The sequence below is a fragment of the Cerasicoccus frondis genome (genome assembly GCA_031296915.1).
GTDB classification, from domain to species: Bacteria; Verrucomicrobiota; Verrucomicrobiia; order Opitutales; family Cerasicoccaceae; genus Cerasicoccus; species Cerasicoccus frondis.
Genome location: JAVDPC010000006.1, coordinates 173,015 through 230,685 on the forward strand (window position 1 = coordinate 173,015; position 57,671 = coordinate 230,685).

43 protein-coding genes (2 of these 43 running past the window's edge) are annotated in these 57,671 nt (G+C 53.4%); 25 read left to right on the forward strand and 18 right to left on the reverse strand.

All coding sequences use genetic code 11. The features are described 5' to 3' along the window. Positions 1 to 104, forward strand: the end of a protein-coding gene (locus tag RBB63_RS07095; protein WP_309382540.1) for a hypothetical protein. It extends 808 nt beyond the left edge of the window; only the last 104 of its 912 coding nucleotides appear in the window; its start codon lies beyond the left edge, outside the window; the stop codon is at positions 102 to 104. 15 nt (positions 105 to 119) lie between these two features. Here the strand turns inward: RBB63_RS07095 and ptsP are convergent, their stop codons facing one another. The 5 genes from ptsP to RBB63_RS07120 form a co-directional block, all read right to left on the reverse strand. Further along, entirely contained in the window at positions 120 to 1,892 is a 1,773-nt protein-coding gene (gene ptsP, locus RBB63_RS07100) for a phosphoenolpyruvate--protein phosphotransferase (protein WP_309382542.1), read from the reverse strand. A 126-nt stretch (positions 1,893 to 2,018) separates the two neighbouring features. Then, positions 2,019 to 2,903, reverse strand: coding sequence for a 4-(cytidine 5'-diphospho)-2-C-methyl-D-erythritol kinase (gene ispE / locus RBB63_RS07105; protein ID WP_309382544.1), 885 nt, complete (start codon positions 2,901 to 2,903; stop codon positions 2,019 to 2,021). Between the two features lie 6 nt (positions 2,904 to 2,909). After that, positions 2,910 to 4,007, reverse strand: coding sequence for a peptide chain release factor 1 (gene prfA / locus RBB63_RS07110; protein WP_309382546.1), 1,098 nt, complete (start codon positions 4,005 to 4,007; stop codon positions 2,910 to 2,912). 73 nt (positions 4,008 to 4,080) lie between these two features. Then, complete coding sequence (locus tag RBB63_RS07115) at positions 4,081 to 4,923, reverse strand: YihY/virulence factor BrkB family protein (RefSeq protein ID WP_309382548.1); 843 nt, start codon at positions 4,921 to 4,923, stop codon at positions 4,081 to 4,083. Between the two features lie 270 nt (positions 4,924 to 5,193). After that, entirely contained in the window at positions 5,194 to 5,379 is a 186-nt protein-coding gene (locus RBB63_RS07120) for a hypothetical protein (protein WP_309382549.1), read from the reverse strand. 770 nt (positions 5,380 to 6,149) lie between these two features. On the opposite strand from RBB63_RS07120, the gene RBB63_RS07125 reads away from it, so the two are divergent. From RBB63_RS07125 to RBB63_RS07155, 7 genes are all read left to right on the forward strand, one after another. Then, the gene (locus tag RBB63_RS07125) at positions 6,150 to 7,040 is read left to right on the forward strand and encodes a prepilin-type N-terminal cleavage/methylation domain-containing protein (protein WP_309382551.1); all 891 of its coding nucleotides are present in this window, start codon (positions 6,150 to 6,152) and stop codon (positions 7,038 to 7,040) included. A gap of 117 nt (positions 7,041 to 7,157) precedes the next feature. Continuing rightward, positions 7,158 to 8,705 (forward strand): fibronectin type III domain-containing protein, encoded by a 1,548-nt coding sequence (locus RBB63_RS07130; RefSeq protein ID WP_309382553.1) that lies wholly within the window; start codon positions 7,158 to 7,160, stop codon positions 8,703 to 8,705. A gap of 50 nt (positions 8,706 to 8,755) precedes the next feature. After that, complete coding sequence (locus tag RBB63_RS07135) at positions 8,756 to 9,586, forward strand: PEP-CTERM sorting domain-containing protein (RefSeq protein WP_309382555.1); 831 nt, start codon at positions 8,756 to 8,758, stop codon at positions 9,584 to 9,586. 35 nt (positions 9,587 to 9,621) lie between these two features. Then, the gene (locus RBB63_RS07140) at positions 9,622 to 10,419 is read left to right on the forward strand and encodes a PEP-CTERM sorting domain-containing protein (RefSeq protein WP_309382557.1); all 798 of its coding nucleotides are present in this window, start codon (positions 9,622 to 9,624) and stop codon (positions 10,417 to 10,419) included. A gap of 62 nt (positions 10,420 to 10,481) precedes the next feature. Then, positions 10,482 to 12,266, forward strand: coding sequence for an autotransporter outer membrane beta-barrel domain-containing protein (locus tag RBB63_RS07145; protein ID WP_309382559.1), 1,785 nt, complete (start codon positions 10,482 to 10,484; stop codon positions 12,264 to 12,266). A gap of 171 nt (positions 12,267 to 12,437) precedes the next feature. After that, positions 12,438 to 13,214, forward strand: coding sequence for a PEP-CTERM sorting domain-containing protein (locus RBB63_RS07150; RefSeq protein WP_309382561.1), 777 nt, complete (start codon positions 12,438 to 12,440; stop codon positions 13,212 to 13,214). A 90-nt stretch (positions 13,215 to 13,304) separates the two neighbouring features. After that, positions 13,305 to 14,189 (forward strand): helix-turn-helix transcriptional regulator, encoded by an 885-nt coding sequence (locus RBB63_RS07155; RefSeq protein WP_309382563.1) that lies wholly within the window; start codon positions 13,305 to 13,307, stop codon positions 14,187 to 14,189. A gap of 86 nt (positions 14,190 to 14,275) precedes the next feature. On the opposite strand, the gene RBB63_RS07160 is transcribed toward RBB63_RS07155, so the two are convergent. The 5 genes from RBB63_RS07160 to RBB63_RS07180 form a co-directional block, all read right to left on the reverse strand. Then, complete coding sequence (locus RBB63_RS07160) at positions 14,276 to 15,394, reverse strand: hybrid sensor histidine kinase/response regulator (RefSeq protein ID WP_309382564.1); 1,119 nt, start codon at positions 15,392 to 15,394, stop codon at positions 14,276 to 14,278. Position 15,395: 1 nt separating this feature from the next. Next, on the reverse strand, positions 15,396 to 18,716 hold the full coding sequence (locus RBB63_RS07165; protein WP_309382566.1) for a hybrid sensor histidine kinase/response regulator: 3,321 nt from the start codon (positions 18,714 to 18,716) through the stop codon (positions 15,396 to 15,398). Between the two features lie 282 nt (positions 18,717 to 18,998). Continuing rightward, on the reverse strand, positions 18,999 to 20,144 hold the full coding sequence (locus RBB63_RS07170; protein ID WP_309382568.1) for an ABC transporter ATP-binding protein: 1,146 nt from the start codon (positions 20,142 to 20,144) through the stop codon (positions 18,999 to 19,001). Positions 20,145 to 20,169: 25 nt separating this feature from the next. After that, on the reverse strand, positions 20,170 to 23,064 hold the full coding sequence (locus RBB63_RS07175) for an alpha-amylase family glycosyl hydrolase (RefSeq protein WP_309382570.1): 2,895 nt from the start codon (positions 23,062 to 23,064) through the stop codon (positions 20,170 to 20,172). 172 nt (positions 23,065 to 23,236) lie between these two features. Then, entirely contained in the window at positions 23,237 to 27,406 is a 4,170-nt protein-coding gene (locus RBB63_RS07180) for a TIM-barrel domain-containing protein (protein WP_309382572.1), read from the reverse strand. A 378-nt stretch (positions 27,407 to 27,784) separates the two neighbouring features. On the opposite strand from RBB63_RS07180, the gene RBB63_RS07185 reads away from it, so the two are divergent. Next, on the forward strand, positions 27,785 to 30,670 hold the full coding sequence (locus tag RBB63_RS07185; RefSeq protein ID WP_309382574.1) for an alpha-amylase family glycosyl hydrolase: 2,886 nt from the start codon (positions 27,785 to 27,787) through the stop codon (positions 30,668 to 30,670). Positions 30,671 to 30,765: 95 nt separating this feature from the next. Here the strand turns inward: RBB63_RS07185 and RBB63_RS07190 are convergent, their stop codons facing one another. From RBB63_RS07190 to RBB63_RS07205, 4 genes are all read right to left on the reverse strand, one after another. Further along, a complete protein-coding gene (locus tag RBB63_RS07190; RefSeq protein ID WP_309382576.1) occupies positions 30,766 to 31,530 on the reverse strand; it encodes a PEP-CTERM sorting domain-containing protein in 765 nt (254 codons plus the stop codon). A gap of 44 nt (positions 31,531 to 31,574) precedes the next feature. Then, entirely contained in the window at positions 31,575 to 32,270 is a 696-nt protein-coding gene (locus tag RBB63_RS07195) for a hypothetical protein (RefSeq protein ID WP_309382578.1), read from the reverse strand. 80 nt (positions 32,271 to 32,350) lie between these two features. After that, the gene (locus RBB63_RS07200) at positions 32,351 to 34,507 is read right to left on the reverse strand and encodes a glycoside hydrolase family 66 protein (RefSeq protein ID WP_309382580.1); all 2,157 of its coding nucleotides are present in this window, start codon (positions 34,505 to 34,507) and stop codon (positions 32,351 to 32,353) included. A 53-nt stretch (positions 34,508 to 34,560) separates the two neighbouring features. Next, complete coding sequence (locus RBB63_RS07205; RefSeq protein ID WP_309382582.1) at positions 34,561 to 37,059, reverse strand: amylo-alpha-1,6-glucosidase; 2,499 nt, start codon at positions 37,057 to 37,059, stop codon at positions 34,561 to 34,563. Positions 37,060 to 37,207: 148 nt separating this feature from the next. Here RBB63_RS07205 and RBB63_RS07210 point away from each other — a divergent pair, with 148 nt between their 5' ends. After that, on the forward strand, positions 37,208 to 38,230 hold the full coding sequence (locus tag RBB63_RS07210; RefSeq protein ID WP_309382583.1) for a LacI family DNA-binding transcriptional regulator: 1,023 nt from the start codon (positions 37,208 to 37,210) through the stop codon (positions 38,228 to 38,230). A 17-nt stretch (positions 38,231 to 38,247) separates the two neighbouring features. Here the strand turns inward: RBB63_RS07210 and RBB63_RS07215 are convergent, their stop codons facing one another. The 4 genes from RBB63_RS07215 to RBB63_RS07230 form a co-directional block, all read right to left on the reverse strand. After that, entirely contained in the window at positions 38,248 to 38,961 is a 714-nt protein-coding gene (locus RBB63_RS07215; protein WP_309382586.1) for a type II secretion system protein, read from the reverse strand. Positions 38,962 to 39,039: 78 nt separating this feature from the next. Continuing rightward, the gene (locus RBB63_RS07220; RefSeq protein ID WP_309382588.1) at positions 39,040 to 39,882 is read right to left on the reverse strand and encodes a carbohydrate ABC transporter permease; all 843 of its coding nucleotides are present in this window, start codon (positions 39,880 to 39,882) and stop codon (positions 39,040 to 39,042) included. Beyond that, a complete protein-coding gene (locus RBB63_RS07225; RefSeq protein WP_309382590.1) occupies positions 39,879 to 40,796 on the reverse strand; it encodes a carbohydrate ABC transporter permease in 918 nt (305 codons plus the stop codon). Before RBB63_RS07225 ends, RBB63_RS07220 begins: the two co-directional genes overlap by 4 nt. Further along, positions 40,793 to 42,145, reverse strand: a complete 1,353-nt coding sequence (locus RBB63_RS07230) for an ABC transporter substrate-binding protein (RefSeq protein ID WP_309382592.1) — start codon at positions 42,143 to 42,145, stop codon at positions 40,793 to 40,795. Before RBB63_RS07230 ends, RBB63_RS07225 begins: the two co-directional genes overlap by 4 nt. 299 nt (positions 42,146 to 42,444) lie before the next feature. Between RBB63_RS07230 and RBB63_RS07235 the strand changes: the two genes are divergently transcribed. The 15 genes from RBB63_RS07235 to RBB63_RS07305 form a co-directional block, all read left to right on the forward strand. Next, positions 42,445 to 42,939 (forward strand): GbsR/MarR family transcriptional regulator, encoded by a 495-nt coding sequence (locus tag RBB63_RS07235; RefSeq protein WP_309382593.1) that lies wholly within the window; start codon positions 42,445 to 42,447, stop codon positions 42,937 to 42,939. Between the two features lie 2 nt (positions 42,940 to 42,941). Further along, positions 42,942 to 43,490: a transcription termination/antitermination protein NusG gene (nusG, locus tag RBB63_RS07240; RefSeq protein WP_309382595.1), complete on the forward strand. Its 549-nt coding sequence runs from the start codon at positions 42,942 to 42,944 to the stop codon at positions 43,488 to 43,490. Positions 43,491 to 43,620: 130 nt separating this feature from the next. Next, entirely contained in the window at positions 43,621 to 44,358 is a 738-nt protein-coding gene (locus tag RBB63_RS07245) for a WecB/TagA/CpsF family glycosyltransferase (protein ID WP_309382598.1), read from the forward strand. Between the two features lies 1 nt (position 44,359). Further along, the gene (locus tag RBB63_RS07250; protein ID WP_309382600.1) at positions 44,360 to 45,754 is read left to right on the forward strand and encodes a hypothetical protein; all 1,395 of its coding nucleotides are present in this window, start codon (positions 44,360 to 44,362) and stop codon (positions 45,752 to 45,754) included. Continuing rightward, the gene (locus RBB63_RS07255) at positions 45,751 to 46,596 is read left to right on the forward strand and encodes an ABC transporter permease (RefSeq protein WP_309382602.1); all 846 of its coding nucleotides are present in this window, start codon (positions 45,751 to 45,753) and stop codon (positions 46,594 to 46,596) included. The genes RBB63_RS07250 and RBB63_RS07255 overlap by 4 nt, the downstream gene beginning before the upstream one ends. Positions 46,597 to 46,600: 4 nt before the next feature. Beyond that, complete coding sequence (locus tag RBB63_RS07260) at positions 46,601 to 47,833, forward strand: ABC transporter ATP-binding protein (protein ID WP_309382604.1); 1,233 nt, start codon at positions 46,601 to 46,603, stop codon at positions 47,831 to 47,833. A gap of 36 nt (positions 47,834 to 47,869) precedes the next feature. Beyond that, positions 47,870 to 49,051, forward strand: a complete 1,182-nt coding sequence (locus RBB63_RS07265; protein WP_309382606.1) for a glycosyltransferase family 4 protein — start codon at positions 47,870 to 47,872, stop codon at positions 49,049 to 49,051. After that, a complete protein-coding gene (locus RBB63_RS07270; RefSeq protein WP_309382608.1) occupies positions 49,048 to 49,977 on the forward strand; it encodes a hypothetical protein in 930 nt (309 codons plus the stop codon). The genes RBB63_RS07265 and RBB63_RS07270 overlap by 4 nt, the downstream gene beginning before the upstream one ends. Before the next feature lie 20 nt (positions 49,978 to 49,997). Beyond that, positions 49,998 to 51,083, forward strand: a complete 1,086-nt coding sequence (locus RBB63_RS07275; RefSeq protein WP_309382609.1) for a hypothetical protein — start codon at positions 49,998 to 50,000, stop codon at positions 51,081 to 51,083. Then, on the forward strand, positions 51,080 to 52,144 hold the full coding sequence (locus RBB63_RS07280) for an acyltransferase family protein (protein WP_309382611.1): 1,065 nt from the start codon (positions 51,080 to 51,082) through the stop codon (positions 52,142 to 52,144). Before RBB63_RS07275 ends, RBB63_RS07280 begins: the two co-directional genes overlap by 4 nt. Before the next feature lie 2 nt (positions 52,145 to 52,146). Continuing rightward, entirely contained in the window at positions 52,147 to 53,322 is a 1,176-nt protein-coding gene (locus RBB63_RS07285; protein ID WP_309382613.1) for a glycosyltransferase, read from the forward strand. Continuing rightward, complete coding sequence (locus tag RBB63_RS07290; RefSeq protein ID WP_309382615.1) at positions 53,319 to 54,464, forward strand: glycosyltransferase family 4 protein; 1,146 nt, start codon at positions 53,319 to 53,321, stop codon at positions 54,462 to 54,464. The genes RBB63_RS07285 and RBB63_RS07290 overlap by 4 nt, the downstream gene beginning before the upstream one ends. Then, positions 54,445 to 55,686, forward strand: coding sequence for a glycosyltransferase (locus RBB63_RS07295; RefSeq protein WP_309382617.1), 1,242 nt, complete (start codon positions 54,445 to 54,447; stop codon positions 55,684 to 55,686). Before RBB63_RS07290 ends, RBB63_RS07295 begins: the two co-directional genes overlap by 20 nt. Continuing rightward, positions 55,676 to 56,566 carry a glycosyltransferase family 2 protein gene (locus tag RBB63_RS07300; RefSeq protein WP_309382619.1) on the forward strand — a complete coding sequence of 297 codons (891 nt, stop codon included), beginning with the start codon at positions 55,676 to 55,678 and terminating at the stop codon, positions 56,564 to 56,566. Before RBB63_RS07295 ends, RBB63_RS07300 begins: the two co-directional genes overlap by 11 nt. Continuing rightward, positions 56,563 to 57,671, forward strand: the 5' portion of a protein-coding gene (locus RBB63_RS07305; RefSeq protein ID WP_309382621.1) for a glycosyltransferase. The gene runs 19 nt beyond the window's last position; the window shows 1,109 of its 1,128 coding nt (coding positions 1-1,109); its start codon is at positions 56,563 to 56,565; its stop codon lies beyond the right edge, outside the window. The genes RBB63_RS07300 and RBB63_RS07305 overlap by 4 nt, the downstream gene beginning before the upstream one ends.

Here is a 57,671-nt window from a genome sequence, read left to right on the forward strand (position 1 = left end):
AACTCCTGGAAAAATCTGCCGGCTTACTCGAAGTCAACTTCCAGGAAGCCGCCGCCCTCGAATACTTCCTCCTCAGCAGCCTCCGCATCTGGGCCCGCTCCTAGCCAGCGTCCCGCTGGCTAGTCGACTTGCTCAAGGACGTCGCGCATCTGGGTTTCGTAGAACTTGGTCAGCTTGTTCTTGATCGCATGCGGATCGGTCAGCTTGAGGACTTCCTGGGCAAGTTTTTGGGAGTCAGACAGCTTCATCTTGCGAATGAGATATTTGATTTCCGGAAGGACGGCGCCAGTGGCGCTGATCTCATTGGCGCCCAGGCCGAATAGTAGCGGCACGTAAATGGGGTCACCCGCCATCTCACCGCAAATGCCAACGTGAACCTTATGGCGGTTGGCGGTTTCGATGATCATCTGAAGCGTCCGAATCACTGCCGGGTGGTTCGGCTCATAAAGGTGGGCGATGCGGTCATTGACACGATCCACGGCAAGCAGGTATTGGATCAAGTCATTCGTCCCGATGCTGAAAAATTGGCAATGCTCGGCGAGTATATCGCAGATGTAGGCAGCGCCGGGGATCTCGATCATCGCGCCGACCTCGATTTTTTCGTCGAATTTCTGCCCCCGCTGGCGGCATTCGGCTTTCGCTTCTTCCAAGAGCAGGTTCGCCGCAATCAACTCGTCAACCGTGCTGATCATGGGATACATGACCTTCACATTGCCCTCGGCGCTCGCTCGTAAGATCGCGCGCAGCTGGTCCTTAAACAGGTCCCGATGCTCAAGGCAGAAACGGATCGCCCGGAACCCCATAAACGGGTTGTTCTCGTTTTGGATGAAATAGTCGGACAGGTGCTTATCACCACCCAGATCCAAGGTTCTCAGGATCACCGGATGCGGGGCCAACATCTGGGCCACCTTGCTGTAGGCCTCATACTGGTCTTCCTCGTCGGGAAATGTGTCCTGCTGCATGAACAGGGCCTCTGTCCGGTAAAGCCCCACGCCTTCAGCGCCTCGCTCCAAGGCCGCATCACAGTCTTCCGGCCCACCGATATTGGCGCCTACTTCGAGCAGATGCCCATCCGCAGTCTTGGCTGGCAAAAGGGCCGAAGTCTCAAAGACCCGCTGAATATTCTGACGTTCGCTCTTGAGTTCGCCGTAGCGAAATAAGGTCTCCTCGGATGGGTTAATGATGACCACGCCATCATAGCCATCGATGAGAATGTAGTCGTCGTTGTTCAGCTTCTCGGACGCATTGTGCAACCCGACCACCGCCGGCACGCCCAATGAGCGCGACATGATCACCGCGTGACTCGTCCGGCTGCCGGAATCCGTCACCACGCCGAGGATCTTCTGCTTGTCAAAACTGGCGGCCTCCGAAGGCGTGATATCCTCCGAAACAATGATGCGCTCCGAAACCAACTCCATCAGGTTCCGCTGGGTCTGCCCCAAGAGGATTTGCAGCACGCGGCGCGAGACATCTTCAATGTCCTTAACGCGCTCCTTCAAGTAGTCATCCTGGAGGGCTTCAAACGCTTCGATAAAGCGATTACTGACTTCGCGAAAACAGTACTCAACGTTGTAAGCAGTATCCTCCATTTCGCGGAGGGTTTCCTCGATCAAGGCACGGTCTTCAAGCACCATGATATGGGCGTCAAAAATGCGTGCTTCATTCTCACCCAAACGGCTGGAAATCTCGTGTCGAATTTCCGCAATTTGACGCCGGGCTTCGAGCAGCGCTTTTTCAAAACGCTCTTTTTCGTGCTCCAGTTGCTTCTCCGGAATTTCGTATACAGGAATTTCTAACTCCTTCTGCAAGATCACGAAAGCCAAGCCATGCGCGACTCCTGGAGAGGCGGCAATACCGTCCAAGACGATCTCTTTTGGCTTATCGGAATCCATTCAATCAGAAGTTACAGGGGGGCAGCACTTCAGTGCGTGATTCTTAGAAGATTGAGCTCAAGCACGATACAGGCAAGATAAATCCGTTCAGCCAAAACCGCCCCATTTTCGCGCCGATGCCTGCACCTAAATCACAGTGGTCTTTTCGCAAAAAACGGACTCCCCCAGAGCCTCTTTTATCGTCGAAATGATGGCTTCTGGATCGTCCTTTTCCTCCAGCCAAACGAAGCACGAGCTGCCGCTGCCGCTCATCAGGCAGCGGGCATTGTGTCGCTCCCGGATCAAGTCCAACACGGCTGGCAACGCGAGGTATTTCTCAAACGCGGCATCCTGCATGTTGTTGAACAACGGGACCTTATGAATCTCCGGGCCTGCCTGCCAATCACTTAACAGCTTCTCAGCGTCCGTTGGCGCGCAGTACCAGCAGCCCTTTGCCTTCATTTGGCCGTAGGCCCATCCGGTTTCGACACCAAAAGAAGGCTTAAACAAGATCACTTTTTGCCCCTTGAGCGAAGCCTCCGCGGCAGTGCTTAAGGACTCCAGCCGCTCTCCCCTCCCCCTCATTATTACTGGTTTTTTCGCCAGAAAGAGCGGACAATCCGAGCCCAATTCGGCCGAGAGCTCGATCAGTTCAGCGTTGGGCAATGGATCTCCGCAGAGTGAATTCAATGCCGCCAATACCGTCGAGGCATTGCTGCTGCCCCCACCCAAGCCAGCTCCTGCTGGTATGCGCTTATCCAGGTGGATATGCACACCGCCAGCAAAGTCATGTCGCTGCCGAAACGCCGCCACCGCCTTCAATGCAAGGTTGGAGCCATCGGTGGGCACGCCGGGGAAGTCACAGGCAAGCGTATCCGCCTGCGCATTCGGCTCTAATGTGACTGTTACCTCATCGCCAAAGGCGACCGGCGCCACCAGGCTGACTAAGTCGTGGAAACCGTCCTCGCGCACGCCAGTAATCGCGAGCACGAGATTGATCTTGGCGGGAGATGCCAGCGTGAGGCTTGCCATGGGACCTTACTTCGCCCCCACTCCTGCGCTCAACAACGCCTCCAGGCGGGCCGCAGTATCGGCTCGGGTCAGCGCCTCGATGATTTCATCCAAGTCGCCATCCATCACGTAATTCAAGCTGTGAACGGTCAGACCAATGCGGTGATCCGTCAGGCGACCCTGTGGAAAATTATACGTGCGAATGCGCTCGGAACGGTCTCCGGTGCCCACTTGACTGCGTCGGTGCTGGGCGTATTTTTCCGCCTCTTCCTTCTGCTTTTGCTCCAGTAGTCGAGAGCGCAACACCTTGAGCGCCTTGGCCCGGTTTTTAATCTGCGAACGTTCGTCTGCGCAGTAAACCATGATGCCCGTTGGCAAGTGAGTCAGCTGCACGGCGGACTCCGTCTTGTTCACGTGCTGACCGCCAGCGCCACTCGCGCGGCACGTCGTGATGTCCAAGTCTTCGGGGCGGATTTCCACGTCGACTTCTTCAGCTTCCGGCAGAACCGCCACCGTGGCCGTCGAGGTGTGGATGCGACCTTGCGATTCCGTCTCCGGCACGCGTTGCACACGGTGAACCCCGCTCTCATACTTCAGCTTCTTGTAGACATCTTCACCGGTAATGAGGAAGGCGACTTCGCGGAATCCACCCACGTCGGACTCATTCATCCCCATCGCCTCAATACGCCACCCCATGCGATCAGCGTAGCGCGTGTACATGCGGTAAAGATCGCCGGCGAAAATGTTGGCTTCATCTCCCCCTGCGCCACCGCGAATTTCGACGATGGTGTTGCGCGAGTCGGTCGGATCTGGCGGCAGCATGGCCACCAGGAGCTCCTGCTTGTAGGGCTCGTGATTCTGCTCAGACGCGGCAATTTCCTCCCTGGCCATCTCTCTGAGTTCTTCATCGAGAGAGTCGTCATCCGCCATGGCCTGATTCTCCTCAAGCTCGCGTTCAAGCTTGGCGAGGCGGTCATAAAGCCGGATCAAATTACTGATGTGGGTGTGCTCGCGGGAGATATCAGTCGCCCGTCGCTGGTCCGAGAAAAAGTCAGGCTGCGCCATGAGCTCGTCGAGTTCGGCGCGCCTTTTGCGAAATGGTTCAATGTCGGGGATGCCTTCCATAGTCGTATGTCCTTGCCTTGGGCAAAGCGGGAGAAACAAGCGCATTGCACTTCAATTAGCAAGATATTCCGCATCAGCTTTCACTGGGCGATTCGCCAACCTCTCCATCGACCTCGCCCGCGATCGCCACCCCCAGGAACAGCATCTGCGTTGAATAATAGATCCAGAGCAGAAAGATCACCAAGGTGTTCGCCGCCCCGTATGCAGAGGCAATTTCACTGCGGCTCAGGTAGACATTAACCAGCAAACGGCCGATCTCGAAGGCGAGCAAAACGAACAAGCTGCCAATCCAAACCGCCTTCCAACTCGGTGAATGCACCGGCAACAACCGCATAATGGCGGCCACTGCGAAGAACACCAATCCCGCATTGATGGCGCTGATTACGTAGTCCGCCCAATGCGCATTCTCCGGCAATAATATGGAGATAAATTTCGGCGCCATCGCCGTCACCATAATCCCCGCAACCAACACCAGGCCGGCAGCCAACGTGAAAACAAAGGCGTTGAGGCGCCCCAGCAAGCTGCGTCTGACCGCTTGGCGCATGTCCTTGCTCTTAATGTGCAACAGCCGGTTAACGCTGATCCGCAGCCGAACGAAAATCAATGTAGCCGCCCAGAATAACGTCACCCCGGAAACCACCGCCAAAAACCAGCCCTGTTTCTCGAAGGCGTCTGGTTTCACCAATTTAATAAGCGAGGCCGCTTCGTCCTGCGACATAAAGCTCTGCATCCAACTCGTGGCAGCCTCACGCGCGCCAGCCTCTCCCAAAAATTCCCCGGCAATCATCAAGGCAAAGACAATCAGCGGGGCTGAAGAAAAAAGCATATAAAACGACAAAGACGCCGACAGCCCAAAACCGTCTGCGTTCATCCAACGCGACACGACCTTAAGCAGGAACTTTCCCCAGGTTTTCACTGCCGACTAACGTGCGCGATTCACAAGCGGGAGCAAGCTCCGATCACGAGGGCAAAGCGCCTGCCGAGGCCGGGGGGGGGGGGAAACCGCCGTAATTGTTTATCAAAGAACATTGCCCTACCCGCCCGCTCGCCGGGACGAGGCGCAGGTGGGGCGCAGGCGGCTCAGGGGCTGCCTACCGGAGCGGCGGATAACTCCGTCGCTCACACGTCGACGCGGCGCTGACCAGGCTGGCATAGGGCGTCGTGCAAAGAGTGGATCGGACAAAGCCTAGGCGTCGCGAAGCTGGTTGCTGTCACCAAGCCAGTCCGCGAATGAGCCCGTCTGCCCGTCACGCAATGCACGCGGCCCGAATGGCCTCGCATGGCGTCGACTGGGATACCTCAGCCAACGTGCCGTTGGATCCTGAGTTTGCCGCAATGCAGCAAAGGCGAAATTGATGGGAGTGTGGTGCATGGTAAAGTTAGTTAGAAAGAGTTAGTAATGTGGGGAAGGTGAGTAATGTGAGTAAGGTTTTTGGGAGGTGCGTTGGCCGTAGCATAGGCGTCCCGCCTGTGCCCTGACTCCATCTAACCGAAACAACACAGGCGGAACGCCTGTGCTACGGCCAATGCGGGACGCCTGCGCTACGGCGATGCGGGACGCTTGTGCGACTGAGGCACGGCGCTTGGATCGGTGATCAATAACACACTAATCAAAAGACGCAGTGCGCCAAACAAAAAGTGAACGCACGAGCATTTTATTAGTGAGTAGCTTTCCCTAATAATCCGCGCTGGGCATCAACGACTTATGCACGCAAGAATGGGCGTTCCAATCAACTGCTGCTCATGCAACCAGCGCGTGTTCACACATTCTGTTCCCTGGCCCAAGCGCGCGCTAAAACCTCCGAGGTGAGCTCCCAAGTCAGGCATTGAGTTTTTAGACGCGTTGCAGGGCGCTTTAAAGGTGAACTGATGGACGACGCCAACATAGGCGTGAGCCATTCACCCGCGCCAAAAACCTGAGGAAATACCCTCTCCTACGGGAAAACGCGTCTGCGTCATTAAACGCAAGAAAACCAAATAAAAAAGCATATAAAAAGATGCAAACATTCGGGAAACCTGCCATAATTGAGAAAGAATCTCAGTATCGACAGGGTGGGTCTACTACTTAAGCAACTGCCCATCCGTTGGTTAGGGAATACCGACACAAAGCAGTTGGCGCATTAGCGCCATTAAGAAAAATTCATGATAAACGAAACTACTCGCTACACTTCCGATGCGAATCGCAACCGCGCCTGGCGTCGAAAGGCCTTCACACTGACTGAACTATTAGTTGTCATAGCCATCATCGGCGTCCTGGCGTCGATTGTCGTTCCAGTTGTTGGCAATGTGCGCCAAAATGCTTACCAGACCAAAGAAGTCTCGGCAGCGCGTTTTCTCATGCAGGCCTACATGATGGCCTCTAACGAAGCGAACCATGGAATCCTCATTCCTGGTCGCGCCAAGTACAATGAGCATACTGGAGAAGGGGTAGTTACTGGATATGATGAAGCAGGCAATCCACTGAGTCCCTATCAGGCCAGCATTTGGTCTCACCGTGTCCGTCCCTACTTGGGCGACCGATTCCTCGAAACGCTATTCATCAATAAACAGGAAGAATACTGGGAGCGTATTTCCAAGAGTGGAAACTACGATGTGCTTGCCCGGTACAATACAACGTTTGGTCATAACGAGCGCTACATCGGCGGCGGCACATATTATGAATTCGAGCAGGATCGCCCAATCAATGTGCTAAGCCAGGCGATTGACCCGACGAGCCTCATCGTATTTGTCAGCGCAACCAACCACTCCCCCGCCCCTTCCATCTACGACAATGCAGGCTTCTGGCGGGTCGATGCGCCGGAAGGTGGCAACTGGGTTAACGCCGGAAGTCTCAGCGGACCAAAAGACGATGAAGAAGCCCTCGATCCGCGCTATGGCTTCATTGCCTACCGCTATAACCTGAAGGCAGTCGTCGCTTTTCTGGATGGTCACGTGGAGTTAATGGGCTTCAACGATCTCAGGGATATGCGCCTTTGGTCCAACGAAGCGCGAAAGCAAAACAACCAGAATTACAGCCCGGGCTATATGGAATGATTTTCAAGCCGCTGCTTCGCTGAAGCTCAAGCAATCACCCATTCCTAGCTTTCTCACTTCATGACCTATAAACCCTTCGCCTATCTCTCACTATGTCTTGTCGTACTGACGGCATGCATGAACGCACACGCCCAAGCGCCAGCCAACTTTGTCTTGGAGCGCCTCGCCCCCTGGGACGAGGCTGATGACGTTCCCACAAGAATGGATGGCGAACACTATTTTATCCGATGGAGCAACATCAGCAAATTCAACTCCAGCAAGTTCGCGCATTCGCAAAGCACATTATTGCCACGGCCTGACGGATTTCCCGTGCCGCTTCCATCATTGGGCCATTACTCCCTGGAGCCAATTTCTCCGGGCTATCGGGCGACTGAAGGCTTCTATGCGCTAACCAGTGATTTTGGCTTGGTCGCAAGCATCGAGCCAACGGAAATGATCGATGAGGACTACGCCATCAAGTCCCTCGTTTTTCAAACCTGCAGCATCTTGAATTGGCCCGCTGGATGGAGCACCGAGGATTACTTCTTCTACAACCATGCTGATCACTTCAACGAAAACAGCGCCGCAACCGGCGGCATGGACGACTACAACGTCAATCAAAACCTGATTGAGCTCGCCGCAACCATCCTGGATGACGGCGGTCAATATGTCGGAGGGCCAGTCCTGAAATACACCACCGACGAAGGCCTGACCGGCTATCGCCACGCATCAACCTATGCCCTGCTCAATAACGGACTGCGACTTGAAGATCTGGGCGAAACGGGTGAGTGGTCCGGCACTTACTATTCTTTCTCCTGGCAATGGGACCTCACCGATATCCCGGGCAAGATAATCAGCGTGGAAATCTCAACACCGCTGATTGTGCATTCTTCAACGATTGGCGTGCAGATTGACGTGAGTGATGTCTACAACGACGTGCTTTCGACCTTTCCTCCCCCACCCCCAAATCTGTTTACCGCCACGCCAGGCGATGGTATGGTGCTGCTGAATTGGAATCAGCGCAGTGGCGCCACCGGCTACGAGATTAAGCGCTCAAGCGCCGACGGCGGTCCCTACAGTGTAGTGGGCGTTGTGGCTGGCGGATCGATCACCAGTTTCGTCGATGATGAGTTAACAAACGGAGAAACCTACTACTATGTGCTCGCCGCCACGAACGACAGCGGCGCAGGCGTCGAATCGATTCAACGAAGCGCCACTCCTCAAGCCGTGGCCGACAGCCAGCTTGGCCAATGGCGCATGTCTTACTTTGGCCAAACCGCTAACGATGGGATCAGCGCAAATGATGCGGACCCAGACAACGACGGCTTGGCCAACCTGCTGGAGTACGCCTTACGAAAAGACCCTCTCGTCGAAGACAGTCTGGCAGCCGTTACCATGGGCCAAACGGAAACCGGAACCAAGCGCTCAACCCTTACCTTCAATCGTCGCGCTGATCCTAACTTAATCTACACCGTGGAAGCCTCGGATGATTTGGACTCCTGGGAGGCCATCTTTTTCAGCACAGGTTTGGCGGACCCAGACAATGACGGCTACGCAGAAGGAACCTCTGGCGTGAGTTCCATCGTAGGCAACGATGACGACACCTATGAGGCCTGGGATAATGTCGTCTCAGGCGCACGTCAGCGACGCTTCCTGCGTCTACAAGTTTCAGCCGCAGGCAATTAAAACCAGATGATCAAACTTTGCAACGCAAAGTAATTTTCACCGAGAATCAAATGACTAACCTACTGATGCAGAAAGTCGCTCGAACGTCTGTCTTTACAGGCATCCTAACGCTTTCTGCTTTTCCTCTGGCAGTAGCCGCAAACCTGAACTTGTTCGAGAACGGCAGCTTTGAAACGACCACGCCTTACTTGGATTATTTGCTCGAAAGCAGCGACTCTGTAGAAATCCCAGTGAGCGATCCCTATGACCCGGGCACCTACTATCTACCGGGATGGGGCAACCGAGATAAGACTTACCTATCGGAGTCGGCCTACTCAAACATAACTCCGGTCGCCGCCAACGATGGCAATTACTTCCTGTTGCTAGGCGCGGGCATCAATGAAATCGGCGTTGCGATTGCGGGAGGCATACAGCAAAGCGTCACGCTGAGCGCCGGCGTCACCTACCAATTCTCCTTCGATCAATATGTCCTCGAAGAGCCCTTAATTGCCCCTTACCCGAATCAGCAGCGTTTCATCTTTGGCTTCGAGTCAGAAGACTTTTATTGGACGCAAAGCTTACAGACCACCACGGGGGTTGTTAAGCAAACCTATGGTAGCAGCGACATCGATGACGCCACCGAAACCTTCTACGAAGAAATTGCCGAAGCGGGAGCTTGGGTTGAGCGCATCGTGCAATTCACCCCCACTGTAGATGGCGACTACGACTTCTTCTTCGAGCTTCTGTCCACTGGCTCGAATCCAACCGTAAGCAGCCAAAAAATCTTCGTCGACAACTTCTCACTCGTCGCCGTGCCCGAGCCCGAAACCTACGCAACGCTACTGGGCGTTGGCGCGTTGGCCGCTGTGGCGTGGAGGCGTAAGCGGCGCTTCACTGCGTAAATGGCGACACACAATTCATGTTGATTTTGAATACAATGAAACGATACCATTCACCCACCCTCCTAATCGCGCTAGCCACGACGGCGTCGGTTGCCTCGGCGAACCTGAACCTATTCGAGAACGGCAGCTTTGAGACGACCACGCCCTATGTGGATTATCTGCTGGACGAAAACTATGGACGCGCCGAAGTGCCCATTACCGATCCCACCGATCTCGGCACTGCTTACATGCCGGGGTGGATCGTGAAACGCAATTCCGTTGTCGTCAATAACGACGGCTTCGGCGCCGCCGATGGAAACAACTACATTGAGCTGCTATGGGGCTTTGATGACTTTGGCAACCGCACATCGGGCGGTTTTGCGGTCTACTTATCTCTGGAGGCAGGCGTCACCTATCAATACTCTTTCGACTACTGCACCAGCATCGGTTCATCACTTACCGGCAACAGCCTTGGTTTGGGGATCGCCCAAAGTAATATCACCACCGGCGAGCTCACCTGGGGTATGGATGTCAGTTTACTTGCGTCCGACTCCACCTCCTTCATCCGGGAGACTGTTGGCCCGGCGGGTGATGCCACGGACACCCGGACGGAATATCCCATCTCCGTAGCCGAGGATGAGTGGAACCACTACAGTTTCGAATTCACCCCACTCGTCAGCGATGAGTTTTACTTCAACATCTTTGTCGGGGGAGACAGTTCATTGAGGGGCCGTGACTCCATCATGCTCGACAACTTCTCACTCGTCGCCGTGCCTGAGCCCGAAACCTACGCAACGCTACTGGGCGTTGGCGCCTTGGCCGCTGTGGCGTGGAGACGTAAGCAAACACGCTGAGTTCAGCTCTACTTTTGGCGGGCGTTTCCGCCAGATATCCAAACCAAACATAACCTCGATCTATGAAGAAACATACATCATCACACGCCGGGCGGGCATTGATCGCCGCTGCGGCATCCTTCGTGTTGTGCGCGGGTTTATCGGCTTCGCCGATTTACGAACCCGTCATCAGCACACCGCACGACTTGCTCAATAAGTTTGAAGTCACCGGCGCTTCAACCACGACCTGGACCGAGCTGACCTACACGAATCCGGAGCGCGCAAGCTATGGTAGTCTATCCGCCTGGCGATCAGCCGGCGCGCTGATGGAAGATGATTCTGGCAGCACCACAGATCTGTCCGTGATGAATCCCGGTTACCCGGCCACTTATGGCCTGTATTCCTGGACTGGCGATTACGGCGTGATTCTCGCGGCCTCAGGCAGTAACATCAAAACCGTCATTGTGCAGTCGGGTAAGATCGGCCAGCCCGATTTCTACGATCCGGAAAACTCCGTTGGCACGCCCGACGATGTACTCTACTGGAATGATCCACTCGCGACTTACCCGTCCGGTCATTCGCATAACTCGACGATTGCCGCCACAACGAAGTTTGGTGACACCTTCACCTACACCGGTGGTCCCATTGCTCGTTATTCGGTGAACAATGGCAGCTCGTGGACGGTCATCCAGGCCCGGCCAACCATTGGCATACTCGCGGGAGCAGGCGTCTATGACACCAACTACTACGGCTCCTACTTCAGCTTCACGTATCAGTGGGACCTCTCAGCCTACTCTGGCATCACGGATGTGGAAGTAGCCATCCCGAACATCGTGCATGAGTCGCAAATCGGTGCATCCATTACCACTGGCACGGCTTACGCCCCCGTCATTCCCAAAACTGCCAGCACTACGCAGGTTTGGAACGGCGGCACGGCCAACTGGAACACTGCCAACTGGGATAGCTCGGCCTCGTGGAGCGCTGGCAACAACGCCAGCTTCTCGGCAGCCGACACGGTGACCGTGGATGCAGCCGTAACCGTTGCTGATCTGCTCTTCACTGCCAATGCTACGCTCTCCGGCAGCAGCACCATTACGCTGAAGGGCTATGTAGATGTGGATTCCGGCGACACGGCGACCATCTCTGCGCCGATTGCCGGAACCAGCGGTCTGCACAAGACAGGCGAAGGCACGGCGGTGATCAGCGGAACCAACACCTTTAGCAACGGCGTTTACGTTTACGAAGGCGTGCTGAAAATCGGATCCACCAATGCAATCCCGAGTGGCAACCGCGTCAAGCTCGGCAAGGACACCGAACTCGACCTGAACGGGTATGACATCACCATCGACGGTTTCCAAGCCGATCCGGGAAGTGACATCATCCTCGCCACCGGCGACACCCTCCAGATTGACGCCAGTGACGCCTTTGCGTTCATGCGTGGTCAAATCACGGGCGCTGGACAGCTCGAGATCATTGACGGAGACGTCTACTTCTACGAGGAAACCCCGAGCTTCACCGGCGAATTGCTGATTACTGAAGGAGCAGTTGCAATCGAGTCCACGGTTGGCAATGGCTTGGAAGTCAATGTCGGCGCCGATGGCATCGTATTCGGTCGCGGCACGATTGACGGTGATCTGGACTTCGTGTCCGGAGGCGTCCTCTATCATGATAATGCAGCCGGCAACCTCACCGTCGATGGCGACGTAGACCTGAGCAACGCACTCATCGTATTCGAAACGGCGCCAGGCGTTGGCAGCCACACCGTGCTCTCTGTGACGGGCTCCGTTACCTTGGGCAGCGTTTCCGCCGACCCGCTTCCAGACTCCATCACGGTTAGCAGCGGCGACGTGATTGTCACCTACTACTAATGTTATGCAAGCGGACCGGAGAACGTTGCAGCGCTCCCCGGCCCCAAGAATACCGCCACTGAATAGTTAAACGGTTAAGAATAAGTAAAACACCTGATCGTGTTTGTTCAAGTCTCAAATGTATGGGCGACGGAGTCCGATTCTCCGTCGCCCTCAATCAACCAAGTAAAAATGTATAACAAGCTACATCAACATGTGCTGCTCCTTGCAGGGGTAAGCATCCTTACCACCTCGGCGCATGCAGTCCTCAATCCGATAAGCCTACCAGGCGTGAATGAAAGCTACAGTTGGTCATTCACTAAAGCGAACTACAGCTCAGCTGACTATGGTTCGGCTGACGACTGGTCTGCGCTTTCCACCAGCAGCTCGGGCGACAGCAGCGTATTCATCGAGCCTTCCGCAGTTGGCAGCAATTATATGCCATCATCCGGAGCGCCGCTAAACGGATTGCTCGGCTATGGCGGTTCACTGATCCTTTCGGACACAAGCCCACTAACTGGATTGGAAACAATTGTTTTCCAGTTAGACTACGCAATGATCGGCGACGGCTTTGCCCCTGGCTCCTCAGCTTTAAATCCGGTGCTGAAAATTGGCGGCGTCCTCTTCGGCGTTGATGGCCAGGCTGACTATTCCTCAGCGGAAGATGTCAGTGATGCGCCCCACCCTCACGCCACTTTTGCTGACTTTGGCTATACCGCCAACGCTGGAACTTACGCATGGCAGTGGGATTTGAGCGATCTTGCCGGATACGACATCAGTTCCGGCTTCACCATTGAATGGAGCAGCCCCGGCGCTTTGGGAGGCATTAGCGATAATGCGCTCTTGAGCGGCGTCCAGTTGGACCAGGGCAATCAGTTTTCCCAGGTGGTCGTGCCCGAGCCATCCACCTACGCAACGCTGCTGGGCGCAGGCATCCTTGGCTTCGCCATATGGCGGCGTCGTAAGTAAACTGTAATTAACATCAATATTTTCACCCTCTTGTCCCCAAATTTGGGCAAGGGGGTTTTCCCATTAACCATGCCGCAATTGACTAAAAACATGAATACTACCGAAGCTGCGGGACAAGATCGCGCCACCCGCTGGAGCACATTAAATGGTGGACAGTATCCAGAGAGACAACAAGTCATCGAAGGCTGGTTATATGCCCAAGAAGCAACACTGCCCAAAGAATTAACACAGCAGCATGCATCCTTGTATTTCATCACCGTTCTGAAAGGTGAGGTTATTTGGGTTCAGCGTAACGTAGAGACCAAGATTCAAGCGAACCACATTTTAGGAGCGCGTGATGTCTCAAACATTAAAATCAAGCGCGGAGGAGACCGAGGCGCCCACATCATCGTTTGGCGCATACAACAAGGGGCGCTCGCGGAAGGCATGCAAGCATTGAACTTACCCTCGACTGACGATGCGCTAAGCTGGCCTTTTCCACCCCGTCCATTAACACCTCAAATGATGTCACTCTTTCTTGAGTTGCGCGCCACTCGGCTCAATGGCCCAGCACGCATTTGGTGGTACTATGCCAAGCTACTGGAGCTAACCGCCCTACTCTACCCTGAGGCATCCCCGCACCACTCTGGGCAAACAAACTCACTGATGAGAGCGGAAGTGCGGAAGGCAATGGCCTACCTGCAGGAAGCTTATCCCTGGCATGTGTCACTGGACGATGTTGCTCGCGATGTAGGCATGAGTTCATCCCACCTCAGCCGGATTTTCCATAAAGAAGTCGGCATGTCCCTCAGTCATTATTTACGTTCTCTGCGAATGGAGAAAGCTGCCCAACTTCTGCGCACCGGAGAAAGCAATGTCACCGATGCGGCAATGGCAGTCGGCTACACCAGCATCAGTCAATTTAGCGGAGCGTTTCGCTCCTACTTTGGCGTTTCACCTCGAAACTTTATGCCCGGAAACAATGCAGCAACTTGACCTCCGATGACAAGGCTCGACGGCTTGCAGGCAAAAAGCCAACAACGCGAATTCAGTCAAAACAAAAAACCAATCCTAATCAATTATTACTTAAAAGTAATTTGAAATCGGGCACTTTCATTTGGCTCACTAACCAATTGAATATCCCCACCCTGCGCCAACATAAGGTCTTTGACGATGGACAAGCCAAGTCCGAATGACGACTCTCCTCCCGTTGGATGGGCGGACAGGCGTTGATATCGACCGAATAGCTTATCATAGTCCTCCTCCCGGAAGCCTGGCCCTTCGTCACTTACAAGGAGTGTCGGCTGTCCATCTGCGCCAAGTGTCGCGGCAACTTTAACCGTTTTGCCTTGAGGCGAGTATTTCACGGCATTGCTCACCAGGTTATCCAAAACCTCAGCCATTAGGAATGGATCTGCCTTGGCCATTGGGCAATCACCGGAGTCAAACTCCAGGGTGATATGCTTCCGCATTGCCTGACCAGCATTCCTAAGCCTTACATCCTCAAAAATATTGGGCAGTGGAAACTCTTCTATCTGCGGTTCAATCTCACCACTGTGAGAGAACTTCGCGTTGAGCAATTCGTTAAGGGTATAGAGCGTCCGATCTGCGCCGCCGATAATTGCCAACATTAACTCATTGTAGACGTCAGCATCTTTCTCTTCCGGCGAGCGTGGATACTCGCTCATGACGATTTCAACCAAGCTGCGTATTGAAGATATTGGACCACGAACATCATGCGCAATAATCCCAATCAAGTCGCTTTTCTGTCTGATATGCGTCTCCAATTCTTTTCGCTGAGCCTGGAGTTTCAGGTGCGTGTTGATTCGGGCAATCAGCTCAGCGGATTTGAAAGGCTTGGTAACGTAATCGACCGCGCCGGCAAGGAAACCAGCTTGAATATCCTCAGCTTCAACGCGAGCGGTGAGAAAGATAATTGGCGTGTCCAAGAACTCATTCTGAGTCTTGATCTGACGACAGCAGGCAAGGCCATCCATACCCGGCATAGACACATCCAGAAGAATAAGGTCTGGTCGGTTCTCCTTGAGCCATTCCAAGGCCTGCTCACCATTCAGGGCAAAGGCAAGAGACACATTCTCCTTCGCTAAGGAATTCCCCAGGAGTCTAAGATTTTCCGGCTGATCATCGACCGCGAGGATCAATGGCTTTGCCGTCGGTTTTTCTGGTTCGATGAGCTTCATGTCATGCGATTTTTATGGATATTAAATAATTATTCAGACCAGCCAAGGCCTGCTTGACGCCAGCAACATCAAAGGTTTCGGCTGCTAGCTTCAGTTTCATGCCCAGATCATGCAAATAGGTTGCTGAATGTTCTTGGGCGATTGTTTCAATTCGTTCCGCGAGTTGCTTGAGCTCGTCTATTTTAAATCCGTTCTGATGACGCTTTAACTCCACAAGGAGCTCATTCAATTCATCATCTGAGATAGATGGATGCTCATCCTCGCTTGATGAACCTAAAGGCTTAAATGGCGCAGGCGTTCTTGCTTCGACACTCCCATGCAACCACCGATGACATGTCTTGAGCAATATGTGCGGTGGGATAGGCTTAAAAAGGCATTCATCAAAACCGAACTCCAACAAAATATCAGTGGTCCGTTGCATGCTGGCAGTTACCGCCACGATAGGCGTCTGGGAGAAATCAGCCATTTGCCTCAACCGCTGACAGACCTCACGGCCATCCATATCGGGCATCGAAATATCCAAGAGAATCATATCCGGGCGATGCTCAACTGCCAACTCCAGCCCCATGCGCCCCCCAGTGGCCTCGATAATCTGGACGTTAGGCACATCCTCGAAGACCGCTCGCATGAGCTCCATGTTCGCGGGAATATCTTCAATAATGAGTATCTTGGCCCGGGGGAAGACAAGGCGATGATGTTTATCGTCGTCCATTTCGGTGGGATCAACCGAGGGCGTCACTAACGGGATTCCAGGCAGCGTAAAAAAGAACGTCGTGCCTTCTAGCACCTTGCTTTTAAAATCAATCTCCCCGCCCATTAATTTAACGAGCTTCGAGCTAATCGCGAGCCCCAGACCGGTTCCGCCATGAGCGGAGTCACCAACCTGCTCAAACTTATTAAAAGCTCGCTCCCTGAATGACTCCGGAATGCCGCAGCCAGTGTCTGTCACTGAAAACTTCACGTCATATGCGCCAGCATTCTCCACGTAGGATAATTCCAGAGACACCGAGCCCTTATCGGTAAACTTGACTGCATTGGAAAGGAGATTGAGCAGCACTTGCTGCAAGCGGAAATCATCCATCACCAAATACTCGGGGAGCCCCTCCTGGATGGTAAACGCGAGCTTAATTCCCTTGACGTCCGCCTGTAGTTGAAACACATCCTGCAATTCTCTGAAGTGTCGGCGGAGGCTAATCGGCTTAGGGGCTAACTCGATCTTCCCGGCCTCGATCTTCGCCAAATCAAGCAAGTCGTTGATCAGCCCGAGCAGTGTTTTCCCGCTGGATTGAATGGAGCGAATAAATTGCGACTGTCGAGGATCGCTGATTTCATTGGAGAGTAATTCAGCAAATCCTAGTATTGAGTTCATCGGGGTGCGGATTTCATGGCTCATATTGGCCAGGAAATTGGTTTTAGCGTGATTAGCCGCCTCGGCTTTTTCACGCATCGCCTCTAGCTCCTCTTCGCGGAGGACATCCTTCGTGATATCCGCAGTGAACATCATAATGCCGCCAATAGTGTCATTGATATCGCTCCAAGGCCGAATTTCCCAGCGTAAGTATTGATCGTGTTCCCAGCCATCGGGTCGCCACTGGTCTTTTTCCTTGAAAGCAATTTCACCAGCCATGCCACGGCGATGTATGGCTTTCCATTCCTCACTGATTTTGGGAAACACATCATAGTGACAGCGCCCGATCAATTTCTCATTCTCCAGATTATAATCCCGTTTCCATTGGTCACTCACCGCCAGGTAACGCATTCTCCGGTCGAACATGGCGACGGCTGCAGGCGCGTTGGTGACATAGGCCTCCAATCGGTTTTTCTGCTTGGTCAGCGCCAACTGCACAATCTCCAGTTCCTTATACCGCTGCCGGTTCAGGTAGATTAAATGCACCAAGGAAGCCAGGATTGCAGCGATCGCCAGGCCACCAATCAAAAACAACACTTCGATGCGACGGTCCACATGCACAGTCCGGGGATCAATCGTCACCACCATACGCACATCTGCGCTCAAGTTGGTGAAAGCGACTCCATCCACATGTGGCGTTGCTTTGGATAAATTGTAAGCTTCTTCACGGACCGAGTACTCGATGGGCACACCAAGGTTTTCCAGCACGGATTGAGTGGCGTCGGCCACAAAGCGATCATGGTCGACGACCGCTACCAGTAAGACTTCGGCGGGACCTTCCTCCATTGCTTCCGTCTCAAAAACCCAATAGCAGAATTTGTCTTTAGTCACGTCTTCAGGGAGGATACTCACGCTGATCGTCCCCCCCTCCTGAAATCCAGGAGCCGTGTCGTGTAACCAGTCATGGAATGTGCTGGTTAGATCTTCAGGATAAAACCAATCAAATCCCAGTGCAGGATAGATAATATGCAGATAATCCAATGACCTGAAATCACTGGTGTAGTGCTTGGCGTCGTTGAACCATTGGTTCTGTTGCATTTCTTCCAGTGATGCAACCCGGCCCGCCATTCGAGATAAGGCCAATTTCAATTGCTCATCATGGGCTTCCAGCAAACTCGCTAAAAAGGTCGCTCTTAGGTTAGCCAAATTAATTCGGCTTTGCTCGGCCTGAGAATGAAAACCGAGAAACACTGAGCCCACGGCAAACGCCGTTCCAAAAAACACCGGAGCCCACATCCAACGAAACGCCTCTTGATAGAGAGCTCGGCCGCAACGAAAACGCTGCATAATCAGGCCGATAGACAGCAGAAAAAAGCCTATCGCGGTATGGACCGCCATTTCCGAAAAACGAGCGCCCAACCAAACGATTCTGGGGAGATCAACTGCGTAGCAAAAGAACGCTGACCCGGAAATCCCCCCTAGAAGACAGGCCAGCGATACAATAACCACTTCAATCTTTGGACTCCTGGTGGGCAAAATGGATATGACCAAAGCAACGCCTCCGATTAGGAAACAAAGGCTGGTCAGCAGCGACATCCTTCCAGGGGCTGGCGAATTGTCAGTCAGGAATGGTTCGCCGAATAATTTATCGATGCCAGCATCTACGCCCAGGGCATGCTGTATGACATTGATTAATCCCCATATGAAAAGGGCGTAAGCGAACCACCGATCCATCCGCCAGCGATTCCACCTCGGAGGAGCAGATAAAAAGAACAAACATCCGGCAAAGAAAAGGAAGCCTATGGCCGTTGTTACCTGCATAGGCGCAAGGTTCGGCGATACTTGAACGATCGATCTGCTTTCGACGAGCCAACCAACAATCACCACCACAGACATGCACGCCAATATGAATGCAATACCCGTGGACACCGGGCATGGCTTTTTTTCACTATCCACCGCAAGTTTTGTAGGCATTGCTAAAGTATTGTTAATGAACAACCTCTAACATGCGAATTATTTTACCTGAAATACGGTGATAATCGTGTCGGAATAAGCAATTAAGCCTACATGCAATACCTTCGTTTACGTAATTGAAGTAAACATGCATCTGGATAGTCAGCAATACTCAACCGACCCAACAGGGCCGAATGACTCATCAAAGATACCACGAACCCATTACCCCTTACCGCATCCAACTAACGTACACCCTCCAAGGAGGCAGGGAATGATCAAGTCCTCCCTGCCCAGAAGCCCCGATCAAACCAGCTCAGATCCGCCAAGCTGTAGTGCTTGTTCCGTCTCCTGATCGAATAGCGCGATGCGCTCCGAGTCGAAACTCAGGTGGACGGAGCCGCCAACGCTAAATGCATGGTCAGCTTCTACTCGCGCAATGAAAGCATGCGCGGCGGGTGTGTTTAAATACAGGTAGGTTTCCGCCCCCATCGGTTCGGATACGTCGATCACGGCCATGATGCTGCCGACACTCGATTCGCTGGTGACTTGGATGTGTTCAGGTCGAATGCCGAGCACCGTTGCACGGGTGGATTGCTTGGCTGCGGCGTTTCGCAAACTGTCGTGCAGTTTTAATCGAAAGCCCGGCGCGCCGTTCACCGAATTTTCCACAAAGAACGCGCCGCCGTTTTCGATGACACAGTGACCGTTAAAAAAATTCATGGGCGGGCTGCCAATGAAGCCAGCGACGAATAAATTCTGCGGATGGTTATACAACGCCAGCGGCTCGTCGACTTGCATGATGTGGCCGTCTTTCATTACGCAGATGCGGTCGCCCATCGTCATCGCTTCCACTTGGTCATGGGTCACGTAGATCATCGTAGCGTTGAGCCGCGTATGCAGACGCGAAATCTCCGTGCGCATCTGCACGCGCATCTTCGCGTCGAGATTCGACAGCGGCTCATCGAATAAAAAAACGTCCGGTTGCCGGACGATGGCGCGGCCGACCGCCACCCGTTGCCGTTGGCCTCCGGACAACGCCTTCGGCTTGCGCTCCAACATCGTGGACAGGCCAAGAATGTCCGCCGCCTCGTCCACACGTTGGCGTATTTGCTCGCGCGGCGTTTTCAATAACTTGAGCCCGAATGCCATGTTGTCGAACACGCTCATGTGCGGATAGAGCGCGTAGTTTTGAAAGACCATCGCGATGCCGCGACTCTTCGGCTCCACGTCGTTGACGACGCGTTCGCCAATGCGGAGATGACCGCCGGTGATATCTTCCAAACCGGCGATCATCCGCAGCGTGGTTGACTTACCACAGCCGGATGGACCAACGAACACCATGAACTCCTTATCGCGGATTTCCAGGTCGATTCCTTTGACGGCGTGAAAGGAATCCCGCTTGCCGGAGTTGTAGCGTTTCTCAAGGTTGTTCAGGGTAACCGTTGCCATGCGACTCGTGGTGGATCGGTTTCAATTAAGGTTTCAGGTAAGTCCCATCGGCGCCGATCTTGCCCGGTCCGTTTAGCACATAGACCTTCAGGTTGCCCTTGCCGTTAACGCTGGCGGTCAGGCTACCGTTACCCACGTTCTGCACATCGCCGGTGATGGCGTCGACATAGGTTCCATTCGGGATACCGCTAAACGTCGCGCCGCCGCTCACGGCGACCAAGGCAAAGCTGTCGACATTGGCGTCGGTGAAGCGTCGCTTAAAGGCCATGCCGCCGCTAACGCCGCTCGTGGAATACTGCCCCTTTTGCAATGCGGGCACGGCGCGACGAATTTGGTTCAATCGCCGAATGTGCTGCGCAAGGGGGTGGCTAAGGGTAGTCGCCATCGCGCCAGTCGCGTTGGAATACTCGCCAAAGTCCGATACGGACACGCTGCCTTCGATATGGTCGCCGAAATAGGCGCGGCCCGTTTGCGATAGCGGTGCGTTCGGGCCGACGTCGATCACCAAGCCCTTCTGGAATTCGATTTCGCTGCCGTAGTAAACACAGGGAATGCCGCGGAAGGTAAACATGAGGCTCAGGTTCTCTGCCCACACATCCTGAGGTTGGGCGAAGCGCTGGTTCTCCGGCGCGCCGTCGGGAGCGTAGTCGTGGGAGTCCACGTAAGTAACGTTGTAGGTGGCGTCGTTGTACCAGAGGTCACCACCGAGCGCGACGTTGAAGGCGTCGTAAGCATTCTGGAAATTCCAATGCATGGGGAAGTCGATCACCGCCATGCCCGAGTTCAGCGAGTGATCTGGCGCATGGTAGTCGTTGCCCACGAGCAGGTGGTTGTTGCTGGTCGGCTCGTTATCGACAGTGTCATTGTCCTGCCAATGCTGGAAGGTCGAGGCTTCGTTTTGCACACGCGTCCCCCACGGATATGCTTGCGTTTCCGCCCAGGTGTAAAACGGTGTGGAGATCGCCGGGATGTTGCTGTTCCAAACCTGACGATAGCGCGTGGCCACTTCGCCGAAGATAAAGAAATCATTGCCGCCGCGCGCCTTGAAGGCCGGGACAAAGGTATTGTTAAACGTGAGCCGAGAAATGTGCTTCACCGTGTCGACCCGGAAGGCGTCCACGCCCATATCGATGTATTGGTTGTAGGCGTCGATCAGGTATTGCGCGGTCGTTGGGTTCTCGGTATTGAGGTCCACCGTGTCGCCCGCAATCTGCGCGGTCTGGACCGTGTAGCCTTCCCACTGGAGCGACTTCTCGTGGTGGTAGATGAAGTCAACGTCGTTGTAGTCTTCCTTCATCGCATCGATGCGCGCACCGTATTGAGCATTGGGCGTGAGCGTCAGGTAATTGGCGGGCAGGACGTTGTTCGGATCCGTAATGGTGACAGCGCTATCCGCGTCTTCGTTGAAGTCGATCACTTCAGCGCGATCAAACAACGGGTAGAGATTTTCCTCGCCGTAGTTGCAGGAGTGGTTGAGCACGATGTCCTGGATAACCTTGATGCCGCGAGCGTGAGCTTCGTCGATCAAAGTCTGGTAGGTCACGCCGGGCGACTCGTAGCGGAAGTCGACTTCGGAGTGATCGATGGCGTGGTAGCCGTGGTAGTCATAACCGCTGGCATTCTTCACGACCGGTGTGATCCAGATCGCGGAAAAGCCGAGCGCTTTAATGTAATCGAGCTTTTCAATGAGGCCCTTGAAGTCGCCGCGCCAGGCAGGGTCGGAAGCCGGGTTCAGCGATCCATCCCAGCACTTCATGTTGTTCGACGAATCACCATCGAAGAAACGCGTGGTCATCAGGAAGTAAATTGTCTCCTCGCGAAAGTCGCCGCTCGTCATGCCCAGCTCGTTGACTTCGATGTTCTTCGTGACGACGTCAAAGACGATGCGGTAAGTCTTGTTGTCAGCGACTTGGTAATCTTGCGCCGGATAGCGCTCGGAGAAATCGCCATAGCGATCAATCAGGAAACGGGCGGGCGATTCCTCCCCATTGAAGGTTGCCACGTATTCATAAAAGCCGTTGCCAATGTGGGTCATCGCAGCGGTGTTCCAGCCATTGGGCGTGCCGCGGAAATACCAAGGCTCGATGACGCCGAGTTCTTCGGTGGTAATCTGCTTGGTGTCGCTGTTAAACGTGATGCGGTAAATGCGGTCGTCGGTCACCGCGTAATCGTTCTGTGCCGGATAGCGCTCCGAAAAATCGCCATGATGATCAATCAGGAATCGTGCGGGCGTTTCCTCACCATTGAAGGTCGCAATGTATTCGTAGGTGTTGGCGGATAGGCGCGTCATCGCGGCGGTATTCCAGCCGTTGGACGTGCCGCGAAAATACCACTGGTCGGCTGGCCAAACTTCCTCGACCGCGATGTCCTTCGTGGCTTGGTTAAAGGTAATGCGGTAGGTCTTGTTGTCCGTCACTTGATAATCCTGCGCCGGGTAGCGCTCTGAAAAATCTCCGTAATGATCGATGAGGAAACGCGCGGGCGATTCTTCGCCATTAAAGGTCGCGGTGTATTCAAACATGTCCCCGCCAAGGTGAGTCATCTGCGCGGTGTTCCAGCTATTGGACGTGCCGCGAAAATACCACACGGCCGGATACTCGGTGACGGTGATGGCCTGCGTGCTGGTGTCGAAGCTGATCTTGTATGTCTTAAAATCGGTAACGACGTAGTCCTGGGCGGGATAACTTTCCGTCCAGTCATCGTAGCGGTCGATTTTAAAGCGAGCCGTTGTGTCCTCGCCGTTGAAGGTCTGAATCGTTTCGTAAGTCGTCGCGTCGACTTGTGTCATCTGCGTGCTATCCCAGCCATTGGGAGTCCCACGGAAAAACCATTCTGCATGCGCGGACGGAATGATCGATAATACGCCAACGAGGCTAAGGAGCGTCGTGGCAAATTTCTTGAAGGCGGTTATGGGTATCATGAGTTTACGAGGACAGGGTTAACCGTTGGAAAACGCTTCCAACGCAATCGACTATACGCATTGTACCGCGTGTGAGTAGCGCTGCTGTGTTTTACAGTTTAACGCGCGACATTTTGATAAAAAAAGCGCGCAGCTAATTCGCTGCGCGCTTGAAAGAAACCGGTAATAAATCCTACGGAGCGCCGGTGGACACGGTGCCGTTTTCTACGGTGTAAATGCCCTTGCCGGTGATGTTGTAGTTGTTGCCGCCGTTGCTATCCCACGTGCCGTTGTTATCGTTGAAGACGAATTCGACATTGGTCGCATCGATCGTCACGACCTTGTAGCCCGAGACCGAGCTATTGCTCATCGCGACACCCGGTGAGGTTGTCCATCCGCTGCTATCTGCGTTGTAGTGGATGTTGGCGTTGGTCCACGGCGTCGAGTAGTAGATCGTCACCGCCGGATAGCCGGAGGTCACGCTGTTCGTCGACGAGTCGATGCTGTAAACACCGGGGTTTGCGATGGTGTAGTTGCTACCGCCGTTGTTGTCCCAGTTGGTGCCGTCATCGGTAAAGGCTACCTCGATGGATGTGCCTTCGATGATGATGTGCTCATAGCCGGGGAACGCCGGGTCTTCGTCCATCAGGTCGCCGGGGATCGTGGTCCAGCCGAGGCCATCCACATTGTAGTGCATGTGCGTTTGCGGGCTGAAGGCGGAGTCATAGTAGATCTCGATCCGGATGGGATTGTAATTGGGCAACAGATTGCCACCGAAGCCGACCGTGTAGAGACCAGGCTGGGTGATGCTGTAGTTGCTGCCGTTGTTGCTATCCCATGTGCCAGCTCCATCGTTGAAGGCGAACTCCAGCGTATCGGCGTCGATCTCAATGTATTTGAAGTTCGACATCGCGGTGGCCTGCATTTGATCGCCGGGCGCAGTTGTCCAACCACTGCTGTCCGCGTTGTAGTGGACATAGGCGCTGGTCCAGGTGGTTTCATAGAACAGCTGGATGCCCCCGGGAGGACCGCTGACGACGGAGTTATCCGTCGAGTCGATGGTATACGTGCCAGGCGTCGTGATGGTGTAGTTGCTACCGCCATTGTTCTCCCAGTTTGTGCCGTCGTCGGTGAACGCGATCTGCGTCAACTCGTTGCCATATACGGTCAGTTCGAAGTAGTCGGTGTCGGCCGAGCTAACGCCCATGCTGGCGCCGGGGAATGCCGTCCAGTCGCCGCCGTTGGCGCTGTAGTGCATGAGAGCCGAAGTCCAGCCCACGGGTGGCAGGTAATGGATGGTGAACTCCTGCGGCGTGCCGCTAACGATCGTTCCCGAAACCGGATCGACGGTGTAAGTTCCGGCAGCGTTGATGGTGTAGTTGCCGCCGCCGTTGTTGTCCCAGTTCGTGCCATCGTCGGTGAAGGCAAACTCCGCGCTGGTGTCGTTGATCGTGAAGGACTTCACGCCGGGATAGATGCTGCTGATGAGCGCCTCGCCCGGGAAGGTTGTCCACGACCCGTCGATACCGGCATCGTAATGAATCAGGTTCGCGAAGTCGGTGATATAATACAGCGTAATCTGGTTAGCCGAGTTATCACCTGCGGTAATCGTGACCGCTTGGCTGGTCTCGTCGGTGCGGACGTAGAGGCAGCGTTCGTTGCTATCATAGAAGTAGCCCGAAGACGCAGCCTGCAAGGCGCCAAGGCTTCCAAACGATGACGCGGCAACGCTGTTAATTTCCACCGAGGTCGGCGCATCGATTGCGTGGCGCACCACCATGTAATAATCGTGGCCGTGGTCATAACTGCCCTGCTTTGCGCCGATCGTGAAGGTCCACAAACCGCTCGTGGTTTGGTTGGTCAACTCGGTCAATGCATACTCGCCGCTCTCGTAGTCGAAGCTTTCGCCATCGTCATCATAGAGCGTGAACGTGGTTTGGTCTTCGCTGGGCCAGGCATGGAGAGTCAGCTCCGTCGGCTGGTATTCATTGGCATATTGCAGCACCGGACGCATGGGGATGATGCCGCCCTCGGCGACATACATCGGCATAACGCTGATCGGCGTAGACTTCGTCACCGACGAACCGCCGCTGTGGAAGGAATCATCGTGCCAGTAATACCAGTTTGTGCCGCTGGGCAGATAGGTGCTGCGCTGCGTGGCTCCGGTTTGCGTAACGGGTGACGCCAGCAAATACGGGCCGACCATGAAGTCGTAATCACTGCTCGCCTGGTGCGTTTGCGCATCATTCGGGAAGGAGAAGAACAGCGGATTGTTCAACGGCAAGCCCGTGGTCGATGCGCGGTAAGCCAGTGAGTAGAAATACGGCATGATCGCGGAACGCAGTTCCAGCGCTGCCTTGATTTCTGCAGAGTTGGCATAGAGCCAGGGTTCCCGCAGTTGGTCCCACTTACCGGAGTGGTTGCGGAAGAACGGCATGAGGCTGCACCACTGCGCCCAACGGGTCATCGACTCGCTGGAGACATTCCCCAGGAAGCCGCCAAGATCGTGGCCGAAGTAAACCTGACCGGAGATCATCGTGCTCAAGCCAACGCGCAAGCTCGGGCCTTGGCCGTAGGCGCCGCCAGCGCTTTCGTTGACGTTGTCACCGCTCCAGTTGAAGGCGTAACGCTGAATCCCTGGCCAGCCGGCGCGGGACAGAACGAAGGGCCGCGTGTTCGGGTATTGCTCAGCCAACGTGTCGTAGGTGTTGCTCGCCTGATAAACGTTGTAGGTGTTTTTCAGGTAGATCTGCTGGCGACGGTAATCGCTCGTGCTGGAGCCGTAGCGGCCATCGGCGTCATAGAGGCCATCGAGCGGAATAGGCTGAGATTGCGCAACCGTATCGCGTTCGTCGGCTTGCTCGTTCAGGTCGTTCCAGATTCCATCGAAGGCGTAAGTGCTCAGATAATTCTTCTGCTTGGTCTTCCACCAACTTTGCGCTGCAGAGCTAGTGAAGTCCAGGTAGGAGACATCGCCGAAGAAGAGCCAGTTGATCGATGTGCTGCCGTTGTTGTTGGAGATCAGATGCGAGTTGTTGTTCGCTTCGGTCCACAGTGGATCCGCCGTGGCGAACCAGGCTTCAATCAGCGGCACGGCCTTAACGTTGTTCGTGTGCAGATAGCTGATCAAGCTAACGCCATCCTTGAACCAGTAGTTGGAGTTATTGGGATCGTCCTGAAAGGTAAGCTGTCGCATGTCGTTGTTGCCGCGGTATTCGTCATCCTGAAAAGTACCACCGGGCGGAACGATGTGCGGATCGCTGTCCATGTAATCGATGTCGAAGTAGATGGCATCAAGCGGGTAACCCTGGGAGCGGGCAGTCGCCACGATGTTGCGCATCTGGTCCTCGGTATAGGTCCAGCGAGATAGGTGGTGGCCAAGGCCCCAGCGAGGAGGCAGCGCGGGCATACCCGTCAACTCCGAGTAACGGCTGAGCACATCGGCCGGTGTGTGGTCATCACCACCGCCAAAGAAGAAGTAGTCAATGTAGCCTTCCGTTGCTTCAAACGAGAACTGATCATTGACCGTGGTCAATTGGTTACGCTGGGCGCCGCCGTAGGGGCGCTCGCGCTGGAACATAAAGTTGGGCCGGGCCGGGTTATTCCAGAAAACGCCATAGGTAAAGCCCGGGTGGCTGCCGTTGGGCGTCTGCACGCCATACATGAACGGCATCGTCATGTACATCGGGTTCTTCTGATCGTTCCAATAGAAGGAGTCCGAGTTCCAACCCTGCACGACTTGGCCGCGACGGTTCAACTGGAAGGGCACTTCGCCGAGACCGAAGTAAGACTCGTTGGTCGGGCTTTCCTTGACCACGCGCACCCGATACCAGGCAGCGATGTCGTTGCTGTTTTTCAGGAGTTGGAAGGTGGTGTCGCCGTACGGATTGTAGCCCGTGTCGTATTCCATGCGCTTATCGCGGAGGAGGTATTGTCCACTCTGCGTCTTGTCGACAAAGTCGATTTTGATGTTCGGGCTCTTGGTCACTTCCACGATCAGCTCGTCAGTCTCGATCGTATAGATCGACCCATCGGTGAAGGTCGCGGTAAAGGCAGGCCAGTCACCAAGGGGCTTCGCAATGGCGACATCTTCATGCGACTCAATGCCGCCCCAATCGAACTTAACGCGGATCACGTCTGGCGCATAAGGAATGATTTCACAAACGCCGCCAGTGCTCAGTCCGAAGACCGCTTTCTGTTTACCGGCTTCCGTTTGTGTGGTGGCGGACGTCACCGATCCGGCGGTCGTTGTCTGACCCAATAGAGACGTGCTCCATCCGGCAAAAAGGAGGAGCAGCAGCGCGCTCAATCTCCCGAAGTTAAAGCCCAGGCAATGCCTTAGGCGGGTTGTGTGTGGTTTCATGGCGATACTTTTTGTGCGGTTTCGTTGATAAGAAGTTAATGGTTAGTTCTCAGACACGCGCACGAATCCAGCCTGGGGATACTCTGGCTATCACAGTTAGAAGGGGCATCGTTGGGGCGGGATTCGGGGAATAAGGATGAAGCATTTTCAAGCTTCGGCAGAAAACATACACGCTTGCACAGGGACATAAAGCGGTAAGCAGTTGGACAGTTTAACGGCTTCCCCAAACCGCACCGGTGGGCGCATGCATTCAACTGTCCAAAACAAAAGGCATTACCAAACGCGACTGCCCGCGCTATGCCCTTGAGCAGCCACGCGCGTATTTTCTCGGCCGTGGCTGACACCAAACCGCATCAATCCTCAACCCCGTTTATTCCCGTGAAACACTCCACCGTAGTCTATTCAACGCTCCTGCTGGGCCTACTCGGCCCCGGCAGCCTGGCCTTCGGACAAGCCAGTAATTTTAACCAACTGCATTTCCGCGGCACCCCCAATGCCTGGGGCACGCAGCCAATGACGCTCATTGCGGATAACCTGTGGCTAACCGATGCAACCTTCAACGGACTTGGTGACGCCAATGGACCCGACCGCTTCAAGTTCGACAGCTCATTTGACTTCTCCGGCAACTATGGCGACGACGAGCTGGACGGCATTGCCGACGCCGATGGCTTGGACATCCCAACGCCGCTCGGCGCCGGCGACTACCGCATCACCTTCAACGACGACACGCTGCAATACGCGATCACCAAGCGCAACTACACCGAAGTTTTCTTCCGCGGAACACCGAACTCTTTTGATCTCAGCGAATCGATGCAGCTCGTGGATCATCACGTTTGGATGGCCGAAGTTACCTTCTCCGGAGACCCCTCGGATCGCTTTGTTTTTGACTACTCACGCAACTGGTCTGGCAAGCTCGGCGACACCGCCCTGGATGGCGTCAGTGAGGCCAACGGCGGCGATATTCCCGTCACTGAAGCGGGAGATTACATCATCCTGCTCAACGACGACACCCTTGCCTACAGCGTCATCAACATGAGCGCGAAGAACTTCGACCAGGTTTACTTTCGCGGCACGATCAATGGCTGGGGTAACGCGGCGATGACCTTCGTGGGCAACCATACTTGGGAAATCGAAGCCAACTTTGTTGGGCAAGCTTCGGACCGCTTCAAGTTCGACCGCTACGGCGACTGGTCCGAATACTATGGCGACAACCAGCCTGATGGCGTCTCCGAGCAAGGCGGCAACGACATTACGATAGCGCCCGGCCGTTACCTGATCTCGTTTAACGACGACACCCTCGCCTACTCCGTGCAGTCGCTTGGCGCCGCAGAGCAGATTCAGCTCGGGCATCACTACAGCCCGGAAGTAACCGCCTTTGCCATTTGGTCACCAGACACGAGTAACGTAAAGGTCTCCGTCGATGGCGATGTTTACAGCCTGCTTCAGCAACCCGACGGCAACGGCTACACCGATGTTTACGCCATCCAAGTTTACGGCGATCACCTGCTGTCGGAGTATCACTTTCTCATTGATGACGTGCAAGTCCGCGACCCCTATGGCCGCATGGTCATTCCAGGAACGGAGACCAACATCGTCATTGATTTGGCCTTAACGGATCCCATAGGTGGACGCGTGGCTCCGCCAGCGCTCAACGAGCGCGAAGACGCTGTGATCTACGAAGTCCACGTGCGCGATTTCACGATCCATAGTTCATCGGGGGTGGACGTCAACAAGCGCGGAAAATTCCTCGGCATGGTCCAGCCCAACACCAGTCACAACGGAGTAAGCACCGGGCTTCAGCACTTGAAAGATCTGGGCGTCACGCACGTGCAGCTGTTACCCATGTATGACTACGGCACTTGCTCGGCTAAAGACCCGGAAGACGCGCCAGGCTGCTACAACTGGGGCTACGATCCGGAGAATTTCAATGTCCCCGAAGAACGCTACGCAATCGACCCCAACGACTATCTGGGTCGCATCGAGGAATTAAAAATCATGATCGACGAGCTGCACGCCAACGGCATTCGCGTGATCATGGATGTCGTCTACAACCACACTTGGGTCATCGAAACGCAAGATGGCAATGGTAACATTCAGTTCTCTCATCCGGAAGGCGAGCGGATGTTTTCAGACATCACGATGGACTATTTCAATGTCAATGCGCCCGGCACTTACGGCTTGGCTGGCACTGGCAATTCCGTTAACCCGCGTCAGGCGATGGTAAGCCGAATGATTCGCGATTCGCTCGAATACTGGGTTGGCGAAATCGGCGTGGATGGTTTCCGCTTCGACCTGATCGGCATCTTTGATTACGAGGATGTCGCCGATTGGGCCGACTACCTCAATGCCCAATTCCCCGACCGAGACTTGCTCATCTACGGCGAGCCATGGAACGGCTACGCCACCGATCCTGACGAGGCCGACCGCGTGCGCCTTGGCACGATTGGGCTTATCGCGGACTCCCATGTCGGTTGCTTCAACCCAAACTACCGACAGGCTATCAAAGGGAATAACGACGACGGAGCCGGCGGCGGCTTTGCCTTTAATCAAGTTGGCAACCTATGGGAGATTCAAGTCGGCAGCCGTGGCGGCATTCGCTTTGCCTACAATCCAAACGTGGCCGTGAATACCTGGGACTCCATGTTCGCCAACGATCCCGAGCAATGCATTAACTACGTTTCCGCGCACGACAATTTATGCCTCTGGGACAAGATTGAAGACTGGGCGGACCTCAACGGAAACAGCGGCAACACAACCTACAAGCGCCGCATCTCGACCTTTGCCAACGGCATGGTCCTCACCTCGCAAGGCATTCCATTCCTGCATGGCGGCGAGGAGTTTCTCCGCACCAAACAGGGCGAGAAGAATAGCTACAAATCGCCCGACAGCATCAACCAATTCGATTGGCAACACAAGGTTGAGAACCTCGACATTTTTGAGTATTACCAAGATGTCATTGGCTACCGGCTCGATCACCCGGGCTTTCGCATGAACACCTGGCAGGAGATCGATAACAACATCAACACCTACAGCCCGGCAACCGGCGTCATGGTCAACCACATTCATGGTGCGGACAACAATGGAGATTCGTGGAGCGAAATTTTCGTCATCTACAACTCCGGTCCGAACACCGCAGTTACCCTACCGGCGGGCGACTGGCATGTAGCCATTGAAAAAGCGGACCCGTCGGAAGGAAACGACCGCATCGTCAACGGCAGCATTACGGCCGAGGGCACCGCAGTTACGGTGCTCTATAAGGACTAGCTATTTTTCGACCATGTGAAAGTCCGGGGGCGGTCGACATAAAGAAACCTCCAGCCGAAATCCGGCTGGAGGTTTTTCGTGGCAATGTAGCGAGACTAGCGGCGTCGCAGAAATGCTAACCCCAGCATACTCACACCGAACAGCAGAGCGTATTGTCCTGGCTCAGGAACCGTTGCGAGGTTATTGATAAAGAGCGCATCTTCATTTGAGCCACCGGCATTCGCGTAGAGCTTAAAGCTTGTGGCGATGCCCGTGTAGGTTCCGCTGTCGAAATCAGTAACTCCGCCACTGCGAGCAATCGACCAATTGCCACCGCTGCCAGAAGTTTGCTCAAAGGTCAGGGTGAACAAAGTATCGTCACTGTAGGCATTACCGATGCTGCCATTGCCAGTCGCCGCACCATTCACCGTGTAGTCGTCTCCACCGATGTTAAAGTTGAAAATCGTCGCTTCGCCAACGCCGCGCATGTCGATGCCTTTGTTGCCGCCACGAAAGTTTACGGCCAGATCGATTGAAAAGCTCTGCCCAACGCTCAGGCCGGCCGGGTCAATAAAGCGAAATGCGGTGGCCTCAGCGCCATTGCCAAGCATTCGGAATGACACGCCGCCTGTGTCGAGGTTGGGAGGATTACCACTCAGGCTGCTCACGGAAGCCACTTCGTGAGTAATATCGGCGCCAGGATTCAGGAACCAAATGCCATAGGCGCCAGGCCCAGTGATGGAGCCATCAGTTCCATCCAGCCAACCACCGCTATAGGCAGTAGCACTGGCGTTATCGGTGCCGACAACGGCGGCGGATAAGGAGGAAGCAAAAGCAACGCTGCTGATGGCGGACATTGCGAGGTAGTGTATTTTTTTCATATCGTTATCTTGGGATTAAGATGCTTATGGATCAGAGAAAATCGTCACTTGATTACCAGGCGGTTAAAGAAAAGCGCATTCGCGATGGCGCTGCCTTGATCTCCGGCATAGAGCCGGATACTGCGTGCACGGCCTTGATATTGACCACGGGCCAACACTTTGCGCCCCCCTGCTTCGGAGATTTGCCATTCACCGCCATCGCTCTGCTGCTTAAAGCTTAGCTTAAACAGAACCCGCGTCTTGGTATTCATTTCCAATGCGCCGTCGCCAGACTTTGCCTTGCTGACGGTATAGGGCTCTACGCCGCCGTTAAAATTGAAAATCGTTTGGTCATGCTCATTGCGCATGTCCAAACCTTGATACCCGGCTTCGCCATTCACGATCAGTTCGATGGAAAACGTATCGCCGGGGTTCAAACCAGCCGGATCAAAAAAGCGGTAAAGCTCCACAAACTGGCCATTGCGATCATGGAGCATAAACGCGAACCCGTCGGTATCAATATTGTCTCCGCCCTTTCTCAGAGCAGATGTCTCGATGCCAATGTTCTCGCCAAATCGAACGGTCGACTCATCAAACACCCAGCCACCCAAACCGTCTTCCTCAGTGGAGCCATCTTCCAGGTTTTCCCAACCATCAGCATAGGCGGGCTGCGAAGCGTCATCGTAGTCCGCGCCAAGCAACGCAAGCGGCGCCAGCGTTAGCCATCCATACGGGATCACATGCATGCCAAATAGCTTCATGGGTGGGGGAAATTTATAATAAATATAGTCTGTATAAGGTAGCGCGTTAGACCAGCACCAGCGCATTAAACAGTTAACGCTCATTCGCTGTAGTTAATGATGATTGTGCCGTGAACCACCAGTTCGGGCACCGTGACCGTGATGACCTGATCCTTGAGCTCGAAGTTTATTGGCTGAGGCAACTCATACTCCTGGCGATCCGGACTGGCGAAAAATACCGCCTTTGGCGATATGCTTTCCGGTAACGGAACGTTAACGACAACATCCCGACGCAGCCCGACCGTAGCCGGTGCATCGTCCCACTCCGGCTGACCGCTAAAGTTGAGCAACTGCACACAAATGGCATTGCGATCCGGCGCATGGAAGCTGCGGGTGATGCCGTCGGCTAGCGCAACGCGCAGATCAAGATTGGAGACATTGCCTCCGTGCGTGTATTCGTAGAGCATGGCGTCGTGCGCATAGTAGCGCTTGAGCAGCTCGGCATGATCCTCGGGAAGCACTTGGTGGTCGGGGTAGTAAAGAGAGTTCAGGGCGTGCATTTCGTCAGCCGCTTCATCCGGCTCGCCTGCAACCATGAGCGATCCACCACCCGTCATCGTAGCGCCAAGGACGCGCGCCAAAGTCCACTTCGGCCAAGATGAATGCGCGGGCTCCATGTCCGCCGGATAGAGCTTCAGAATGACGCGCTGCCCACTCGCGCCATGGTGAAAATAGCAGATGTCCACGAGATCGCTCAAGCGCTTGGCCTGCCAGCGCCAGATCTCCAGAAAAAGAAAATCCGTCACCTCATACATATTCTGCACGCCAAACTCATTCACGCTGTTGAACGACACCAATCCATGTGGTTTCACTGAGTGTGTCATCGTGGCAACGTCCGCGACAAAGCCCTGCAGTACCTCGGCCAGCGAGGCCCCGTCATGCGGGCTGCCATCGGCGTAGAAACGCGCATCAGCCGGATCGCCATAGGTATCGATTTCAAAGCCATCAAAGGCGACTAGATCGCCCGGATTATCTTCCAGCGTTTGCCGCAGCTCCTCCATAATGTAGGAGCGCCACTGAGAACCTTCCGAAACATTCATGAGCCAAAACCACTTGGGCTTTCCACGGTTTTCTGCCTCCGCCTCGGTCATGATCTCGCCATTAAATACTTTGGGCTTACCTTCAATGTCGGTCATAGGATCAGTGATCTGGTCGTACACGCTTTTTGAAGCAGCATAGGCCGATATGTAAGCCAGCGCGAGAATGCCGCGCTCCTGACAAGCCTCGATCTTCGCCTTCACATCCAACCCATTGATCGCCACGCCAAATGGCTCAAAGCTATAGCGCGCCTCGCTCGGAGCATAGTCGCCGTGCGCCGGAAAATAGTCATAGAATTCAACGGCGTTTACATAGAGATCAGCCAGCATCGCGGCTTTCGCAGCATAGTCTTGCTGCCCCTCAGGATACGTGGCAAAGAAGCCATAACGCAGGTCATCGGCAGGACTATCCGTAACCGATAAAATGATCGTATCTGTAGCAAGCACTTCACCTGAACGTTTCAACTCAACGTTCACCACATAACCGCCGGTCCAGGAAACTTCGGGAAGATTAATCACATTGCGTCCGTGCCGAGCGCTACGGCTATCGCTAAAAAGTGAGCGACCAAGTGGCGTCGAAATCTGAAACGCGAGTTCCAAGCCAGGCTCTGCTGAATCGACATCGACGTATAAACGATTGCTGACCGATGGCTCGACCCACGCCCGCTCCAGTGCCAGCGACAAGGACGCCTCGTTCACTGTTTGCACCAATGCTTGATTGCTCTTCATCGGCTTCAACTCACTTAGAAGCAACGCAGAGTTGTCCCCTGCCCGCTCCTCAACATGCGGGTCATTTGCCCAAAGCATTTGTCCATTGGTTGTCTCGACCACGTAGCGGTATTGGAAGTTTGGTTCCGGACGATCAATGAAAGCATACCAAACGCCCGATGGGTGACTTTGCATCGCAAAGCGTGGGTTATTCACGACTCCGTTATCGTTGTTTGCCCAGTTATTGAATGAGCCAGCGAGGTAAATATTTTTCACCTCAAGGTCAGCGGCCGGCTCGAAGCGAAAGAGCACGCCTGACTCCTCATACAGCGGCGGCCCGGCTTGCTCGAGTGCTTTATCAAGATCCGGATTAACAACCGATAAATCCTCGCCACTTGCAGATATGCAGGTAGCCAGCAGGAACACGGTGTTTAGGACGAGACGGGTTAACATGAGAGGGCAACGAACAATAAATGCTAGTAACATGTGCTTAGGGCAAAATCAATTTATAAAGAGGCAATATAGCCAAGGCGCAGCTCGGCGATGTTCACGAAATTGTAGCGATCGCCACCACCACCAGCCCGGGCGGTATAGGCCGCATTACTGGCGAGATAACTCATATTACGACAGTAGGCATCCTCACTGATACGAATCGCATATCGTCTCCCTGCCTCAAGCGATGCGACGATTCGGTTTGAAAGCAGGAACCGCTTCCAGTCACTCGTTTGCGGCATGATGAAGTAGCCTGCTCCGCAGCATACGTTCAGGTCAGAGAGAACTTCTCCCCGCTTGACCGCGCAGGTAATGCCGGTGTTGATCGGCCCGGAACCGTTGGCGTAATTCACTTGAACCGCATATCTCCCGGACTGGCAAACAGTGACATCGCGTGCGACAAGCTCATGGGAACTCAACCCCCAATTTTCAAAGTGACCATCAACCAAGTGCCCACCAACGCATGACATCTCATCGGCGGGGATAGACTGCACTTGCCATGGCTCCTGGCACTGTTGGCCACGCGTCGGGTGCGAGGTCAAACCATGCTGCCGACAGCGCGCAACCAAGTGATAGACGTAGCGTTGATGCGGGTAGTTTCCGGACCGCAAGTCGAGCCAAGCATTCGCATCCTTAACCGTCGCGTGAAGCGCACCGTTTCGGTAAATATCGACCAAGACCGAATCGGAATCGGGATGCAGAAAAGACAGTTGTAAAAGCCCGCCTTGCAAGCTCACGCCACCCGATTCCTCATCCCACTCCGGCGGTTTTGGCGCGTAGATAGCCTCCTTACATTGCACGTCAACGAGCGGCAAAGCACTGCATGTTTGCGTTGACTCAGCTGCTTCCAAATACACGTCCCATTCATTGCGGGGCTGAAGCGCATCTTGGCTCACGACTTGCCCGGATACTTCGTCACCATTCAGCAAGACACGCTTAACGGTCGCCGTTTCCGACAAAAAGCAATCGATTTCTGGCAAATGCAATGTGACCGAATGAGTCGCGTTTAAAAACGAGAAATTCAGCAGGCGTAGGCACTTCACATCGGCGAATAAGTTAACTCTCATCCACCGTGTAACAAACGGTTCGACACGCATGCCAAAATCCATCGCATGCAGCCCAAACAGCACATTCTGAACTAAAGAAATGTAACCCGCAACGGACCACAGCTGCCGGCGGGAATTAATCGTCGGTCCCTCTTGCGTGTCGGTCTTGATAAACGCCTGGCCCGAGACGAAGTCGAAATTTTCCATATTGGAAAGGTTTGCAGCGGAGAGCTTCATCAGCGATTGCAGGCCAGCGTCAACCACCGGCGCATGCTCGACCTTTACCGCTGCCTTGATCCAGTATGCAGTCACGAATGGCCAGATGCCTTGGTTGTGGTAAATCGGTGTTTGGCGCTCCTGCGGCCAAACGACAGGTGGTCCGTGCAGTCCTGTTGGGTAGCGATTCAGAATGTCGCGCGCCTGTTCTTCAGTTGCGATGTCGAACAGAATGGCCAAGCAGTTTCCCAGCAAATCATAGCGCGGCAGCGAGAGGTCTACATCCCCGAACTCCGACAGCAAATACGTGCGAAAAAGACCCGCCTCCGCGTCATAGAAATGATGCTGAATAGCCTTGCGTAAATCTTTCGCCCAGGACCCATAGCGCTCGCTTTCGGCAGTGTGCCCCAGGGAGTCTGCGAAGTTTGCCGCGAGCTCCAGCAGGAATACATTCAGCGCATTCACGGACAACGCCTTGGACATCGCAATCGCCAAGGTATCGTTCTCCGTCCACTGCGGATACGTCTGTTCTCGCCAATCAAGAAACGACTGCTCGCCCCGATACAGACCGGTAACGGCATCGAAAACCAACACGCGATCCTGCTCGATGGTATCTCGCAAATACGGGTAAACCTCTGCCACGAAATCTGCTCGCTGAGAAGACGTCAGATGCTTCATCACTTCATCGGCCCCGAGCGCCCAAACCACGCGATCCGTCGAAACCGGATAACTTCCGCCAGAGCCAGTATCCTGAACAATCTGCCTACTAAAACCATCACGAACGCTTTCCTTGAGTGCTGAAATTTTGAACTTCAGCGAACGCAATGCGCGATCTGTATTCAGCGGAGCGAGTCCCAAATGCAAGGCGTAGGCCAAGTCACGCGTCCAAACATAATTCCACTTTTCACCCGTTTTGTAGACACTGGTTTCTATCGGCTGACCGTGGGCATAGTCCGCATCTTCGATACTGGATACGGCGTTCAAACGTGCCTCCTCAATAGCTAGCGCATACAGGCTATCGAAGAGCGTGTTGCCAGAACGGCAACGTGCTTGGCCACTCTGCTCAGCGACTTCCAAACGCCCCCCGGGCGGCAGATCATCGCGCAGGTCGATGTCGGTCTCGAACTCATAGACACGGGCACCGTCAGCTGCCTCGGAGACGATCGTGACCTGTTGGTATCGATCATTATTCGCCTTAGAATTTGCGCTTTGCTTTGAGCGGCTAAGCGGGATGAACGAAGGGGATTCCACAGAATTTTAGGGGTGTGTTAAGCGTTGTTAATGACTGGTTTTCAGTTCCGCCAAAACACGCTAAATGAACTGTTAAATCAAAACGTGAGCCCTTAAACAGTTAACTTGCGGTTGACATTTTGGCGTGCTTCCAAACAAAATATAAGGCATGACCCCAACGATTCGTAGTGTAGCAAAGCTCGCTGGCGTGTCGCCCGCCACCGTCTCCCTCGCCTTGAGAAACGACCCCCGGATCAGCTCCCAGGTGCGCGAGCGGGTGCAAGGCATTGCCGCCAAAGAAGGCTACCGCCCCAACCCCATTGTCTCGCGGCTAATAGCCCAAGTGCGGGCGAGCAAGACCACCAATTTCAAAAGCACGCTGGCGCTGGTGAATACCGCCGAGCATTTGAAAGATGTCGAGGAGCGCACCGTTCGCTGCTGGATCGATGCCAGCGTTGAGCGCGCCACTGAGCAAGGCTACAGCGTGGATCGTTTTGTATTGGCCAAGGAGCCACTGCGCCCGGAGCGCTTAATGAAAGTGCTCGATTCGCGCGGCATAGAGGGGCTCATCATCACCGGACCTTTTCAGGACAACACCATCGATGCCAAATACGATTTGCTCTGGCAGAGATATGCAGCGGTTGTGCTTGGCGAACGGCCGTTTCAACCCTCGCTCTCGTGCGTGATCAACGATCAATTCAACACCGTTCGCCAAGCAATGATTCAAGTCCGAAGGCTCGGCTACAGCAAGCCAGCCTTGTGCGTCCACCCGTATGTCGACCGCATTCTTGAGCAGCGCCTGAGTGGCGGTTTTCTTGTCGAGCAGCGTCAGTTGCCCAAGCGCAATTGGATTGCGCCCTACGACTATGATGAGGCGGGCCAAGAACCGTTTCTAAAATGGTATCAGAAGCATCAACCGGATGTCATCATCACACTGCATCCTGAAATAAAAGGCTGGCTAGAATCCATCAATGTCAGCGCGCCGGATCACATCGGACTGGTGCATCTGGACCACGAGCCATCTCTCAAAGACTGGGCCGGCATGAACCAAAATCACGAACACGTTGGCAAGGCCGCGGTCGACATGCTCATTGGCAAATTGAATCGCAATGAGCTGCAACTCCCGCCATTCCCAAAGTGCGTGACCATCATGAGTGAATGGACGCCGGGGCCCAGTGTTCGTAAACAATAGCCGCGCGCGAAATCCGCTCAATACTGGCGATTCGGCGGCACCAGGTCACCCAAGTCGCCGTTGCCGTAGATATCCTCGTTGGCCAATAGCTCCACGTGCGCATCGACAAAGCCAATGTGGGATTCCCCGTTATACCGTGTCGTTGGCCGGTCAATAAACCACACGCAGAATGAATCATTGGGCGTGTCTTCTTCATAAACTAAAGCCTTGGACTCCGGGCTTTCGATGTAATTCATCTGTACAGTTCCCAGCGCCTTTTCAAAGCCGCTCGGTGAAGAAGCTCCGGGCGCAAGCTCACCTTTATTAATCAAGAAGTTGAAAGAGTAGCTAAAATTCCGCCCGGCCTCACCAGCCTCCGTCAAGCCGTCATCGCTGGGCGCCAGGATAATTTGCTCCGCTGCGGCTGCGCTCTCCATATAGCGGGCCAGAACGGTGTTCTCCAATTCCGCCACGCCGTTGCGCGTGACAAAAAAGTAATCAGAAGGATCGTCCAGCCCCACGTTGTCCGCCGCCACTTTCGGCAAATGCCCCTGGTTGTCATTAGCATACAGTTGAGCCGCCAAACATATCTGGCGAATCTGGGTGCCCGACTTCGTGGTATTCGCACGATCCATGGCCTTGCCGACTGCCACAAATATCAGCGCCCCCAGTATCGCAATGACGGAGATTACCGTCAACAGTTCAACAAGGGTGAATCCAGCTCTGGGGTATGGGGGGGTGTCGCGATTCATTTTGAATGACAATGTTGTATGATTTTTAGTTAAAAGTCGAGTAAATCAGAGCTAAACAGTTAACCGCAGGAAGTGCCCTTAGCCCTTACCGCCGGTGGTCGCGATGCCTTCCACAAAGTATCGCTGCGTGAAGAAGAACAGCACTACCACCGGCAGCACCACCAGCGTCGATGCCGCCATGAGGTAATGCCAATCCGTGCCGCCGCCCTTGCTCTGGTAAGCTTGCAGCCCAAGGGCCAGCGTGAAGTCGGCTTGATCGGTTAAGTAGATCAGCGGCCCGAGAAAGTCATTCCAGGTCGCCATAAATTGAAACAGCGCCACGACGATCAAGGCCGACTTGGCCAGTGGCAGAATCACCAGCCAGAACACTTGCAGCTCGCTGGCGCCGTCGATCTTCGCCGCCTCCTCCAAGTCCTTGGGCAAGGTCAGGAAAAACTGACGAAGCAAAAACACATTGAACGCACCTGCAAGAAAACTCGGAAACCAAAGGGGCTTGTAGGTGCCGATCCAACCAAACTCACGAAACAGCGTGTAGAGCGGCACCATGATTACCGGAAACGGAATCATCATCGTCGCCAACACGAGGACGAATATTTTATCGCGACCCCGCCATTCGATTCGCGAAAAACCATAGGCGGCCAATGAGCTGCTCAGTACCGTGCCGATTACCGTCATGACACAAAGAAAAGTCGTGTTCGCCGTGTAGCGCCAAAACATCTTCATCTCATCAATGGCCTGCGGGTAGTTCTCCCACTGCACCGTCGACGGCAACCATCGCGGCGGCATACTCAGTGTTTCGTTCAGCGGCTTCAGCGAGGTCGAAACCATCCAGGCAAACGGCGCAATAAAAACGAACGCCCCGATCAACAAGATCACGTAAATGCAAATGCGCTGAACCAAACTAGCGGATTGAGAAGTCATTTGGCGGCGTAGTGAACATGGCGCTCGAAGACGTGCGTCGCGAGCAACGTGAGCGCCAGAATGATGATAAACAGGATTAGCGCGACGGCGCATGCATAGCCCATGCTCCAGGCCTGAAAGCCTTTATTGAAGACATAGGTGGCAGCAAACAGCAGCGAACGCCCGGGGCCTTCACCACCATTGGTCATCACGTAAGGCACCGCGAATACTTGAAAGGAACCAATCAGCGACATGATGCCGTTAAAGTAAATCACCGGCGATATGATTGGCAGCGTCACATGGAACGTTTTCTGCCAAAAGCCGCAGCCATCCAGCTCCGCCGCCTCGTAGAGTGAGCGCGGCACATCCTGCAAACCGGCGAGGAATATCACCACGGCGTTGCCCACACCCCACATGCTCGCCAACACGAGTCCCAGCTTCGCGTAGGCCGGATTCACGAGCCAATTGGGTGGTTGCAGCGAGGTTCCCAACACATAGTTAATCGCGTCGCACACCGGGGCCAGTGCTTGGTTTATCAGACCGATTTCGCCATTGAGCATCCACTGCCAGAGCACGCCTAAACACACCATGGGCACCAGCGACGGCAGGAAATAAATGGTCCGAAAAATCTTTTTCCCCGGCAGATCGAAATTCAACAGCACGGCGAGAAACAAAGCCGAAACGAGGTTAATCGGGATCGATAATGCGGCGAAATAGAAGGTGTTCCAAATCGACTTCCAGAAAAGTTCGTCCACCGCTAATCGCTCATAGTTGTCGAAGCCGATGAACACCGGCTCAGCCAGCACGGAGTAATCGGTAAGCGACAGATAAGCCGAGCTGACTAGCGGATAGAGCGTCAGCAGGATGAAGCCGGCAATCCAGGGACTGATAAAACACAGCCCGACGATCATGTTGCGCTTTTCAGTTTTCGTCATCGCGCATCCCATTCTTTTAGCCGCGCCTCGCGCACCTTGAGCCAGCTTTCATGTTTGCGCGCAAAGAGATCTTGCTGCCGCCGCTGCACTTCCTCGGCGGCCTGCATTGCGGTCTTTTCGTCGCGCATGATTTCATCAATCGCGTTGACCATATCATTGCTGAATTCGTTAAAGGTCACCATCTGCGGGCGCATGCGGGCGTGCTCATTCTCCGCCAACTCACGATAAGTATGGATGTGTGGATTTGGATGCCGCTCATAGAATTCGTCACTCACTTCCCGTAGTGGGCTGAACTTCAGCTGCGCCAAGCTCAGCGCCTCCAACTGCTCCGGCTTCTGCAGCCACTGCATGAACGCAAAAGCTTCCGCAGGATGCGCCGCGCCTTGCGGGATTACCAGGCAATCACTCTCCACCAGGCTTGCGCCATAGTCTTCCTCTCGCCAAGTGGGAAACGGCGCCACGCCCCATTCGAAATCATCCGGGGCAAAATTATTAATGAAGTTAAACATCCAAGGCCCCTGCAACACCATCGCAATGCGCTCGCGAAAGAATGGATTTTCCGGCGAGGCAAAGACACCGCTCAGTTGACGAAACGCCATCAGCGATTCCGAGCCATAACGCTCCGGATAGCTCTCGATCCATTCCAGCGCAGCCATGTTCGCCTCGCTATCGGCGGTCACTTCATCTTCGCCATTCCAGATATCGCCGCCAAACCAGATGCTCCAATTGGCGCTCCACCACCCCGGCTCAATCGGCATGTGCCCCATCACTTGAATGCGCCCGGCGTCGCTGTAGCGCGTCAACTGATCATTATAAGCCTCCAGTTCTGCCATGGTGCGCGGCGGGCGCTCGGGGTCCAAGCCAACTTCGCGGAAAAGACGTTTATTCCAGTGCAGGGCAATCGTTCCCGGCGTTGTCGGCAGCCCCCACACGCGATCATACACAACGACCTGTTGCCAAATCGAGGGCAGGTAATCATCGGCATTCAGTGAAGACCCGGCCAACATATTATCGAGCGGCATCAAGGCGCCGTTGGATGCAAACACGGGTAGATTCGCCGTCCACAAGCCGGCAAGGTCCGGCGGATTGCCACCCGCGGTGGCCAACATCAGCTTGCGGTCGATATTGCTGACCGAGAGGAACTTTACGAAGACTTCGTCCTGCGAGGCATTATACTCGTTAACGAGTTTCGCCATCGCATCGCGCTCGAAGCCGGTCCACTTCTCCCAGTACTCAATCTCGATGCGCCCATCCGCACGCTCCACCTCTCGCTGGTTACCGGCAAACAGCAAGTAACCCACAAGACAGACAGAAAGGAGCGAAATGATCAGAAACTTAGGAGATAACATTAGCTAAGGAGGGGTTGAAGCACGTGACCTTATCTAAGCCTCAGCAACTATCTCGGAGCGATGCGTCTCTGGTTAATCAGTTAAACAAGATCATAAATAGTCGGCCGACCATGCTCAGAAACAGCATCGCGGTGATCAAACTTAGCTAGCATTTGTCAGTCTCACTGATCAGCGCACCGCTCCGAATCTGCATGCCAACGACAGCGCCCAAACCAACGATAATACAGCCAAGACCCGACCATCATTTATTTCAAAAAAACTTGAAACCAAAAGCATCGAACTCCAATATTAAGCGTTAAATGAGTGATAATCCGACAGTTAGCACACTGACCGAGCTGGAGGCTGAGACGGTCTCATTGTTCGTTCGCTTGGTGCAGGTGCTTGGGTTGCCAAAGTCGATCGGGCAAATTTACGGGCTGATTTACATCTCCCCTCACCCAGTGTCCATGGAGGAAATCACGTCCAAGCTCGGCATCAGCCTGGGCTCAGCCAGCCAAGGCTTGCGCCAGCTACGGTCGTTGAAAGCAATCCGCGTCACCTTTATTCCGGGACAACGGAAAGATCACTACCTGCCCGAAACAGAATTCCGTAAATTGATCTCCAATTTCATCGAAGACCAGGTGCGCCCGCATATCGAAGTCGGCCAGGAAGCCATCAACCATATGGAAAAGTTGGTACACGAGGCGCCCGAAGGTCATGCGGCTCATTACCGCGCCCGGATTGACAAGCTGCGCCGACTTCACAGCATTGCTGGCAGCGTCACGCCGGCCCTCGCCAAGTTTATAAATTTCTAGTAATGCCGTTAATTCCTCCCAGTTGCGAAACGCCCTTTTGGTTTTGCGTGAAGACCCAGCCCAAGCGTGAGCGACAGGCCCTGAAAACATTGCAAACCTTGCCATGGGTGCAGCCTTTCCTACCGCTGGCCCGCTACCCCAAACAAACCACCAAGGGCAAGCGCATGACCAGCGAAGCCATATTCCCCGGCTACCTGTTTTGCCGGTTTGCTCCGGTGAACTCGACTCGCGCCGTTCAATACACGCAAGGGGTGGCTTACATCATCAAGCGTGGAGACAATTTGGTGTCGCTCCCTGATGAGATAATCGACGAAATCCACCTGCTAGCGCCCGAAGGGGTCTTTGAATTAACACCGAAGCCGCTGATGCCCGGAGAACGCGTTCGCCTGATTCAGGGTATTTTCTCTGGTACCGAAGCTGAGGTCGTCGGGCTGCTCCCCTCCGCAGAACGCGTCAAGGTGCTGCTCGAAATCCTAGGCCGCGAGCAAGAAGTATCTCTGCCATTGGAAGAGATCGAACGCATTTTCGAAAACCCTTTTACCGACCAATAACATTTACGCCGCAACCGGCGCCCGCCCGCATGGGCAAACCAAACAGTCCCGCAATGCACCGATTGGCTTTGCGTTCAAGCGCATCTTGCCAAGGGCGGCAGCTTGCCCGACTCTGGCCTTGTTCTGCAATATGACGCGCGTACTCGGCATTAATTTCTTTCAAGGTTCGCCCGAAGAAGCGGCTGAACAGGCTTTGCGCGGCGGCTTAACCGTAGCCCCATCCGGCCCCAACCTTGCCGACATGGACAGCATGCCAGCCTACTGGCGAGCTGTACAAGCCGCAGACCTCGCCATACTCGACAGTGGATTTCTCGTGCTTTGCTGGCGATTCTTTCACGGCAAAAAACTAAGCCGACTTTCCGGGCTGCGGTTGCTGGAAACCATCCTCGCCAGGCAGAATACACTCGCCGACATGCCTCAGCTCTGGGTCATGCCCACTCAGGATTCGGCCCAACGCACCCGCGAATTCTTAAGCAGGTGCGGTCTGGCATTAACCGAAGAAGACTTTTACATAGCCCCGCAGTATGCAGTAGGCGAAATTCAGGATGAAGCTTTGCGAAACAAAGTTGAGACGCTGCGCCCCGCATTGATCATGATCAACGTGGCTGGCAGCAAACAAGAAGTGCTCGGCCATTGGCTCATGACAGCATTGAACTACCGCCCCTCTATTATCTGCACGGGCGCCGCCATCGCATTTAAGACCGGAGAGCAAGCCAACATCCCCCGCTGGGGCGACCGCTTGTTTCTCGGTTGGCTGCTGCGCATTATCTACAAACCACGCCGTTACTTCGGCCGCTATTGGAGGGCAAGGAGACTTTGGAGACTCGTGCGAAAATATGGTGACCAACCGCCCGAACTAAGAGCCTGAGATGTCCCTGATTAAAAACAGGCAACACGCCAAGGCGCATAAATTGCAGATTGCTACGGACCACGAGCCTAAAGCAACTGAGCTTCCTTCCAGGCAGACAAACCGGTCACTCAGAACGCAGATAAAATACCTGATCTGGCTCTATGTCTTTCTATTAATATTTGATGGTGCCTTTCGCAAATGGCTCCTCCCATCTTTGTCAGACGTGCTGTTAGTCTCGCGCATACCCGTCATTACACTCATCTACCTGCTGGCCATTCCAGCCCGAGCATTCGTCACGAATGGCTTTGTCGCAACGGCAGGCGTCATGACTTTGATTACTCTCCCATTAGCGCTGGCTGGCCATGGTAGCATGGCAACAGCGATTTATGGCGTAATCACCAATTTTTATGCAATACCCTTAATCTTTGTCATACCGAAAATTTTAGATTATGATGACACCGTTCAGATTGGACATTGGTTGTTATACCTAGTCATTCCAATGACCGTCCTCATCAGCCTTCAATTCTACGCGCCACAAAGTGCATGGGTTAATCGCAGTGTGGGCGGCGTTGAAGGCGCAGGATTCTCAGGGGCGCTTGGTCGTTACCGGCCACCGGGCACGTTTAGCTTCATCTCTGGAGTGGCGCAGTATTATACGCTGGCCTTCGCCTTTTTCATGGCTGAGTACATTAACCGCAGGTCGCTGCCCCAATGGTTTCTAATTCCTACCGGGGCCGCCTTTATGATGGCTATTTACGGATCCATCAGCCGACTGCTCGCCCTCTCCATCGTCATGGTGTTTGTCTTTGGCGTATTGGGCCTATTGATCAATGGCCGCAAGTTGCACAACTCGATTAAGGTCTTATTTTCACTGTTGGTATTTTTCGCGATCGCCTCTCAATTCACCTATTTTTCTGACGGCATGGAGACCTTTATGGCGCGATGGGAATTGGCTAAAGGTGGTGAAGATGGCTCCGCAAAAGAAGCCGTCGTTGACCGAACGTTAAACAACTTATTTTCGCCCTTCCTGTCTTATCGCTACGACAACCTAATCGGCGAAGGGATCGGTCTCGGAACAAATGTTGGCGCAAAGTTTTTATCAGGCGACCGACAGTTCCTTGCTGGTGAGAGTGAATGGGAGCGTATCCTGGTGGAGCTGGGCCCCATCTTTGGCATTGGCTACATTCTCCTCAGAACCTGCCTCACGGCTCTACTTGCCCTTCGTTCCTTTTGGTCACTGAACACGGGTAACCTGCTCCCCTGGCTGTTATTTGCCTCGTGTCTGTTTTTGATGCTCAACGGACAGTGGGGCCAGCAAACCACTTTGGGCTTCGCAATCCTAAGCGGCGGACTGGTCCTGTCCGCTCAAAATATAGCCCCAGCGCCAGCACCCAAGCGAACCGTCGCGAAATGAAAGATCACACAGAAACCATTATCAAACCATCCAATGATTTTGCGATCATCGGGTGGAAGGAGCTCCTGACTTATCGGGACCTATTGTTTTTGCTGATAAGGAGAGATTTTGTCGCTCGCTATAAGCAAACCATTCTTGGACCGCTTTGGGCAATTGTTCAGCCGGTCATGACTTCGGTCGTTTTCACTGTGGTCTTTGGCAAAATAGCAAAGGTATCGACCGATGGCGCCCCCCCTTTTCTGTTTTACCTGACTGGCATGCTATTTTGGCAGCTATTTTCTGGATCCGTAAGCTCCGCAGGCAATTCTCTACAAAGCAACGCCCCGTTATTCACCAAAGTATATTTTCCACGAATCATCCCTTCGCTAGCCACGGTTTTATCTCAGCTCATACCGTTCGCCATACAGTTCGGAATTTTCACGGGTTTCTACTTGTGGTTTATCTTCAGTGGAGACGGAGAGCATCTTCATCCCTTGCGCTTGTGCTGGATTCCTTTGCTAATTGTCCTGGTCCTGGCGCTCAGTTTGGGAGTCAGTTTGGTATGCTCAACACTCACCGCCAAATACCGTGACCTAAAGCACGCACTTGGATTCTTCATCCAACTTGGCTTGTACATAACGCCTGTCATTTACCCCGTATCGCAAGTGAGCGAGAGCTGGCGCTGGCTCGTATGGCTCAACCCCATGGCGGCGCCAATTACCGCAACAAAGTGGATGTTTCTCGACGCAGGAGAGCTCCCAATCCTCGCGCTTGGATACTCCATGGTCGTGAGTATAGTTATTTTATTCGTTGCCTTAATCAGCTTCCAGCGCGTTCAACGCACCTTCATCGACACAGTGTAAGCCCATGGACCAGCCAATAATAGAGGTTAACAACTTATCCAAACGCTACCGCTTGGGAAGTATTGGCGCCAGCTCTCTGCGCGATGAAATCACCGCTACCTGGCATAAACTAACAGGCAAGGCTGAGACTGAAAAGTCCAACGACTTCTATGCGTTGAACGATATCAGCTTTGACGTTACGCCAGGCGAAATACTCGGTGTTATCGGGCGCAACGGCGCGGGTAAATCGACACTGCTTAAAATACTTTCACGCATCACAGAGCCGACCAGTGGACAGGCGCGCCTTCGCGGCCGTGTCGCCTCGCTCCTCGAAGTTGGCACTGGATTTCATCCGGAGCTGACTGGCCGAGACAACATTTACCTGAGTGGCGCCGTGCTGGGGATGAGTCGCGAAGAAACGAAACGTAAATTCGACGACATCGTTGGGTTTTCTGGCATCGAGAAATTCATAGATTCACCGATTAAGCGTTACTCATCCGGCATGGCGATTCGGCTTGGTTTTGCTGTGGCGGCACACCTGGACTCAGATATATTAATCATTGATGAGGTCCTCGCCGTTGGCGATATCAACTTCCAGGAAAAGTGCATGAATAAGATGAATGAAATTCGCAATAGCGGACGCACCATTCTCTTTGTCAGCCACAACCCGATTTCCATCGAGATGCTCTGTCATCGCTGCATTCTACTGGAACAGGGAAAGCTGATTTATTCTGGAACGCCTCGCAACGCACTGGAGCAATATAAAATGCTCTGGAAAAAACGGGATGACGAAAACGGCAAAGGCTCTCCACTTCAATCATCACTGGAAGTTGAAATTCTTCAGGATGAAAAGCTAACCACACAGCCGGAAATTCATAGCGGACTGACCATTCGCATGCGTTTTGAGCTGCCTGGAAACAAACCCGACTGCCACCCCAACATACAACTGCGGACAGCAAGTCAGGAAGTGGTGTTTTCATCAATATCAAAGCTTGCATGCGTGAGTCCGCAAGCGACAGAGGACGAGCCGACGAGCTACGTCGCCGAATGCGAGATTCCCGCGAACTTCCTCAATGCAACGGAATACAGCATCGCGGCTTACCTGCTAAGTCCGGGCGGAAAAATTGTAGACCACTGCATTCATACAAAAGAATTCACCGCCATCGAAGACCCAAAGCTTCGCCCAATTGATTTCCGAGGCATCATGGTCGGTAGCGTTCGTCCTGATTTAAAATGGCAAATATCACGCGCGGATTAAGTGGATACGCTGCATCAGAATAAGGATAGTTCAACCTTGGTCGAAACCGAAAACAGTCAGCCCAAGAAGTCACTGTCGATACTTGCAGCGATACCATCCGTAGCGTACGGCGGAGCAGAGAAAATGTCACTGCTGACCATTGAGCAGTTGATTAGCCGAGGGCACCAAGTGCAAGCTGTCGCCCCCATCACCAAAAGTAATCACCATCTTGAAAGAGACATCAAAGAATTGGGGATAACTTGCCACCGATGGCCATGCACTCCCAACCCACCACTCCATCGCCGTCTGCTCCTCGCTGCATGTACACTAAAGTGGATACGGTTTTTGCGTCAGCACCCTGCCGATGTCATTCACATCACTACGCCGTGGCCGCGTATTTCGCTCGATTTGCTGCTGGCTGTAGGCATCCTGAAACGCCCTACCCTTTTATTGCACCAACTCGTTCATCCTGATGTTCATTTTGGGAGTAACACCAAACCGCTGTACCAGTGGTGTCTGCAACGTGGTTTGCGTTTAGCCACAGTCAGCAACAGTAATGCAGCCATTCTATCAAAAGCCTTAGGCGTTGCCCAGAACACCATTGAAGTAATTGAAAATGCATCGCCGAGCATTCGAACAATACAGAGCCAGAAGCACGACCAAGCTGCGGCACTTAAGGCGCAATATGGCTTACCCAGTCATGCGAAAATAGTTCTTTGCATTGGTCGCATCTCGGATCAAAAAGGCGCTGACATAATCGCACCAGGCGCTTATCACATTACCAAGGAATATCCTGAAGTTTACTTCGTTTGGCTTGGCGATGGGCCGCAAAGGGCGGCGTTGGAGGAGCAAATTAAAACCTACAATTTACAGCAACGCTTCATCATCACCGGTTGGCAAGACAGCGCGGCAACTGCTCTGAAAGCATCTGACCTTTTGCTTTTTCCTACCCGCTGCGAAGGCTTTCCGTTGACGCTGGTCGAAGCAATGTACGCAGAGTTGCCAATTGTAGCCTCTCGGGCGCCAGGCGTTGTTGACCTGTGCCAAGATCACGAAAATTGCCGTTTATTCCGCCCTGAAGATCCGTGTGACCTGATGGAAACGGTTCGCTGGGCGCTCAATAACCCGCAGGACATGAAACAGTTTGCGCAGCAAGCAAAGCGCGACGTCTTACAATTCAACATCGACGCCATGGTCGATAAAACTGAAAATTCGTTGTATAAACTGTGCCAGACATGAGTAAAACAAACGCCATATTTTGCCTGGCGCATGGCATGAATATCACTGCGACCAAGCGCTTCGTTCAAAGCCTTGAGCAATGCCAATTCAGTGGTGAGCTCGTGCTCTTTTTGGACACATCCAGCAGTGTAAAGTTTAAACGGGAAATCCCGACCAAGCTGAAGGTTAGAATACTCCCCTCGGCTCCGAGCCTGGAGCAGTGGCCATCAAAATGGGATCATCGTCGAATTTCGCTATGGAAGCGTGTGCGTCATTACCAATCCCTCTTCTCGAAACTACCAGATTGCCTCACATGGCCTCTGCGTAATCGCTTCGCTCAGCTCTTCTTGGCGCCACACTGCTTCCGGTATTTTCGCTATCTCGACTACCTTCGGAATTGTCGCGACCGCTATGGAAAAATCCTTCACTGCGACATACGTGACGTAATCTTGCAGGATGATCCATTTTCATGGGTTAATTCAAACGAGCTTCTGATCGCCATGGAACCTGCCTCACCAACGATTCGCTCCAGTCAGCTAAACAGCGATTGGATACGGGCCGCCTTTGGTGATGAGGCTTTGGCGCAAGTAGCGGAATCGGCGATATCCTGCTCCGGCACGACCATTGGCGACGCCTCAGCAATGTATGAGTACTTAGTGACCATGACCAGTGCGATGAGCCAAGCAAATGCGCGACTCTGGAACGGTCTTGGAGTCGATCAAGGTGTGCACAACTTCTTGCTCTACACGAATCGGCTAAAGCACGTAACCCCGCGCCACAACGGAGCAGGACCCTTCCTTACTTTAAGCGGCGCCGATGGAATAAAATGGGAACTCGACGGAGCCAATGAAATTCGTGACGAGCAGGGACGCTTGATTCCCATCATCCATCAGTTTGATCGTTTCCCGGATCTCGAAGCCCAGATTAATAAAAAATACCTACCGTGAAACTACCAAGTATACACATCATGTGCGCCGGCCTGCAAGTGACGCCCTATGCTTGGATCGCCGCTCGAAGCGCATGGCTCTCATGCCCGGAAGAATTACGAGATCAGCTTGATATTCGAATCCACTTTTTCGGAGTTAAGCGAGCTGAAGGCCGCCAATTGGAACAGGCTTTCAGCAATCAACCCTATGTTAACTTCGAGCATAATACGATTTTAATTGATGAACAAAAAGGACTCGGTGGTGAGCATTTCTACCAATGGACAAGCCCGAAGGCGCGAAAATTCATTGCTAAAATTGCGAGGCGCATTCCTCCTTTACGATCATCCGCCAAGTTGTGGCTCGGGCGTCTTCGACTCGGGCTTTATCATCAGGAATGGATTAATCAAGTCTGCACTGATAATGCCGAAGCCAACGCCATCGTTGTGCTCGATTCTGATTTATTTCTAGCTGACCAACGCTTCTATGCCCCAGAGCAGATGAGCTTGGATTCGCAAACTTATGGAGGTGGATGGGTTTGGCGAAACAACAATGAAATCCGCTATCAAGGCCAGTCATTGTATCCGCTTGGCACGGAATTGTTCATTATCAATCCGGCCAAGCACATTCAAATCAACCAGCAATTCAGTAATCGCGATAAAAGTCTTTTTGAGCGCCTGCAAATTGACCACCCTGGTGTAGACATCCAAGACGCTACGTTTTTCGACACGCTTTTTTATGCATCTTGGGAGGCGCAGCTTCGCGGCTATAAGGCAGATATACGCTTCCATGACCTTGCGGTTTGCCATCCAGGTGGGGTCGGTCATCTCAGACCCGAATACTTGACGCAGCCGATGCCAAATCTATCGCCTGAAGAACGTATTAGTAGACTGCGCGTTACGATCGGTCGTGTAAGACTGCATCATCGAGTGCTCGATTTCATACGAGAGCTTGGCATGGCGGACTTACTCAATCCACAACTTCTGAATCGCTTGAAGCAGTTGCGCGAGCTGATCCAATCGAACCCAGAACTGATCCAAATCTGGGAAGATGAAACTCATAAAATCGAAGGGGAGGACCACTTCGAAGAAGTAATGAAATTGATCACGAAGACGCCGACAGCCCGATGAAACACCTCCCCAAAATCGATGGCCTTCGCGCCATTGCGGTTGTGGGCGTCCTCGTCTCCCATTATTTGCCCAAAGACCACGGCATTCAACTGCTGCCGTGGGGAATTCTCGGCGTTCAGTTGTTCTTTGTAATCAGCGGATTCCTGATTACGGGCATTCTCTTGGATGCGCGGGATAAAGCTTCAGATTCCACCGTATTGAAGGCATTCTATGCACGCCGTTTCCTCCGGATCATTCCTCCCTACTACTTGCTCCTAGGTCTATACTTACTCGCTGGCTTGAAATTCGAACCAGGCACGCTAACGGCCTCATTTCTCTACTACTTAAACATTTTCCAAGCGGTCAATCCGGGATCGTATCTCTACCTGGGACATTTTTGGACGCTTTGCATAGAAGAGCAATTCTACTTGATCTGGCCGTGGGTCATCATTTTTTTGCCGAGATCCAAGCTGGTTGGATTCACCATTCTTGCGATTATCTTCGCCCCAATCTCACGCATGCTCCTTGACCTCACGGGCTTTTCTTACGTTGCCGTGCGAAATCTGCCCACCAGCGCTCTGGATTCATTAGCGGGCGGAGCCTTGCTAGCCTTAATGCATCATGGGCATGCACCGCGACTATTTGCTTGGTGGCGTCGCAATTATGGATGGGTGATGCTCGCTGGCATTTTCCTCTATGCGTGGACCCGCTTCCTGCCCAACTATAGCCCAGAACATTTATGGGTTGGCTTGCTCGGCACTTCTCTCTCAGGCATGGCGGCGGTCCACTATGCCACTCTCAATTACAATACCTTCGCGGATCGCGTGCTGAATAACTCATTTCTCCGCTATATTGGCAAAATAAGTTACGGCATATACCTTTATCAATTTCTGACCCTCTACCCGCTTTACAAAATCATTTCGATGCTGGGTCACCCTCCTTTGCTCAGCAATGTCTATATCTTTGCCATCGTATGGACTGTCCTGACGGTAATCACTGCTTCGCTTTCATGGTACTGTTTTGAGAAACCTCTTTTGAGCCTAAAACGTCGCTTTAACTACAACCCTCACTCTACCCGCTGACGATGCGAATTCTCGTCATCAGTCCGACGCCAACACATCCAACGCTCGCTGGAAATTGTATACGAATTTTAAACCTGTTAGAGACGCTTCAGCAACTCAGCCATGAAGTCCATTTCCTTCATGTATCCTATAGCCCAGGTGACACCGAAGCGATGCAGCGGCATTGGGGTAAATGCTTTCATGCTTACAACTACAAGAAACCGTGGCGGAAATATCGCTTTCACGGAATACCGATTCCAGATCGCGTTTCACGCAAAATAGTTCAACATGGCTGGCTCACGCAGACCATAGACCAATTTTACGACGAGCAACTCAATCAGTTACTACGAGATCTTCATGGCGCTTTCCAGTTCGATGTCGTCATGGTAGAGTACGTATTTTTCTCGGCTGCCCTCGACGTATTCCCTAACTCAGTACATAAACTAATCGACACCCACGATATCTACACTGACCGGCATACGATGCTTAAGCGTAACGGAATGCAGGTGGATTGGTTTTTCACCAATCAAGCGGAAGAACAAAAGGGACTGCAAAGGGCGGACATGGTGATTGCGATCCAGGATCACGAGCAGGCTATGCTAACTCAAATACTACAGGGATCACGCCCAGTCGTAACCGTAGGCCATTTCTTACAACCTAATCCGCAAGCGACACCCCATAGATTGCAAACCATGCTGCTTGTTGGATCTAACAATGCCATTAACACTCAGTATTTTCAGCAATTCATCAATGAGTGCTGGTGTAATCTACATGCTCAATACCCCACACTACGCCTGAAAATCGTTGGGGGAGTATGCTCACAGTTAAAGCCAGCGCCAGGCATTGAGCTGCTCGGTTTCGTCGACGACTTGTCGCAGGCATATGCTGCTGCTGACCTCGTGATAAACCCACTTCTCAGTGGAACGGGACTGAAAATAAAGAGCTTGGAAGCCCTTTCATTTGGCCGGGCGCTTGTCACAACGCCAGCTGGAATCGAAGGGCTTGAACCAGCTTCCGGCCAAGCGGCTGTGATTGTAGAAAACTTTACGGCAATGAGAGACGCCATCGAAGAGTTAATCAATGACGTCCCTCGTTTAATTGAAATGAGCCATGCTGCCAACGAGTTGACCGAGCAGTATATTAACAAACAGCTGGCTTCGCTTGAACTCGCCATTACTCCCCCCAATCACGCGGCATGAACGCAACTTCACCCACAGTCATCTTTGGTGTCGATGCGGCTGCAGTTTCCGGCGTCGACACCCTGCATTGCGCACTGGCTGAAGGATTACTTACCAAAGGTTTTAAGGTAAAAATATTGCGGTTTGGCGCACAGCCTCAGAGTACGCTGACCATCCCTCAGGGCAGTGAGTGCATCGATATTTCTGGACCAGCCGCATGGCGACGTATTTTTTATCCCCGCCGACGAAGTTGGACTCCTTACTATCGGCGCGTAGTCACCAAAGTCGCGCACTCTCACATCAAAAATGCTCTGCCCGCAACGCTCATTGCAGGTCACTTAGGTGGATTGTGGATGCCAAACACGCCAGGGCTTTTTCAATTGGGTGTGATTCACGCCGCAGATGACGGCAATGCAAGCTCCATGCTCAAATATCATGCCCATTGGGACGCCTGTGTCGCAGTTAGCCAGGGAGCGCTGGACATGGTATATGCAAAATGCCCAGATTTATCGCCTCGCACCGAACTCATTCTGAATGGTGTTCGCATCCCCCTCAGCATCCGGGATCGTAAGCCTGGACCACTTCGCATTCTACTGGCTGGACGCATCGTTCAACAGCAGAAGCGCATGCTCGACCTGCCAGAAATACTGGCCCTACTAAAACAGGAAAAAAATGTTGATGTAACGGTGGCAGGCGTCGGAAGCGAACTAGAGAACTTACGCACTCAGATTGCTCAGAAAGCGCCAAGAGTTCGTGTAAACTTTACCGGAAAACTAAGCCAAAGCGCTTTGCTGCAGCAGATGGAACAGATGGATGCGATGCTGCTCCTCTCTGACTATGAGGGCACTCCCATGGCACTAATGGAGGCCATGGCGCGCGGCTGCATTCCAATCTCATCGAGAGGCTGCGGTGGGTTACTCCCTCTTTTAGAGCACTGGTTTCCAGAGCATCTATTTACGCCTGGAGACACCCACACTGCTGCTGCGCTAATTGATCGGCTTGCGGAGTCTGAGAACAAATCTACTTTGCATTACAAAGCATATGAAGCAATAAAATCCAGTCCGCATACCCTCGCTGCGATGGTCGATAGCTACGAGAAAATCCTGCTAAAGGCCCATGAAGCATGTCTGAATTCTTACGCGAATGCGGATTCTCTTCATTAACTTCACTCGCAGTAGCGGAGGTGGCGCAACCATAGCCGCAGAACGACTGGCAGACGGTTTACGTAAAGCCAATCACCAAGTAAGCTGGCTAGTCAAAACCGCACATAAGACAGATTGCCAAGGCGACTACTCAATTCTCCCTCAACGTCAGCTTGATCGTCTGCTCGAATGGCCATTCAGACACTCATTAACGATCAGTCCTACGAAAACACAGACCTTTTCACTGGCGAGTCATCCTTCTCTACAGGCAGTCGACATCATACATTGCCACAACCTGCATCCATCGTATTTTAACCTGCTGGCGCTGCCGCGACTGACACGCTGCAAACCAGTGATATGGACCTTGCACGACATGTGGTCAATCACCGGGCATTGCGCGTTTAGTCAAGACTGTGATCGCTGGCAAGGCGGATGCGGACGTTGCCCTCATCTTGAGACATATCCCGGCGTGAAACACGATTTTACGGCGCTTGAATGGCAATTGAAGCGCCGCGTCTACGACAAGGCTTCGTTGCACTTCATCACACCAAGTAGGTGGTTGGCAGATTGCGTCAAGGTCAGTATGGCTGGCCAGCAACCATTATCTGTGCTGCCTTATGGATTGGACACCAAAAGCTATTATCCCGGAGATCGATCAGCCGATGCCGCCGAGCTTGGACTTTCGCCCAATCGCGTAACGCTCCTCCTCGCCAGCGCAAGCCTCGACGATCCAAGAAAACCTCAAGGCATACTTTGCGAAGCGATAAACAGGGCAGCTCAAAAGCATCCAGATATGCTGCAAGTGCTAACCTTTGGCAGTGGAGATATCACACATCGCATTGATAAGCAAATACCCGTCACTGCCCTAGGCAAACTCACCACAGACCACGAGAAACGACGTGCATACAATGCTGCTGACTTGCTTTTATTTGCATCTCGTGGAGATAACCTCCCCCTGATCATACAAGAAAGCATGGCATGTGGAACGCCTGTCGTTGCAAACGATATCGGCGGCATCGGTGAAATGGTCAAGACCGGCCAAACCGGGATTACTACAAGCAGGCTAGACTCCGATGAATTCCGGCAAGCCATCAGCCAATTCCTACTCCTTCAGGATCATGAGAAAGAAGCAATGCGGCGTGCTGCGCGCTCACTTGCAAAAGCACAATTCGAATTAACTACCCATGTCGAACACACCTTAGATGTCTATGCATCTCAAAAAATGAGACACAATGCCAACTAACATACCAGTTCGACGACAACGCGGCGCCTGGCCATTTAAACGCTCGGTTAATACACATGCGACACCACCAGACACACCACTCGTATCCGTTATTATTCCGAGCTATAACCAAGGCGATTATCTTGAGGCCGCCATACGTTCGGTGCTTTGCCAAGACTACCCTGCAGTCGAATGCCTGGTCCTCGATGCTGGCAGCCAAGATGACTCCGCTCAGATCATTGAGCACTATCAGGATGCGCTGAGCTACTCGCGATCTCACCGTGACAACGGTCAGTCAGCAGCCGTCAATGAAGGCGCCAGACACGCCAAGGGGAAGTATATGTCATTCTTGAATAGCGACGACATGCTTGCTCCCGGCACCATCAGCCACGTGATGAATTGTTTTGCACGAAATCCAGATGCTATGCTTGTCTACGGACAGCGCATCCTAATTGACACGGACGATCGAGTGTCAGGGTGGAGCTCCGCCAAACCGTTCGACCACCACACCTGCCGGTTTACAATCAACTCCGAAACCGCGTTCTGGAAACGAGAAGTTTTTGAAGAGTTAGGTGGTTTCAATGAAAGCCTTCGCTTTGCTCTTGATCTGGATTTTTTCTGCCGCATTTACAAAAGGCACCCAATTTTACAGGTAAATAAATTCCTCGGGCTTTACCGTTTCCACCACCAGTCTAAGTCTGAAACCTTGCAGGATGTCTGCGCAATTGAAACGAGTGAATGCTGGAAGCGCATTTTCAATTCACCTTGGCAACCTCCAGCGCCGGCACCGATGAGCATGAGGAAACGGCTGAATCATTGGAGGATGGCGGTTCGCAATCCGCAGTTGGTCCTAATGCCTTATCTGCAGCATAAACTCGGCCGTTTAGCCAAACCGCAATGAGTGACTTTGCACGCATCGTGTTCATTTGCGGCTCGCTTGAGCCAGGCCAAGATGGCGTAGGCGATTATACCAGATTACTTGCCTCTCAATTTAGGAAAACGGGACACACCGCCAGCATGGTCTCGCTCGCAGACAAGCAGGTAGACAACGTAGAGACAGAGTTACAACTTGACGTAAAAGCGCTACGCATAAGCCAGAAACTCCCAGTCAATACTCGACTGGAACGCCTTGCTGAATTCATCCGAGCACAGAGCCCGCAATACATTGTTCTTCAGTATGTCCCGTTTGCCTATCATTCCAAAGGTCTTCCTCAAACCTTACTTGCGGCGTTCAACGCACGTTTCCATAAAATTCCTACCCACTGGATGTGCCATGAGCTTTGGTGCGGCATCAGTCACAAGAGCGGCTTGAAAGAGAGGCTATTGGGAGCACTTCAAAAGCAGCTACTCAAGCGCCTACTGACCAAGGCAACCAGCATTAGCACTAGCAACCCCAACTACCGTGAGCGGCTTCAGTCGATTACTACCAAACCCGTAAACTTACTCCCACTCTTCAGCAACATTCCCCTCGAACCACCAACTGACTCCGTACCGTTAAAACAGGAGACAGAGCAGACCAAGCTTCGCATTATCATTTTTGGCCGCATAGCAGCTGACTTCCCAACAAAAAGTTTCTTCAGTCAACTCGAGTATAAACTAACTCAAGCGCAGAGAACGGCAGAGATAATTTCAATTGGCCGTCTTGATCGTGGCGAGGACGCTTGGGCAGCCTTTCAGTCAAGCACGCTTCAGCGCTTATCGTTCCAGCGACTAGGAGAGCTATCGACTACCGAAATAAATGCACACATCTTCGATGCGCATTTTGGCCTGGCGACTACCCCCTTAGAAGGCATTGGGAAAAGTGGCTCGGCCCTGGCGCTCCTTGAGCGTGGAAAACCAGTCATTGGGCATTTTCAATCGAAACGATCCATCGGTATCTGTCCGGGCCAATTTCCTGACGGACAATTGATCGCCATTGATGATCTAGCCCAAAGCACACTCGAAAGACCGCCGACATTCATTATCTCCGCTCAATTACCCAAAGTCGCCAAGATGCAATTAGAGTT

Coding starts and splice junctions, on each gene's coding strand:
- ptsP (WP_309382542.1), bottom strand. CDS start 1,892: ATGGATTCCGATAAGCCAAAAGAGATCGTCTTGGACGGTATTGCCGCC.
- ispE (WP_309382544.1), bottom strand. CDS start 2,903: ATGGCAAGCCTCACGCTGGCATCTCCCGCCAAGATCAATCTCGTGCTC.
- prfA (WP_309382546.1), bottom strand. CDS start 4,007: ATGGAAGGCATCCCCGACATTGAACCATTTCGCAAAAGGCGCGCCGAA.
- RBB63_RS07120 (WP_309382549.1), bottom strand. CDS start 5,379: ATGCACCACACTCCCATCAATTTCGCCTTTGCTGCATTGCGGCAAACT.
- RBB63_RS07125 (WP_309382551.1), top strand. CDS start 6,150: ATGATAAACGAAACTACTCGCTACACTTCCGATGCGAATCGCAACCGC.
- RBB63_RS07130 (WP_309382553.1), top strand. CDS start 7,158: ATGAACGCACACGCCCAAGCGCCAGCCAACTTTGTCTTGGAGCGCCTC.
- RBB63_RS07135 (WP_309382555.1), top strand. CDS start 8,756: ATGACTAACCTACTGATGCAGAAAGTCGCTCGAACGTCTGTCTTTACA.
- RBB63_RS07140 (WP_309382557.1), top strand. CDS start 9,622: ATGAAACGATACCATTCACCCACCCTCCTAATCGCGCTAGCCACGACG.
- RBB63_RS07145 (WP_309382559.1), top strand. CDS start 10,482: ATGAAGAAACATACATCATCACACGCCGGGCGGGCATTGATCGCCGCT.
- RBB63_RS07150 (WP_309382561.1), top strand. CDS start 12,438: ATGTATAACAAGCTACATCAACATGTGCTGCTCCTTGCAGGGGTAAGC.
- RBB63_RS07155 (WP_309382563.1), top strand. CDS start 13,305: ATGAATACTACCGAAGCTGCGGGACAAGATCGCGCCACCCGCTGGAGC.
- RBB63_RS07160 (WP_309382564.1), bottom strand. CDS start 15,394: ATGAAGCTCATCGAACCAGAAAAACCGACGGCAAAGCCATTGATCCTC.
- RBB63_RS07165 (WP_309382566.1), bottom strand. CDS start 18,716: ATGCCTACAAAACTTGCGGTGGATAGTGAAAAAAAGCCATGCCCGGTG.
- RBB63_RS07170 (WP_309382568.1), bottom strand. CDS start 20,144: ATGGCAACGGTTACCCTGAACAACCTTGAGAAACGCTACAACTCCGGC.
- RBB63_RS07175 (WP_309382570.1), bottom strand. CDS start 23,064: ATGATACCCATAACCGCCTTCAAGAAATTTGCCACGACGCTCCTTAGC.
- RBB63_RS07180 (WP_309382572.1), bottom strand. CDS start 27,406: ATGAAACCACACACAACCCGCCTAAGGCATTGCCTGGGCTTTAACTTC.
- RBB63_RS07190 (WP_309382576.1), bottom strand. CDS start 31,530: ATGAAAAAAATACACTACCTCGCAATGTCCGCCATCAGCAGCGTTGCT.
- RBB63_RS07195 (WP_309382578.1), bottom strand. CDS start 32,270: ATGAAGCTATTTGGCATGCATGTGATCCCGTATGGATGGCTAACGCTG.
- RBB63_RS07200 (WP_309382580.1), bottom strand. CDS start 34,507: ATGTTAACCCGTCTCGTCCTAAACACCGTGTTCCTGCTGGCTACCTGC.
- RBB63_RS07210 (WP_309382583.1), top strand. CDS start 37,208: ATGACCCCAACGATTCGTAGTGTAGCAAAGCTCGCTGGCGTGTCGCCC.
- RBB63_RS07215 (WP_309382586.1), bottom strand. CDS start 38,961: ATGAATCGCGACACCCCCCCATACCCCAGAGCTGGATTCACCCTTGTT.
- RBB63_RS07220 (WP_309382588.1), bottom strand. CDS start 39,882: ATGACTTCTCAATCCGCTAGTTTGGTTCAGCGCATTTGCATTTACGTG.
- RBB63_RS07225 (WP_309382590.1), bottom strand. CDS start 40,796: ATGACGAAAACTGAAAAGCGCAACATGATCGTCGGGCTGTGTTTTATC.
- RBB63_RS07230 (WP_309382592.1), bottom strand. CDS start 42,145: ATGTTATCTCCTAAGTTTCTGATCATTTCGCTCCTTTCTGTCTGTCTT.
- RBB63_RS07235 (WP_309382593.1), top strand. CDS start 42,445: ATGAGTGATAATCCGACAGTTAGCACACTGACCGAGCTGGAGGCTGAG.
- nusG (WP_309382595.1), top strand. CDS start 42,942: ATGCCGTTAATTCCTCCCAGTTGCGAAACGCCCTTTTGGTTTTGCGTG.
- RBB63_RS07245 (WP_309382598.1), top strand. CDS start 43,621: ATGACGCGCGTACTCGGCATTAATTTCTTTCAAGGTTCGCCCGAAGAA.
- RBB63_RS07250 (WP_309382600.1), top strand. CDS start 44,360: ATGTCCCTGATTAAAAACAGGCAACACGCCAAGGCGCATAAATTGCAG.
- RBB63_RS07255 (WP_309382602.1), top strand. CDS start 45,751: ATGAAAGATCACACAGAAACCATTATCAAACCATCCAATGATTTTGCG.
- RBB63_RS07260 (WP_309382604.1), top strand. CDS start 46,601: ATGGACCAGCCAATAATAGAGGTTAACAACTTATCCAAACGCTACCGC.
- RBB63_RS07270 (WP_309382608.1), top strand. CDS start 49,048: ATGAGTAAAACAAACGCCATATTTTGCCTGGCGCATGGCATGAATATC.
- RBB63_RS07275 (WP_309382609.1), top strand. CDS start 49,998: ATGTGCGCCGGCCTGCAAGTGACGCCCTATGCTTGGATCGCCGCTCGA.
- RBB63_RS07280 (WP_309382611.1), top strand. CDS start 51,080: ATGAAACACCTCCCCAAAATCGATGGCCTTCGCGCCATTGCGGTTGTG.
- RBB63_RS07285 (WP_309382613.1), top strand. CDS start 52,147: ATGCGAATTCTCGTCATCAGTCCGACGCCAACACATCCAACGCTCGCT.
- RBB63_RS07290 (WP_309382615.1), top strand. CDS start 53,319: ATGAACGCAACTTCACCCACAGTCATCTTTGGTGTCGATGCGGCTGCA.
- RBB63_RS07295 (WP_309382617.1), top strand. CDS start 54,445: ATGCGGATTCTCTTCATTAACTTCACTCGCAGTAGCGGAGGTGGCGCA.
- RBB63_RS07300 (WP_309382619.1), top strand. CDS start 55,676: ATGCCAACTAACATACCAGTTCGACGACAACGCGGCGCCTGGCCATTT.